At 54.8% G+C, this 56,537-nt stretch carries 58 protein-coding genes (1 of these 58 running past the window's edge); 16 read left to right on the top strand and 42 right to left on the bottom strand.

The annotated features are described in order from the left end of the window. A protein-coding gene (gene pta, locus HMPREF3178_RS19930; RefSeq protein WP_004114247.1) for a phosphate acetyltransferase crosses the window boundary here: on the top strand, positions 1–1,251 show its 3' portion. The gene continues 894 nt to the left of window position 1, outside the view; only the last 1,251 of its 2,145 coding nucleotides appear in the window; the start codon falls outside the window, past its left edge; it ends in the stop codon at positions 1,249–1,251. 47 nt (positions 1,252–1,298) lie between these two features. Here pta and HMPREF3178_RS19925 read toward each other — a convergent pair whose 3' ends face one another. The 5 genes from HMPREF3178_RS19925 to HMPREF3178_RS19905 form a co-directional block, all read right to left on the bottom strand. Next, the gene (locus HMPREF3178_RS19925) at positions 1,299–2,252 is read right to left on the bottom strand and encodes a transketolase family protein (RefSeq protein ID WP_004104093.1); all 954 of its coding nucleotides are present in this window, start codon (positions 2,250–2,252) and stop codon (positions 1,299–1,301) included. Further along, entirely contained in the window at positions 2,245–3,075 is an 831-nt protein-coding gene (locus HMPREF3178_RS19920) for a transketolase (protein WP_004114251.1), read from the bottom strand. Before HMPREF3178_RS19920 ends, HMPREF3178_RS19925 begins: the two co-directional genes overlap by 8 nt. Beyond that, positions 3,072–4,463: a PTS ascorbate transporter subunit IIC gene (locus HMPREF3178_RS19915; protein WP_004104096.1), complete on the bottom strand. Its 1,392-nt coding sequence runs from the start codon at positions 4,461–4,463 to the stop codon at positions 3,072–3,074. Before HMPREF3178_RS19915 ends, HMPREF3178_RS19920 begins: the two co-directional genes overlap by 4 nt. A gap of 20 nt (positions 4,464–4,483) precedes the next feature. Then, positions 4,484–4,756, bottom strand: coding sequence for a PTS sugar transporter subunit IIB (locus HMPREF3178_RS19910; RefSeq protein WP_004104098.1), 273 nt, complete (start codon positions 4,754–4,756; stop codon positions 4,484–4,486). Positions 4,757–4,835: 79 nt separating this feature from the next. After that, positions 4,836–5,279, bottom strand: coding sequence for a PTS sugar transporter subunit IIA (locus HMPREF3178_RS19905; protein WP_064373216.1), 444 nt, complete (start codon positions 5,277–5,279; stop codon positions 4,836–4,838). 236 nt (positions 5,280–5,515) lie between these two features. Here HMPREF3178_RS19905 and HMPREF3178_RS19900 point away from each other — a divergent pair, with 236 nt between their 5' ends. After that, entirely contained in the window at positions 5,516–6,535 is a 1,020-nt protein-coding gene (locus tag HMPREF3178_RS19900) for a LacI family DNA-binding transcriptional regulator (protein ID WP_004104102.1), read from the top strand. Positions 6,536–6,538: 3 nt separating this feature from the next. On the opposite strand, the gene yfcD is transcribed toward HMPREF3178_RS19900, so the two are convergent. From yfcD to yfcF, 3 genes are read right to left on the bottom strand one after another with little or no spacing between them, the layout of a single operon-like run. Next, positions 6,539–7,093, bottom strand: a complete 555-nt coding sequence (gene yfcD / locus HMPREF3178_RS19895) for an NUDIX hydrolase YfcD (RefSeq protein ID WP_004104103.1) — start codon at positions 7,091–7,093, stop codon at positions 6,539–6,541. 58 nt (positions 7,094–7,151) lie between these two features. Further along, positions 7,152–7,703, bottom strand: a complete 552-nt coding sequence (gene yfcE, locus HMPREF3178_RS19890; protein WP_004104104.1) for a phosphodiesterase — start codon at positions 7,701–7,703, stop codon at positions 7,152–7,154. Between the two features lie 56 nt (positions 7,704–7,759). After that, entirely contained in the window at positions 7,760–8,404 is a 645-nt protein-coding gene (gene yfcF / locus HMPREF3178_RS19885; protein ID WP_004104105.1) for a glutathione transferase, read from the bottom strand. A 208-nt stretch (positions 8,405–8,612) separates the two neighbouring features. On the opposite strand from yfcF, the gene yfcG reads away from it, so the two are divergent. From yfcG to HMPREF3178_RS19855, 6 genes are all read left to right on the top strand, one after another. Beyond that, positions 8,613–9,242: a GSH-dependent disulfide bond oxidoreductase gene (gene yfcG / locus HMPREF3178_RS19880; RefSeq protein ID WP_004104106.1), complete on the top strand. Its 630-nt coding sequence runs from the start codon at positions 8,613–8,615 to the stop codon at positions 9,240–9,242. Between the two features lie 65 nt (positions 9,243–9,307). Then, positions 9,308–9,670: a dihydroneopterin triphosphate 2'-epimerase gene (folX, locus tag HMPREF3178_RS19875; RefSeq protein ID WP_004104107.1), complete on the top strand. Its 363-nt coding sequence runs from the start codon at positions 9,308–9,310 to the stop codon at positions 9,668–9,670. 20 nt (positions 9,671–9,690) lie between these two features. Further along, entirely contained in the window at positions 9,691–10,584 is an 894-nt protein-coding gene (locus HMPREF3178_RS19870) for a TIGR01777 family oxidoreductase (protein ID WP_004104109.1), read from the top strand. 215 nt (positions 10,585–10,799) lie between these two features. After that, the gene (locus tag HMPREF3178_RS19865; protein ID WP_004104111.1) at positions 10,800–11,054 is read left to right on the top strand and encodes a hypothetical protein; all 255 of its coding nucleotides are present in this window, start codon (positions 10,800–10,802) and stop codon (positions 11,052–11,054) included. Between the two features lie 3 nt (positions 11,055–11,057). Continuing rightward, a complete protein-coding gene (locus HMPREF3178_RS19860; protein WP_004104113.1) occupies positions 11,058–11,624 on the top strand; it encodes a hypothetical protein in 567 nt (188 codons plus the stop codon). A 67-nt stretch (positions 11,625–11,691) separates the two neighbouring features. After that, a complete protein-coding gene (locus HMPREF3178_RS19855; RefSeq protein WP_004104114.1) occupies positions 11,692–12,189 on the top strand; it encodes a GNAT family N-acetyltransferase in 498 nt (165 codons plus the stop codon). 41 nt (positions 12,190–12,230) lie between these two features. On the opposite strand, the gene hisP is transcribed toward HMPREF3178_RS19855, so the two are convergent. From hisP to HMPREF3178_RS19815, 8 genes are all read right to left on the bottom strand, one after another. Further along, positions 12,231–13,004 carry a histidine ABC transporter ATP-binding protein HisP gene (hisP, locus tag HMPREF3178_RS19850; protein WP_004104116.1) on the bottom strand — a complete coding sequence of 258 codons (774 nt, stop codon included), beginning with the start codon at positions 13,002–13,004 and terminating at the stop codon, positions 12,231–12,233. A 7-nt stretch (positions 13,005–13,011) separates the two neighbouring features. Continuing rightward, positions 13,012–13,728 (bottom strand): histidine ABC transporter permease HisM, encoded by a 717-nt coding sequence (gene hisM / locus HMPREF3178_RS19845; RefSeq protein ID WP_004104118.1) that lies wholly within the window; start codon positions 13,726–13,728, stop codon positions 13,012–13,014. Continuing rightward, positions 13,725–14,411: a histidine ABC transporter permease HisQ gene (locus tag HMPREF3178_RS19840; RefSeq protein ID WP_004104120.1), complete on the bottom strand. Its 687-nt coding sequence runs from the start codon at positions 14,409–14,411 to the stop codon at positions 13,725–13,727. Before HMPREF3178_RS19840 ends, hisM begins: the two co-directional genes overlap by 4 nt. Positions 14,412–14,477: 66 nt before the next feature. Beyond that, entirely contained in the window at positions 14,478–15,260 is a 783-nt protein-coding gene (gene hisJ, locus HMPREF3178_RS19835) for a histidine ABC transporter substrate-binding protein HisJ (protein WP_016808381.1), read from the bottom strand. A gap of 257 nt (positions 15,261–15,517) precedes the next feature. Continuing rightward, entirely contained in the window at positions 15,518–16,300 is a 783-nt protein-coding gene (gene argT / locus HMPREF3178_RS19830) for a lysine/arginine/ornithine ABC transporter substrate-binding protein ArgT (protein WP_004104124.1), read from the bottom strand. Between the two features lie 290 nt (positions 16,301–16,590). After that, entirely contained in the window at positions 16,591–17,160 is a 570-nt protein-coding gene (locus HMPREF3178_RS19825; RefSeq protein WP_064373222.1) for a UbiX family flavin prenyltransferase, read from the bottom strand. 41 nt (positions 17,161–17,201) lie between these two features. Further along, a complete protein-coding gene (locus HMPREF3178_RS19820; RefSeq protein ID WP_070585436.1) occupies positions 17,202–18,197 on the bottom strand; it encodes a LacI family DNA-binding transcriptional regulator in 996 nt (331 codons plus the stop codon). 38 nt (positions 18,198–18,235) lie between these two features. Continuing rightward, positions 18,236–19,147, bottom strand: coding sequence for an ROK family protein (locus HMPREF3178_RS19815; protein WP_016808383.1), 912 nt, complete (start codon positions 19,145–19,147; stop codon positions 18,236–18,238). A 272-nt stretch (positions 19,148–19,419) separates the two neighbouring features. On the opposite strand from HMPREF3178_RS19815, the gene HMPREF3178_RS19810 reads away from it, so the two are divergent. Beyond that, positions 19,420–20,823, top strand: a complete 1,404-nt coding sequence (locus tag HMPREF3178_RS19810) for an MFS transporter (protein WP_070585434.1) — start codon at positions 19,420–19,422, stop codon at positions 20,821–20,823. Between the two features lie 7 nt (positions 20,824–20,830). After that, positions 20,831–22,798 (top strand): glycoside hydrolase family 127 protein, encoded by a 1,968-nt coding sequence (locus HMPREF3178_RS19805; RefSeq protein WP_070585432.1) that lies wholly within the window; start codon positions 20,831–20,833, stop codon positions 22,796–22,798. Between the two features lie 58 nt (positions 22,799–22,856). On the opposite strand, the gene purF is transcribed toward HMPREF3178_RS19805, so the two are convergent. From purF to pdxB, 9 genes are all read right to left on the bottom strand, one after another. After that, positions 22,857–24,374: an amidophosphoribosyltransferase gene (purF, locus tag HMPREF3178_RS19800; protein WP_070585430.1), complete on the bottom strand. Its 1,518-nt coding sequence runs from the start codon at positions 24,372–24,374 to the stop codon at positions 22,857–22,859. A gap of 33 nt (positions 24,375–24,407) precedes the next feature. Further along, entirely contained in the window at positions 24,408–24,896 is a 489-nt protein-coding gene (cvpA, locus tag HMPREF3178_RS19795) for a colicin V production protein (RefSeq protein WP_004104143.1), read from the bottom strand. A 199-nt stretch (positions 24,897–25,095) separates the two neighbouring features. Next, on the bottom strand, positions 25,096–25,779 hold the full coding sequence (gene dedD / locus HMPREF3178_RS19790; RefSeq protein WP_004114272.1) for a cell division protein DedD: 684 nt from the start codon (positions 25,777–25,779) through the stop codon (positions 25,096–25,098). After that, positions 25,769–27,037: a bifunctional tetrahydrofolate synthase/dihydrofolate synthase gene (gene folC / locus HMPREF3178_RS19785; RefSeq protein ID WP_070585428.1), complete on the bottom strand. Its 1,269-nt coding sequence runs from the start codon at positions 27,035–27,037 to the stop codon at positions 25,769–25,771. Before folC ends, dedD begins: the two co-directional genes overlap by 11 nt. A gap of 72 nt (positions 27,038–27,109) precedes the next feature. After that, the gene (gene accD, locus HMPREF3178_RS19780; RefSeq protein ID WP_016808402.1) at positions 27,110–28,024 is read right to left on the bottom strand and encodes an acetyl-CoA carboxylase, carboxyltransferase subunit beta; all 915 of its coding nucleotides are present in this window, start codon (positions 28,022–28,024) and stop codon (positions 27,110–27,112) included. 194 nt (positions 28,025–28,218) lie between these two features. Beyond that, the gene (locus tag HMPREF3178_RS19775) at positions 28,219–28,878 is read right to left on the bottom strand and encodes a DedA family protein (RefSeq protein WP_070585427.1); all 660 of its coding nucleotides are present in this window, start codon (positions 28,876–28,878) and stop codon (positions 28,219–28,221) included. Between the two features lie 27 nt (positions 28,879–28,905). Next, a complete protein-coding gene (gene truA / locus HMPREF3178_RS19770; protein ID WP_004104154.1) occupies positions 28,906–29,718 on the bottom strand; it encodes a tRNA pseudouridine(38-40) synthase TruA in 813 nt (270 codons plus the stop codon). After that, positions 29,718–30,731: an aspartate-semialdehyde dehydrogenase gene (locus HMPREF3178_RS19765; RefSeq protein WP_004104155.1), complete on the bottom strand. Its 1,014-nt coding sequence runs from the start codon at positions 30,729–30,731 to the stop codon at positions 29,718–29,720. The genes truA and HMPREF3178_RS19765 overlap by 1 nt, the downstream gene beginning before the upstream one ends. Before the next feature lie 63 nt (positions 30,732–30,794). Next, entirely contained in the window at positions 30,795–31,931 is a 1,137-nt protein-coding gene (gene pdxB, locus HMPREF3178_RS19760) for a 4-phosphoerythronate dehydrogenase PdxB (RefSeq protein ID WP_004104156.1), read from the bottom strand. A gap of 123 nt (positions 31,932–32,054) precedes the next feature. On the opposite strand from pdxB, the gene flk reads away from it, so the two are divergent. After that, positions 32,055–33,014: a flagella biosynthesis regulator Flk gene (gene flk, locus HMPREF3178_RS19755; protein WP_004104157.1), complete on the top strand. Its 960-nt coding sequence runs from the start codon at positions 32,055–32,057 to the stop codon at positions 33,012–33,014. Between the two features lie 38 nt (positions 33,015–33,052). On the opposite strand, the gene HMPREF3178_RS19750 is transcribed toward flk, so the two are convergent. Together HMPREF3178_RS19750 and fabB are read right to left on the bottom strand one after the other, a co-directional pair. After that, the gene (locus HMPREF3178_RS19750; RefSeq protein ID WP_070585425.1) at positions 33,053–34,228 is read right to left on the bottom strand and encodes an MFS transporter; all 1,176 of its coding nucleotides are present in this window, start codon (positions 34,226–34,228) and stop codon (positions 33,053–33,055) included. A 206-nt stretch (positions 34,229–34,434) separates the two neighbouring features. Continuing rightward, entirely contained in the window at positions 34,435–35,652 is a 1,218-nt protein-coding gene (gene fabB / locus HMPREF3178_RS19745) for a beta-ketoacyl-ACP synthase I (RefSeq protein WP_004104161.1), read from the bottom strand. Between the two features lie 158 nt (positions 35,653–35,810). On the opposite strand from fabB, the gene mnmC reads away from it, so the two are divergent. After that, positions 35,811–37,799, top strand: coding sequence for a bifunctional tRNA (5-methylaminomethyl-2-thiouridine)(34)-methyltransferase MnmC2/FAD-dependent 5-carboxymethylaminomethyl-2-thiouridine(34) oxidoreductase MnmC1 (gene mnmC, locus HMPREF3178_RS19740; protein ID WP_070585473.1), 1,989 nt, complete (start codon positions 35,811–35,813; stop codon positions 37,797–37,799). Between the two features lie 63 nt (positions 37,800–37,862). Here mnmC and HMPREF3178_RS19735 read toward each other — a convergent pair whose 3' ends face one another. Genes HMPREF3178_RS19735 through prmB form a run of 6 tightly spaced genes read right to left on the bottom strand, consistent with a single transcriptional unit; the run spans position 37,863 to position 42,413 of the window. Continuing rightward, a complete protein-coding gene (locus tag HMPREF3178_RS19735) occupies positions 37,863–38,141 on the bottom strand; it encodes a YfcL family protein (protein ID WP_004104165.1) in 279 nt (92 codons plus the stop codon). Positions 38,142–38,172: 31 nt separating this feature from the next. Then, a complete protein-coding gene (locus HMPREF3178_RS19730; protein ID WP_004104167.1) occupies positions 38,173–38,721 on the bottom strand; it encodes an elongation factor P hydroxylase in 549 nt (182 codons plus the stop codon). Further along, entirely contained in the window at positions 38,721–39,530 is an 810-nt protein-coding gene (locus HMPREF3178_RS19725; RefSeq protein WP_064355762.1) for a sulfite exporter TauE/SafE family protein, read from the bottom strand. The genes HMPREF3178_RS19730 and HMPREF3178_RS19725 overlap by 1 nt, the downstream gene beginning before the upstream one ends. After that, positions 39,530–40,354: a penicillin-insensitive murein endopeptidase gene (gene mepA / locus HMPREF3178_RS19720; RefSeq protein ID WP_049127943.1), complete on the bottom strand. Its 825-nt coding sequence runs from the start codon at positions 40,352–40,354 to the stop codon at positions 39,530–39,532. The genes HMPREF3178_RS19725 and mepA overlap by 1 nt, the downstream gene beginning before the upstream one ends. A gap of 3 nt (positions 40,355–40,357) precedes the next feature. Beyond that, on the bottom strand, positions 40,358–41,443 hold the full coding sequence (gene aroC, locus HMPREF3178_RS19715) for a chorismate synthase (RefSeq protein WP_004104176.1): 1,086 nt from the start codon (positions 41,441–41,443) through the stop codon (positions 40,358–40,360). 37 nt (positions 41,444–41,480) lie between these two features. Continuing rightward, complete coding sequence (prmB, locus tag HMPREF3178_RS19710) at positions 41,481–42,413, bottom strand: 50S ribosomal protein L3 N(5)-glutamine methyltransferase (protein ID WP_024274529.1); 933 nt, start codon at positions 42,411–42,413, stop codon at positions 41,481–41,483. Between the two features lie 167 nt (positions 42,414–42,580). On the opposite strand from prmB, the gene smrB reads away from it, so the two are divergent. Continuing rightward, entirely contained in the window at positions 42,581–43,132 is a 552-nt protein-coding gene (gene smrB / locus HMPREF3178_RS19705) for an endonuclease SmrB (protein WP_004104178.1), read from the top strand. Between the two features lie 20 nt (positions 43,133–43,152). Here the strand turns inward: smrB and sixA are convergent, their stop codons facing one another. The 4 genes from sixA to HMPREF3178_RS19685 all read right to left on the bottom strand — a co-directional run bounded on the left by sixA (position 43,153) and on the right by HMPREF3178_RS19685 (position 47,746). After that, positions 43,153–43,638, bottom strand: a complete 486-nt coding sequence (gene sixA, locus HMPREF3178_RS19700) for a phosphohistidine phosphatase SixA (RefSeq protein WP_014230284.1) — start codon at positions 43,636–43,638, stop codon at positions 43,153–43,155. A 209-nt stretch (positions 43,639–43,847) separates the two neighbouring features. Continuing rightward, entirely contained in the window at positions 43,848–45,992 is a 2,145-nt protein-coding gene (fadJ, locus tag HMPREF3178_RS19695; protein ID WP_070585471.1) for a fatty acid oxidation complex subunit alpha FadJ, read from the bottom strand. Beyond that, positions 45,992–47,302 (bottom strand): acetyl-CoA C-acyltransferase FadI, encoded by a 1,311-nt coding sequence (gene fadI / locus HMPREF3178_RS19690; protein ID WP_070585423.1) that lies wholly within the window; start codon positions 47,300–47,302, stop codon positions 45,992–45,994. Before fadI ends, fadJ begins: the two co-directional genes overlap by 1 nt. Positions 47,303–47,461: 159 nt before the next feature. After that, entirely contained in the window at positions 47,462–47,746 is a 285-nt protein-coding gene (locus HMPREF3178_RS19685; protein WP_004114294.1) for a YfcZ/YiiS family protein, read from the bottom strand. A 371-nt stretch (positions 47,747–48,117) separates the two neighbouring features. On the opposite strand from HMPREF3178_RS19685, the gene fadL reads away from it, so the two are divergent. Then, entirely contained in the window at positions 48,118–49,482 is a 1,365-nt protein-coding gene (gene fadL / locus HMPREF3178_RS19680) for a long-chain fatty acid transporter FadL (RefSeq protein ID WP_004104187.1), read from the top strand. A 62-nt stretch (positions 49,483–49,544) separates the two neighbouring features. Here fadL and mlaA read toward each other — a convergent pair whose 3' ends face one another. Next, complete coding sequence (mlaA, locus tag HMPREF3178_RS19675; RefSeq protein WP_004104189.1) at positions 49,545–50,306, bottom strand: phospholipid-binding lipoprotein MlaA; 762 nt, start codon at positions 50,304–50,306, stop codon at positions 49,545–49,547. 258 nt (positions 50,307–50,564) lie between these two features. Between mlaA and HMPREF3178_RS19670 the strand changes: the two genes are divergently transcribed. Continuing rightward, complete coding sequence (locus HMPREF3178_RS19670) at positions 50,565–51,461, top strand: formate/nitrite transporter family protein (protein WP_004104191.1); 897 nt, start codon at positions 50,565–50,567, stop codon at positions 51,459–51,461. A gap of 191 nt (positions 51,462–51,652) precedes the next feature. Here the strand turns inward: HMPREF3178_RS19670 and HMPREF3178_RS19665 are convergent, their stop codons facing one another. Beyond that, positions 51,653–52,024 carry a S24/S26 family peptidase gene (locus tag HMPREF3178_RS19665; RefSeq protein WP_004104194.1) on the bottom strand — a complete coding sequence of 124 codons (372 nt, stop codon included), beginning with the start codon at positions 52,022–52,024 and terminating at the stop codon, positions 51,653–51,655. Next, positions 51,981–52,220 carry a hypothetical protein gene (locus HMPREF3178_RS31830; RefSeq protein ID WP_004104202.1) on the bottom strand — a complete coding sequence of 80 codons (240 nt, stop codon included), beginning with the start codon at positions 52,218–52,220 and terminating at the stop codon, positions 51,981–51,983. The genes HMPREF3178_RS19665 and HMPREF3178_RS31830 overlap by 44 nt, the downstream gene beginning before the upstream one ends. A 375-nt stretch (positions 52,221–52,595) precedes the next feature. Between HMPREF3178_RS31830 and HMPREF3178_RS19660 the strand changes: the two genes are divergently transcribed. Beyond that, the gene (locus HMPREF3178_RS19660) at positions 52,596–53,498 is read left to right on the top strand and encodes a DUF2971 domain-containing protein (RefSeq protein ID WP_004104203.1); all 903 of its coding nucleotides are present in this window, start codon (positions 52,596–52,598) and stop codon (positions 53,496–53,498) included. Between the two features lie 65 nt (positions 53,499–53,563). Here the strand turns inward: HMPREF3178_RS19660 and HMPREF3178_RS19655 are convergent, their stop codons facing one another. After that, the gene (locus HMPREF3178_RS19655) at positions 53,564–53,839 is read right to left on the bottom strand and encodes a hypothetical protein (protein ID WP_004104204.1); all 276 of its coding nucleotides are present in this window, start codon (positions 53,837–53,839) and stop codon (positions 53,564–53,566) included. Between the two features lie 9 nt (positions 53,840–53,848). After that, positions 53,849–56,416: a hypothetical protein gene (locus tag HMPREF3178_RS19650; protein ID WP_004104206.1), complete on the bottom strand. Its 2,568-nt coding sequence runs from the start codon at positions 56,414–56,416 to the stop codon at positions 53,849–53,851. Positions 56,417–56,537: the final 121 nt, after the last annotated feature.

Raw genomic sequence — 56,537 nt, 5'->3', positions numbered from 1 at the left:
ATCGGCGCCATCCTGCTGACCGGCGGCTACGAAATGGACGAGCGCATCAGCAAGCTGTGCGAACGCGCATTCGCGACCGGCCTGCCGGTATTTATGGTCAACACCAATACCTGGCAGACCTCCCTGAGCCTGCAGAGCTTCAACCTGGAAGTTCCGGTTGACGATCACGAGCGCATCGAGAAAGTTCAGGAATACGTGGCTAACTACATTAACGCTGACTGGATCGAGTCGCTCACCGCGACTTCCGAGCGTAGCCGTCGCCTCTCTCCGCCAGCCTTCCGCTATCAGCTCACCGAGCTGGCGCGTAAAGCAGGCAAGCGCGTTGTTCTGCCGGAAGGTAACGAACCGCGTACCGTTAAAGCCGCCGCTATCTGCGCCGAGCGCGGTATCGCCACCTGCGTCCTGCTGGGCAACCCGGAAGAAATCACCCGCGTTGCCGCGTCTCAGGGCGTAGAGCTGGGCGCCGGGATTGAAATCGTCGATCCGGAAGTGGTTCGCGAAAGCTACGTAGCTCGCCTGGTCGAGCTGCGTAAGAGCAAGGGTATGACCGAAGCGGTTGCTCGCGAGCAGCTGGAAGACAACGTGGTTCTTGGCACCCTGATGCTGGAGCAAGACGAAGTTGACGGTCTGGTCTCCGGCGCGGTTCACACCACCGCCAACACCATCCGTCCGCCACTGCAGCTGATCAAAACGGCCCCTGGTAGCTCTCTGGTCTCCTCCGTATTCTTCATGCTGCTGCCGGAACAGGTTTACGTTTACGGCGACTGCGCGATCAACCCGGATCCGACCGCTGAGCAGCTGGCTGAAATCGCCATTCAGTCTGCTGAATCCGCAATTGCCTTTGGCATCGAGCCGCGCGTGGCCATGCTCTCCTACTCCACCGGCACTTCAGGCGCAGGCAGCGATGTAGAGAAAGTTCGCGAAGCGACTCGTCTGGCGCAGGAAAAACGTCCTGACCTGATGATCGACGGCCCGCTGCAGTATGATGCTGCGGTAATGGCTGACGTTGCGAAATCCAAAGCGCCGAACTCCCCGGTTGCCGGACGCGCTACCGTGTTCATCTTCCCGGATCTGAACACCGGTAACACCACTTACAAAGCCGTACAGCGTTCCGCCGACCTGATCTCCATCGGGCCGATGCTGCAAGGCATGCGTAAGCCGGTGAACGACCTGTCCCGCGGCGCGCTGGTTGACGATATCGTCTATACCATCGCCCTGACCGCTATTCAGTCGTCCCAGCAGCAAGCATAATCTGCCCGCTGCATGAAAAAAGGCGACCGGATGGTCGCCTTTTTTATTTACAGCAGCTCGCGCGCCGCTGAGACAATATCATGCGCCGTCAGGCCATACTCCTTCTGCAAGAACTCCTGCGTTCCCACCTGACCGTAGCGCTCTTTCACTCCTACGCGCCGCATCGGTACCGGACAGGTTTCCACCAGCACCTCCGCCACCGCCGAACCCAGTCCATTGTGAATACTGTGGTTTTCGCAGGTCACGATGCGCCCGGTTTTTTCGGCGTAATTTTTCACCAGCATGCGGTCAATGGGCTTCAGGGTAAACATATCAATCACCGCCGCGCTAACGCCTTCCTGCTCAAGCTGGCGCGCCGCCTCCAGCGCTTCCGCTACCATAATCCCATTGGCAATCAGCGTGATATCTTCACCTTCGCGCAGCACATTCCCTTTGCCAATGGTGAACGTTGAACCCGGCGCGTACACGCTCGGCGCCTGTTTGCGAATGGTGCGAACCCAGTAGAAGCCGTCGAGATCGATAAGCTGACGCAGAATCTCATCGAACATCACCGCATCGGTCACTTCCAGCACGACCGAATGCGCCAGGCCGCGCACAATCCCCATATCTTCAAACGACATATGGGTTCCGCCGTTATGGCAGGCGGTCACCCCCGCATCGGAAGCAATTACTTTGACGTTATTCCGCTGATAATCGAGCGACATAAACAGCTGGTCGAAACAGCGGCGGCTGGCAAAAGCGGTAAAGGTGTGCACAAACGGCTTGCGTCCGGTCAATGATAGCCCGGCGGCAGTGCCTATCACGTTGGCTTCCATGATGCCGCAGTTGATGACGTGCTGCGGATGTTCCCGCGCGACGCCGTCCATCGCCATGGAACTCATCAAATCCGCTTCCAGCGCGATAATTGGGCTCTTGTCTGCAATCTGCTCTGCGACGAACCCGGCATAAACCTTACGCATCTCTACGGCATCTTTTTGCCCTGCTGGTGCAAGCTTAATCATGTTCGGCCTCCAGTTGGCGAATTGCCTCGTTTAGCGTCTCTTTCATTTCGCCCGTCAGGCGCAAATGGTGGTTGTTGCTGAGATTTTCGAGATACGGCACGCCCTGGCCTTTCACGCTATCGAGAATGACTACCCGCGGTCGCGCATCGACAGGCGGAACGGGCTGTACCGCAGCCAGCAGTCCGGGAACGTCATCGCCTTTAACGGTCACGACATCAAAACCAAAGGCGCGGAATTTATCTTCCAGATTAAAAGCGCGAATGATCTCATCCAGCCTGCCGTCAAGCTGTAGCTTGTTCCAGTCAACAAATACGGTCAGGTTATTCAGGCGATGATGGGCGATAAACTGGAATGCTTCCCAGCACTGGCCTTCATTCAGTTCCCCGTCGCCAACGATACAGAACACACGATTCGTCCGTCCCGCCAGCTTATGCGACAGCGCCATCCCGCCAGCGATGGAAATCCCCTGCCCCAGCGACCCCGTTGTGGCGTCTACGCCGCGCGTTTTTAGCCGATCCGGATGGCTTGGCAGCCGCGTACCGTTCTGGTTCAGCGTGCTTAGTTCCTCCATCGGGAAATATCCCTTTATCGCCAGCGTACTGTACAGCGCCGGGCCGGCATGGCCTTTCGATAACACAAAGTAGTCGCGCTCGGGCCAGTCCGGATCGGCGGGATCAATTTTCATCACCGCGCCGTACAGTACCGCCAGCGTTTCCACGACCGACATACTGCCGCCGTAGTGGCCAAAACCGAGATCCGTCAGCGATTTAAGGGTTGCGACGCGAATGTCTCGCGCCAGTTTAGTCACTTCTTGCACATTCATGATTTCGCTCCGCTGTTCTCCTGCGCGCCGCGGCCCACAGATTTCTTTTTCGCAAAAACGTTGTACGCCACCAGCAGTACGAACAACGCCACAACCAGGCCAGTTATCGCAAACGGCGACAGATAGCGGGCCAGATTACCCAGCACGATGCCGACGACGCCGAAATCAGCATCCGAGAAAGTGGTGTTGGCAAAACCAATCGCCCCCAGTACAGGCAGGAGCAGCACCGGCAGGAAGGTGATCAGCAGACCATTGGCAAACGCGCCGATCATTGCCCCGCGCCGCCCGCCGGTCGCGTTGCCAAACACGCCAGCGGTCGCGCCGGTAAAGAAATGCGGCACCACGCCGGGCAGAATCAACACCCACTTAAATTGCCCGCAGAGGAACAACCCGACCAGCCCGCCGAGGAAGCTAAACAGGAAGCCAATCAGTACCGCATTGGGCGCATAGGGATAAACAACCGGACAGTCCAGCGCCGGACGGGCATTGGGCACCAGCTTTTCCGAAAACCCGGTAAAGGCCGGTACGATTTCCGCCAGAATCAGGCGTACCCCTTGCAGGATGATGAACACCCCGGCAGCGAAGGTGATCGCCATAATGATGGCGTAGACCAGGTAGTTCTGGCCGCCGCTGAAGGTGCTTTCAACGTATTCACGCCCTGCGCTCACCGCCATAATCAGATAGATGATCATCATGGTCAGCGAAATAGAGATGGAGCTGTCGCGCAGGAAGCTCAGGTTTTTCGGCAGGTTCATCTCTTCTGTTGAACGCGAGCCTTTACCGCAAACGCTACCGATCCACCCCGACAGTACGTAGCCCAGAGTGCCGAAGTGGCCGAAAGCAATGTCATCGGTTCCGGTAATACGCTTCATATAGCGCTGGGCCAACGCCGGGAAGAATGCCATGACCAGACCAAGGATCAGCGAACCGGTAAATACCAGCCCGACCCCCTCAAAACCCGCCACGGTGAGAATCACGCCAATCATGCAGGCCATATAGAAGGTGTGGTGCCCGGTGAGAAAAATGTACTTCAGGCGCGTAAACCGGGCGACCACAATATTTGCCACCATCCCAAACGCCATAATCAGCGCGGTTGAAGCACCATATTTTTCCAGTGCAATAGAAACTATCGCCTCATTATTAGGGATAATTCCCTGAATATTAAATGCGTGTTCAAACATCCCCCCCAATGGATTCAGCGAGCCGACTAATACCGTCGCGCCACCGCCGAGAACGATAAAGCCCAGAATAGTTTTAATTGTTCCCTTCACGACGTCGGAGAAAGATTTTTTTTGCGCCACCAGACCAATTAACGCAATTAAACCGACCAGTACTGAAGGGACTTTAAGAATATCAACAACAAAATTCAGCGTTTCAAGGATAAACATATCCACCTCGCTATAAATAGTTATTGTCTGGCGAACCACGCGCGCAGCTGCGCTTCGAGTTCATTAATATCGATGATGTTAGTAATCACCACCAGCTGGCTTTCCGGTACGCTGGCGCTGGCAGCAATATCTTTAGCCATCACAAACAGATCCGCCGCGCCAGGAGTTGCCGACGACAGATCGGAGTGCTCTACCTCGGCCTCGATTTCGAGCTTTTTAAGCACTTTTTTAATATTCATTTCAACCATAAAACTGCTGCCCAGGCCAGAACCGCAAATTGCCATAATTTTCATTGTTATCACCTTTTTTGGGTAGAGTAGGTCCGCATCACGCAGGCGCGTAATGTCCGATAAGTCGGATGTTTAAATTAACTCAGAAGCGTGCGATGATTTTTTTAATCTCCTCAAGGCCGGTTGCCTGATGTAATTGATGCATATCTTCATCGCTGGAAAATAATTCCGCCAGAGCCGCGATCATTTCGAGATGGCTATGTTTATCCGGTGCCGCAAGCATAATGATAATATCAACCGGGTCGAACTCCTCTGAGCCAAACGATACGCCCTGTTCCAGTTTCAACAGCGATAGTCCTAAGCCCTTTGCCCCCTCCTCTGGCCGCGCATGCGGCATCGCCAGTCCCGGCGCCAGCACGTAATACGGCCCCAGCCTGCGATGCTGCTCCACGATCGCCTTCACGTAAGCAGGTTCGATAACGCCGGCCTCGAGCAGCGGCCGGGCGCAGATATCCAGCGCCTCGGGCCAGCTGTCTACGTTCTGCCGCAGCGCAATGGTGGCATCAGAGAGCCATGTGTTGAGCATTTTATCCCCCGTCTTTTAGCAAAAGATGGGCAAACTTTATGCAAGCAGGGAAGAGTTATCTGCGAGAACGATCACAAAGATAGCGCTACCAAAAAGGAACATTCAGATTTGTGATAGCGCTATCAATTCACAATCATCCTGTGAAAACGCAGCAAAAAGCCCCGGTTAAGGCGTATACTCCCTGACACGTGAAGTAATGGATGAAAATAAAAAACGTCTGTTTAGCAGGAATATGTATGTCTCTAACCCGAAAACGGCGTAGTACCGGTAAAGTGACGATCGCCGATGTTGCTCAGCTGGCAGGTGTGGGAACCATGACCGTATCCCGCGCGCTTCGCACGCCGGAACAAGTTTCCGATAAACTCCGTGAAAAAATCGAAGCGGCGGTGCAAGAACTCGGGTATATGCCTAACCTCGCCGCCAGCGCCCTGGCATCAGCCTCTTCAAGAACTATCGCGATGGTGGTCCCCAATCTGGCGGAGGCGGGCTGCTCAGCGATGTTTGCCGGGCTTCAGCAGGTACTACAGCCGGCGGGTTATCAAATCATGCTCGCGGAATCGCAGCACCGTCTTGAGCAGGAAGAAAAGTTGCTGGAAACGCTGCTGGCTTCGAATATCGCCGCCGCCATTCTGCTTAGCGTTGAACATAGCGATACCGTACGCCACTGGCTGCAAAACGCCTCGATTCCGGTGGTGGAAATGGGAGCGATGCGCGCCGATCCTATCGACATGAATATCGGCATTGATAACGTAGCGGCGATGTTCGAGCTGACGGAGATGCTCATTCACCGCGGCTATCAGAATATCGGTCTGCTGTGCGCCAATCAGGAACAGTGGATTTTTCAGCAGCATTTGCAGGGGTGGTACAAGGCCATGCTGCGCCATCATATGTCGCCTAACCGGGTGATTAACGCTGCGCTACCGGCCAACTTTTCCACCGGCGCTTCGCAGCTGCCGGAGTTTTTGCTGGCATGGCCAGAACTCGATGCGCTGGTCTGCGTTTCCGATGAGCTGGCATGCGGGGCGCTGTATGAGTGCCAGCGTCGGCGTATCAAGGTGCCTGATGATTTAGCCGTCGTCGGCTTTGGCGACAGTGACGTGAGTCGGGTGTGCCAGCCGCCGTTAACGACCATGGCTGTGCCGCACCACAAGATTGGTATAGAAGCCGGGCGAGCCCTTCTGGAGCGTTTTAATGAGGGAAACTGGAGCGACAGGAAACCCATCGCGTCCAGTTTATGCATGCGGGATAGCTGCTAAAGGCTATTCCGCCTCTTCCTGTTTTTCGGCTTTTGTTGGCTCATTGTTGGCATTGCGGGTCATCCACAGCGCCAGCGCTTTTAATGAATCCGGAGTGAATTCATCGCAGCGGGCGGTGATCTCTTCCGGCGTCAGCCAGCACACTTCGCTCACTTCTTCTTCTTGCAGCGCGAACGGTCCGTGCGATACGCAGCTAAACAGACCGCCCCAGACGCGGCAGTGCTTATCTTCGTAGTAGAACTGCCCGTGGTCAGCGAAGGGCACGCCGGCAATGCCGAGCTCTTCTTCCGCCTCGCGGCGCGCGGACTCCAGCATTTGCTCATCAGCCTGCACCACGCCACCGGCGGTGGCGTCCAGCATGCCCGGCTGGAAATCTTTCGTTTCGGTACGACGCTGCACCAGGATTTTGCCCATCCCATCATGAACAACAATGTAGGTCGCGCGATGACGCAGACACTCCGCGCGCATTTGTTCGCGGCTGGATTGTGCTATCACCTCGTTGTTTTCATTAACAATATCGACCCATTCTGTGCTTGCCAAATGATTCTGTTCCGCCATCAGGAAACCTTACTTTTTAAAGCGCTCTCGCGGCGCGTCTATACGATTGAGGGGTAAATTACGGGTAAATTGCGACCTCTGCAATAACCTGATGATCATCGAGTGCTAAAACCTGCAATCGCCCCTCGTTCAGAAGACCGTAGCTGGCGGTAAATCCCCCTTTAGGGATGCTGACCGAGCCGGGATTGAAGAGAAAAATCTCGCCGCGTTTCTCGGCTACCGGAATATGAGTATGGCCGTAAGCCAGCACATCGCCAGCGGCGAGTGGAGGCAAATTATCGGGGCTGTACAGATGTCCGTGAGTGAGAAACAGGCGGGTTCGCTCGCTCAAAACCTGCTGCCAGGGGGCGGTTATGGGGAAATGGAGCAGCATCTGATCGACTTCGCTGTCGCAGTTGCCGCGAACGGCAATCACCCGCTCCGCTACGCGGTTTAACGCCTCTGCGACCTGGGCCGGGGCATAACCTTCAGGAAGCGCGTTACGCGGTCCGTGATTCAGCACATCACCGAGAATAACCAGCCACTGCGCCCCGCTTCGCGCGAACAGCTCAAGCACGCGTTCGGCTGCAGGTAGAGAGCCATGGATATCCGAGGCAAACATCAGCTTCATACAATTCATCTCCACGCATTACGATGCCGCTATGATAACGGAACCGCTGACGCTTATCAGCCCGCTCGTTTGGCTGAGAGTGCGACGTAGCGCTGGACTGACGCTCGCTGCCACTGGAAGGTGGCATAATCAGCCAGCGCGGTCGGAACCTCATCGCCGTTCAGAACCAGACGATTGAGCATCAGCGCAAGATCGGTATCGGCTATAGACCATTCGCCAAATAAATTCTGCCCGCCATGGGATAGCAGAACGCCAGCCGTTTCAAACAGCTTGCCGGCGCTTTTTTTCCCGGCTTCGCTGAGCGGCGGTTTCTTTTCTCCGGCAAAAACCACGGCCGTCGAGCGTTCTTCACGAATCGGCATTAAATCGCTACGCAGCCAGGCCTGCACTTGACGCGCCCGCGCGCGCTTTTGCAGGTCATGCGGATACAGCCTCTCCCACTCCGGAGGCGCGAAGCGTTCATCGAGATATTCGGTAATCGCGGAGGATTCGCTCAGGAAGAACTCACCGACCTCCAGCAGCGGTACGCGCCGCGTCACGCTGTAGCCTTTCCAGCCGCTTTGCAGATGCTCGCCGCTGTCGAGATCGACGGTTTTTAGAGTAAAAGGCAGGCTCTTTTCCTGCAGGGCAACGTACACGGACATCACATAGGGCGAGAAAAAATCGGCGTCGGACCACAGGGTAATCGCGGACTGGCTCATAGCATCCTCAATGGCTAATGTAATGGGGCGATAAGCCAACATAGCCTGTCTTTCAGAAGATGTCACTGACCGTCGCCTTGAGGATCTTACATACTTAATTGCGGTGAACTTGCCTGGCAAAAATCATCCCGGATTCGGTTAGCCTGCCGAATAACGTCAGTTCACCTATACTCGAAAAGTTTGCGACCCGTAACGGCGAGGGATTTTCATGATCGATCTTTACTACGCACCCACTCCCAATGGCCACAAAATCACGCTCTTCCTCGAAGAAGCTCAGTTGGCCTATCGTCTCATCCGGGTGGATATCGGCAAAGGGGAGCAGTTCCAACCCTCCTACCTTGCGATTTCGCCAAATAACAAGATCCCGGCGATCGTTGACCATGAACCCGCCGACGGCGGTGGCCCGTTAAACCTGTTTGAGTCCGGAGCAATCCTGCTCTACCTTGCAGAAAAAAGCGGCAAGTTACTGAGCGGTGAGCTCCGCGAGCGCCACGCTACGCTCCAGTGGTTATTCTGGCAGGTCGGCGGTTTAGGGCCGATGCTCGGGCAAAACCACCACTTTAACCACTGCGCCCCGCAGGCGGTACCCTATGCCATCGAGCGCTATCAGGTTGAAACTCAGCGGCTGTACGGCGTGCTCAACCGGCGCCTTGGCGAGAGCCCCTGGCTGGGCGGCAACCACTACAGTATCGCCGATATCGCCTGCTGGCCGTGGGTGAATGCCCATCAGCGCCAGCGCATCGACCTCGCCAGTTTTCCGGCGGTTCACAACTGGTTTGAACGCATTCGTCATCGCCCGGCGACCGTTGAGGCGCTTCTGAAAACAGAAGCCTGGTAACCCCCTGCTCGGCCGGGAAGCTTTGATGTATGATGGCGGAAATTACTACCCGGAGGAAGCCTGCAATGTCTCAACCAGACGCCATTATTCGAATTAAGAACCTGCGCCTGCGTACTTTTATCGGAATTAAAGAGGAAGAGATCGCCAACCGCCAGGATGTGGTGGTCAACGTCGCTATCCACTATCCGGCGGAGAAATCACGCAACAGCGAAGATATTAACGATGCGCTGAACTACCGCACCATTACTAAGCGCATTATTAGTCATATCGAAAATAACCGCTTTTCTCTACTGGAAAAATTAACTCAGGATGTGCTCGACATCGCACGCGAACATCACTGGGTCACATATGCTGAAGTAGAGATCGACAAACTGCATGCACTGCGCTACGCCGATTCCGTCTCCATGACGATGAGCTGGCGGCGCTAGATGCATCTTCGGGAGGCGCTATGAACGTTCTGCTTACTGGCGGTACCGGCCTGATTGGCCGGCATCTGATACCCCGGCTGCTGGAGCTGGGGCATCGCGTAACGGTTTCAACCCGCAGCCCTGAAAAGGCGAAAAACCGCCTCGATTCTCGCGTCACTCTGTGGCGCGATTTTGAGCATCAGGTGAATCTTAACGGTTTTGATGCCGTCATCAATCTGGCAGGCGAACCTATCGCCGATAAACGCTGGACGGCGGAGCAGAAGCAGCGCCTCTGCCACAGCCGTTGGGATATCACCCAAAAGCTGGTCACCCTAATCAACGCCAGCGACGCGCCGCCCGCGGTGCTGATTAGCGGTTCAGCCGCCGGCTATTATGGCGATCTCGGCGAAGTTGTCGTCACCGAAGAAGAGCCGCCGCATAATGAGTTTACCCACAAGCTTTGCGCCCGCTGGGAGCAGATTGCCTGCGAAGCGCAGAGCGATCGCACCCGCGTATGCCTGCTGCGTACCGGGGTGGTGCTGGCGCCGCGAGGCGGCATTCTGGCCAAAATGGCGCCCGCCTTTAAGCTTGGCCTCGGCGGCCCTATCGGCAGCGGCAGACAGTATCTGGCCTGGATCCACATCGACGATATGGTCAACGGTATACTGTGGCTGCTTGATAACGACCTGCGCGGGCCGTTTAATATGGTTTCCCCTTACCCGGTTCGTAACGAGCAGTTCGCTCATGCGCTGGGCCATGCGCTAAACCGTCCGGCGATTTTCCGCGTCCCGGCGGCGGCTATTCGTCTGCTGATGGGAGAATCTTCCGTTCTGGTACTCGGCGGCCAGCGCGCGCTGCCTAAACGCCTGGAAGCGGCCGGATTTGGCTTTCGTTGGTACGATCTGGAAGAGGCGCTGGCCGACGTGCTGCGGTAGTCCAGGTCTCTCAGGGAGAGTATCGCTCTCCCTGATTAATTAATTTGTTGAACCCGCCTCGCAGCGCGCAAAAATCACCATTCCTCTGTCGCCTTAACTGTGAATCTTATTCCAGTGATATGTCTTTCACTCTGCCATAACCCCTGTGTGTAATTTAACACCACCACACCGTTGACATTCGTCAACAACTTATTCAACATTACCAGGATGAATTGATGAAGGAACATCCGGATAAACATATCAGAGCAGCTATTGACTACTCGCTGGCACGGGGCTGGATTTTTATCACTGGCGGCAAAAGCGTTCACTGTTTTGGCAGGTTGATGTGTGGGACGGCCCGGCACCGGGAACATATGATGAGCATCTGGTCAACGCCTGCGGTACCCATTAACCACGCCAGGCAAATTATCAGAATGGTCGACCGCTGCCAGCCGCCTGCCTCGGGTCAGCTTAACCACAAGAAGGATTAAACAATGGCGCTGTATAATTTTACGCTCACCCTCTCCGGCGTAACTTCTCGTACCGTGGGTCTGGAAGATGCACTGCATGCCGCAGGCTGCGCTGACGCCCTGGTCTGTTTTTACGGAACGGCGGTCTATCTGGAGTTCGATCGCGAAAGAGACTCTCTTGAGCAGGCTATTCTGTCAGCCATTGCTGATATCGAATCCGCTCCGGCTCTGAATGCGCGAGTCGAATCCGTCGATTCCGCGCTGGTAGGATTAAGCGATATTGCCGAACTCACCGGCCTGACGCGACAGGCCGTCGCCTTATTGAAAGATGGCGCGCGAGGCTCGGGCCAGTTTCCGGGACCGGTGCAGCGCGTTAAAGGCAATTCGCCGCTATGGCGCTGGAAAACCATCGTTGGCTGGCTGGTAACGGAGGGACGACTTGCTGAAGACTCAGCGCTGGTCGCCCACGCCGAGGTGCTGGACGATCTCAATCTGGCGCTGCAGCTGAGGGCTACGCGGGAGAGCAAAACCGTGTTGCACTATCTTAGCGGGCTGGAAAGTCAGCGCCAGGCTTCACCGACGGTTGCTTAAAGGCATAAACATTCCGCGGCTTTATGGTGTTAAGGTGGCGGAAGAATCCACTTGTATGGACTGCTTTATGATAACACTCACCACTCCGCGCCTGCGTCTCTCTGGGTTTAACGCATCCGACTGGCCTTTTTTTCTGCGCTTACGGCGAGATCCAGAAGTGATGCGCTATATGGGAGAGCTTCTTGAGGAGCCGGCGCTGCGGACGCTGTTTGAGTCCCGCTGCGCAGACCCTGGCGTATTCGTTTTACGTGATGCCAGCGGCGCGGCAATTGGCGATATCGGGCTGCGCATCAGCAGTAAAAACCCGCACGAAGCGGATGTCGGATACGCACTCCTGCCCGAAGCTCAGGGGAAAGGGTACGCCAGCGAAGCGCTAAAAGCGATTTGCGACTACGGTTTTCAGCAGCTCGGCGTTCACGCCATCAATGCCTGGGTGCTGGGCAGTAACGCTGGTTCCTCTCGTCTGCTGGAAAAACACGGTTTTATCCGCATTCAGGTGCTCGAAAAAGCCTATCGCCTGAACGGAATTGATTACGACGACTGGGTATATCGGCTGGAGCGTTAGCCGCCCCGACGGAGAGTATTCCGCCGGGGGCAGGACAGGGATTACTTTAAAGAGCCTTTCAGGAACTGCTGCAAGCGCTGGCTTTTCGGATTACCGAAGACTTCGTCAGGGTGCCCCTCTTCTTCTATCTTGCCCTGATGCAGGAAGATTACGTGAGAGGAGACGTGGCGCGCAAAGCCCATCTCATGGGTGACCACGACCATGGTTTTCCCCTCTTCAGCCAGCTGCTGCATAATGCGCAACACTTCACCCACCAGTTCAGGATCAAGCGCCGACGTCGGTTCATCAAACAGCAGCACATCGGGTTCCATCGCCAGCGCGCGGGCGATGGACACGCGCTGCTGCTGGCCGCCGGAGAGATGCACCGGATATTTAATCTGCTGGCGTTCGTCAATCCCCACCTTCGCCAGATATTTCACCGCCCGCTCGCGCGCTTCCTGTTTGCTCAGGCCCAGAACCTGAATCGGCGCTTCCATCACGTTTTCCAGCACCGTCATATGGCTCCAGAGATTGAAATGCTGGAACACCATCGTCAGGCGAGTCCGCAGCAGACGCAGTTGGTTCTTATCCGACACCTTGAGCTGACCGTCTTTATCACGAACCAGACCAATGTTCTGCCCGTTAACCACAATCGTCCCTTCGCTGGGCTTTTCAAGAAAGTTAATGCAGCGCAGAAAGGTGCTTTTACCGGAACCGGATGAGCCAATAATACTGATCACGTCCCCGGCTTTCGCCCGCAGCGAAACGCCTTTCAGCACCTCGTGTTCGCCGTAACGTTTATGCAGATCGATTACATTTAATTTATTGTCGGACATGGCGTTCTCAATGCGTCGAAGAAGGTTTGATATGCTGCAGCCAGCGCTTTTCCGCCCTGCGGAATAAGCTAATCAGCACATAGGAGATAATTAAATACAGAACTGCGGCAATGCCAAAAGCGGTAAACGGCTGGTAGGTTGCCGAGTTGATATCACGGGCAATTTTCAGCAGATCCGGCACCGTGGCGGTAAAGGCCAGCGCGGTGGAATGCAGCATCAGGATCACTTCGTTGCTGTAGGCAGGCAGAGCAATACGCAGCGCGGAAGGCAAAATAATGCAGCGATACATTTTGACCGCAGAAAAACCGTACGCGCGGGCGGCTTCGATCTCTCCCGCCGGCACTGAACGAATCGCTCCGGCAAAAATCTCCGTGGTATAAGCGCAGGTATTCAGCGTCAACGCCAGTACCGTACAGTTCAGACCGCTACGAAAGAAGGCGTTCAGCAGTTCTGTACCTTTGACGATCTCCAGCGTGTACATACCGGAATAGAACACCAGCAGCTGCACATACAGCGGGGTACCGCGAAAGATATAGGTGAAAAGCCAGATTGGGAACTGGATAAATTTGTTGCTCGATACCCGGCCTATGGCAAGAAAAACCGCGAGTATGCCGCCCATCACGACTGAAGAGATCAGCAGCCAGAGCGTAATCGCTACGCCGGTGAAGCGATAGCCGTCGGTCCACAGCAGAGATTTCCAGTACTCCTGAATAATATCAATCACAGGTCAGCCCTCTTCACGCCAACAGAATAACGGCGTTCGAGCATCAGCAGCACACCATTGGAAACCGTGGTAAACACCAGATAAATCAGGCCGCAGACGATAGCGAAGTAGAAAGGCTCCCAGGTGCTTTTACCCGCCAGCTGAGTTGCCTTAACCACATCTTCCAGCCCCAGCAATGAGACCAGTGCAGTCGCTTTGAGGATCACCTGCCAGTTATTGCCAATTCCGGGCAGCGCATAGCGCATCATTGCCGGAAACAGAATGCGGCGAAAGGTCTGCCCGCCGCTGAAGCCGAAGGCCGTTGCCGCTTCAATATGTCCCTTCGGTACCGCCAGGAAGGCGCCGCGAAAGGTTTCGGTGAAGTAAGCGCCGTAAATAAAGCCCAGAGTGATAATCCCCGCGACCATGGGGTCGATATCAAACTGCGCGAGGCCAAGCGCATCGGTCAGCGCGTTGAGCGCGATCTGCAACCCGTAGAAAATCAGCAGCATCAGCACCAGATCGGGTACGCCGCGAATTAAGGTGGTATAGCCTTCAAAAATCAGCGCCAGCGGACGATTACTGGAAAGCTTCGCCCCCGCGCCTGCCAGGCCGATAAGCACTGCCAGAACGACCGAGCTTAACGCCAGCTCAAGGGTGACCAGCGCGCCCTGAAAAATAACCTGAGAAAAACCGTACAGCATGCTGTCTGCCCTGTCTGTCATCAACCATCGCGCGCTAAGTCACGCGCGATGGGGTACGCGGGATGGTTAGTCGCCGTACACGTTAAAATCGAAATATTTCTTCGCCAGCTTGTCGTAGGTGCCGTCCTGGCGCATCTCGGCAAAGGCTTTATTTAATGCTTCACGCAGCTCATTATCCTCTTTGCGCAGCCCCATTCCGGTGCCGACGCCAAACAGCTTCTCGTCTTTAATCGACGGGCCGCCGAACTGATAATCTTTGCCAACAGGCTGTTTGAGGAAGCCTTCGCTGGCGGCAACTTCATCCTGGAACGCCGCGTCAATACGTCCGGCGGTCAAATCGGAATAGATATTGTCCTGACCCTGATAGGAAACGATTTCAATACCTTTCGGCGCCCAGTGTTCATTGCCATAGGTTTCTTGTGTGGTGCCCTGGAGAACGCCAATGCGCTTACCTTTCAGCTTCGCAAGGTCTGGCGTGATATCGCTGCCTTTTTTGACGACCAGGCGAGAATCAGCCGCGTAAAGTTTGTCGGTGAAAGCAATTTCCTGCTGGCGTTTTTCGGTGATCGAAAGCGAAGACATAATGGCGTCGATCTTCTTCGCTTTTAAAGAAGGGATCAGCGCGTCCAGCGGGTTCTCAATGAAGGTACATTGCGTATTGATGCGCTTACACAGCTCTTTTGCCAGATCGATGTCAAAACCAACCAATTCACCCTGTGCATTCTTTGATTCGAACGGGGCATAAGTAGGATCGGTGCCAATGCGGACTTTTTGCGGAATTGCTGCGAATACGGTGGAAACGCTGGAAAGGGCCAGCGCTAAGGAGAGAGACAACGCCAGTTTTTTCATAACTATCCTCAACAGACTGTCATTCTAATGGATTTATTAGAAGTACTTACGGCAGTTATCGTGCCATTATTCGCCCCGGTAAGGCAAAGCATTCTGCGCCGGAAAGCAAATTTTTTCGCATCGGAAACGCTTAACTATGCACTTTTTAACATAGAGTGCGCAATTTCCTGCACCAAATTGATCGGCTTAAAGCACCGTTGTACCAATATCAGACAGAAATAGATACTCGTGGCCCGGAATCCGGGCCAGCGGGCGACTTAATCACCGTAAACGTTGAAGTCGAAGTATTTCTTCGCCATTTTGTCGTAGGTGCCGTCTTTGCGAAGCTCAGCCAGGGCTTTATCAAAAGCGGCCTTCAGTTCGCTATCGTCCTTACGCAGGCCAATACCGGTGCCATCTCCGAAGAATTTTTTGTCTTTAACAGAAGGTCCGGCAAAGGCAAAATCTTTACCGGCTGGTTGCTTGAGGAAGCCTTCGCTGGCGGCGACCTCATCCTGCAAGGCGGCATCCAGGCGGCCCGCAGCGAGGTCTGAGTAGATTAAGTCCTGATTCTGATAAGCCACGACGTCTACCCCGTGGCTGCGCCAGCGTTCATTGCCGTAGGCCTCCTGGGTGGAGCCCTGCAGAACGCCGACGTGCTTGCCTTTCAGAGATTCCAGCGTCGGTTGAATCGGTGAGCCTTTGGCGGCAATCAGGCGAGAGTCCGCCGCATAGAGCTTGTCAGAGAACGCGATTTCCTGCTGGCGTTTTTCGGTGATCGATAACGAAGAGATGATGGCGTCGATTTTCTTCGCCTTCAGCGATGGGATCAGGGAGTCGAAATCGCTGCCAACCCAGGTACATTTTACTTTGATGCGCGAACAGAGCTCATTACCCAAATCAATGTCAAAACCCACGAAATCCCCTTTCGCATCCTTAGAAGAAAAAGGCGCGTAGGTGGCATCGGTGCCAATGCGAATACTCTGCGGCAGCGCGGCGAAGGCGCTGGAAGCGCTGCAAATGCCCATCATTAAAGAGAAAGCCAGGACCGTCTTCTTCATAGGTTACCCTTAAGTGTCGTGATGTTGTTATGTCATGCGTTGTCTTGTTATTGGTGCTGCCGACAAATCTTGCACGTTTTATGCCATTCTCTCAGTGCGTGCTGGAAACGGCGTTAAATTTGTTAAATAAAGGTTGCAAGTTTGTCTTGAAAGGGAAGATACCAGCAATAATGGATAAACCGCAGCGCCGTAGCGCAAAAAAACAAATTAAATGTTGAGGATTTGATCGAGGCGACAAAATTGCACTGCAGGAGCGCAGAGGTGAAGAAAGCGCACTATGTTAGTGCGCCCTACGCGCCCTGCCAGCGGGTAAAGAGGTCTGCAGGAAGAGAGATATCAAACTGATCGATAACGCGATTGACCGTTTGATTGATCACATCGTCAAGGCTTTCAGGACGATGATAGAACGCCGGAACCGGCGGCATAATCACTGCGCCCATTTCCGCCGCCTGGACCAGCAGACGCAGATGACCGAGGTGGAACGGCGTTTCCCGAACGCACAGCACCAGCGGGCGACGCTCTTTAAGCACCACGTCCGCCGCTCTGGTCAGCAGCCCATCGGTATAGCTATGAACAATGCCGGAAAGCGTTTTCATTGAACATGGCAAAATCACCATCCCGGCGGTTTTAAAAGAGCCGGAAGAGATACTGGCGGCGATATCACGGGCATCGTGCACTACGTCGGCCAACGCCTGCACCTCGCGCAGGGAGAAGTCCGTCTCCAGCGCCAGCGTCTGACGGGCGGCCTGGCTTAAAATAAGATGGGTTTCGACATCAGACACCTCGCGCAAAACCTGGAGCAGGCGTACGCCGTAAATTGCGCCGCTGGCGCCAGAGATACCGATAATGAGTCGCTTCACGATGATTGCCCCTTTCACACGATGGCGCAGACTTTGCCGGATTATGCCTGCGGACGCAACCGCAATGAACTCTCACGAACCACTAACCGCACCGGCAACAACAGGTTTCTGTCACCCTCGTCGCTGAGTAAAAGACGGAACGCATCGCGGCCAAGCTCACGCTTATCAATGGCCACCGTGGTTAACGGCGGCCAGGCCCATGCAGCAGCTTCAATATCATCGAAACCGACGATCGCAATCTCATCCGGCACCTTGATGCCCTTCCGCGCGCAAACTCTCATCGCCACCAGCGCCGCCATATCGTTATAAGCAAAGATAGCATCCGGCGGCTGCGGTAGCGCCAGCAGTTTCTCCATGCCTTTTACCAGCGGTTTTTCTATCTCCTTGACCGGGGGGACTTCGACTCGATACTCCTCGGCCAGAGAAATTCCGGCATCAAACAGCGCCTGCAGATAGCCTTCAGTACGCTGACGGATGCTGTAATGGTGCTGCGAATGGCCGAGTAAGGCAATACGCTTTCTTCCCTGTTCAAGCAGGTGGCGGGTGGCGATAAATCCGCCGTGATAGTTGTCAGGATTGGCACAGGGAAAATCCGCCGCCCACAAATCAACCAGGGCAACGGGGAGCGCCGTTTTTTTCAATTCCGCCAGTATCTCTGCTTCAAGATAACCCGCGCAGATCAACGCGTCAGGCTGATGGAGATTAATCAACTCGCCAACTGAATCTCCCGGACCAATGGGCTGGAAGCTCATGGCAATTTCATTTTCTCTACAAGCGTCAGCAACGCCAAGCATGACGGTCGAATAGAACGGCAGAGCGCTGGCAATATTGTGTTCCCTGTGCATTAAAAACAGCAGCCGCTTGATGCGACCGTTGCGCAAGCGGCTAAAATCATAGCCTTCGGCTTCCGCTATCGACAGGATCCGCTGACGAGTCTCCTCGCTAAGCCCCGGCTGCCCTTTTAGCGCTCTTGATACTGCGGCAATCGACACGCCGCAGGCCGCCGCAATATCTTTAATTCTGGTCTTTTTTACCATTCCGTTCGTTTTCACCTGTTTTACGGGGTTTACGCTGATTATCCCTGCAGCGCCTGCTCTCCAGCCCAAGCTGCGCCGCGTACGCCGCTGCTGTCGCCATGCTTTGCCGGCAGAACCGGCGTCACGCAGCGTCCACCGAATATGTACTTTGCCATTTCAGCCGATAAATCGCTATACAGCTCATCGACGCCCGACAGCCCCCCACCTATCACTATCACATCCGGATCGAGCGTATTCACGACGTTTGCGAAGGCGCGCGCCAGCTGATTACGGAATTGCCGCCACAGCGCCAGCGCTTGAGGGTGTCCTTCACGCATCTTCAACACCAGTTCTTCAGCGGTTCCGCGTCCTTCATTATGTAAGCGAAACTGTCGGGCCAGCCCGCTGCCAGAGATAAACGATTCTACGCAGTTATGCTGACCGCAATAGCACAAGTGCGAAGGCCCATCGTGTTCCGGGGAATAGTGCGGCAAAGGATTATGCCCCCATTCACCGCTGCAGGCATTCGGCCCGGTCAGCAAACGCTGATGCACCACCACACCGCCGCCGCATCCGGTACCAAGGATCGCCCCAAACACCACTTCATGACCGGCGCCGCAGCCATCTATCGCTTCCGACAGCGCGAAACAGTTAGCATCGTTTGCGACAGCCACCGGCTGGGAAAAATAGTCGCTAAGGATATCATGCAGCGGATGCCCATTGACCACCTGAATATTTGAATTTTTTACTAAACAAGTAGCGGTGTCAATCGCGCCGGGCAAACCGAATCCCAGGCTTAGCTTTTCGCCTGCCCAATCCTGCGCGGCATGGACTTCTCCAATGATACCCTGTAAGAACTGCTCAATACTGGCTTTCGGTGTCGCAATGCGCTGCTGCCAGACCAGTTTTCCCTTGTCATCCAGCACGACAGTCTCAACTTTGGTCCCACCGATATCCATTCCTAAATGCATTTAATTCGACCTTTTCTCGTAAAAATGATGCTCAGCTTAGCGAATAACGCAAAAAATCCCGGCATCCTTCACGGATAAATGTGATCAAGATCGGCATTAAAAATAATTTATAGTAAAAATCAAGATCAATATCACAAGCACAAAAGTCAAAAATGTACGAAAAGAGAAGATTAGATCTATGCTCGGCAGCGTATGAAGTTTACTAAAAATATAAAAACAGATCGTAATGACCTGTGTACCCTCACACTCTGCTTAGCAAATAAGGATTGGTTATGGCTACAGTCGATAATCTGGACACGAATGTGCAGATGGTTGATGCGGGCGAAACGCTCTCCACCCGCGAAAAAATAGGCTATGGGCTGGGAGATGCCGGTGGACACTGCATCTCTGACTTAATCAGCGGCTTCCTGCTTTTTTTCTACACCGATGTGTTCGGCCTCAGCCCGGCCATCGTCGGGGCAATGTTCTTTACCCTGAGAATTTTTGATGCGGTATCAGACCCGGTTATGGGCGTTATTGCTGACAGAACCCGCAGCCGCTGGGGCCGCTTTCGCCCGTGGCAGCTCTGGACTGCCGTGCCGCTTGCGGTTATCGGCATCCTGACGTTTACCGTGCCAGACATGAGCCCAAACATGAAAATTGCCTGGGCGTTCGGGACCTATTTTTTGCTCTCTATTGGCTATACCGCCAATAACGTCCCCTACTGCGCCCTGATAAACGCCATGACCAACCGTCACGATCAGGTAATGTCCTGCCAGTCCTGGCGCTTTGTCTTAAGCGGTATCGCCGGCTTCCTGGTCTCCGTCGGGCTGCCATGGATGGTCGAGCTTTTTGGCCAGGGCAATCTGGCTAAAGGCTACCAGTACGGCGTGGCCGTGCTGTGCGCCGTTGGTATGATCATGTTTTTACTTTGCTTTTTCTGGGTCAAAGAGCGGGTTCCGCTGTCGCTGGCCGGAAAATTCACGCTGCGCCAGCATCTGCAAGGGCTGCGTAAGAACGACCAATTACTGCTGATGCTGGTGATGTCCTTCCTGCTGGTGAATATTCTGTGCATTCGCGGCGGCGGCTACATGTACTTTATCTCCTACGCGCTGCAGGGCAGCGCCGGCTTTATGTCGCTGTTTTTTGCCATCGTCACCGTGGCTGCGATTATTGGCGCGGTGATCGTCAACCCGCTTTCACGCCGCGTCGACATGGTTACGCTGTACTTCCGCACTAACCTGGTGCTGGTTATTTTCGGCGTGGCGATGTGGTTCCTGCCCACCGGCCCGCAGCATCAGACACTATGGCTGGTCTGTATCCTGATCAACAACGTTGTGCTTGGTTTCACCCTGCCGCTGCACTTCTCGATTATGGCCTTCGCCGATGATTACGGTGAATGGAAGAATGGCGTGCGTTCCTCCGGTATGAACTTCGCCTTTAACCTCTTTTTTATCAAGCTCTCCTGGGCCTCATCCGGCGGCATTATCAGCCTGTTGCTGATTCTGGTCGCGTACCGTCCAGGCCTGGAAAATCAAACTGCCGCGTCTATTCAGGGCATCACCCTGCTGCAAACCGTAATACCGGCAATTTTCCATCTGGTGCTGGCCCTGTGTCTGCTGAAGTGCCGGCTGGACGGCCCAATGATGAAACGTATCTCCACCGATCTTAACCAAATACATAGCCAAATTTCCTGAGGTAAACATGATGCAGTCCGATGTAATTGAAGCCGACCTGAACAGAATTACCGTTACCGATCCTTTCCTGGGAGAGTATCAGCGTTTGATTCGTGATGTCGTCATTCCTTATCAGTGGCAAGCGCTGAACGACAATATTCCCGATGCGGAGCCCAGCCACGCGCTGGCCAACTATCGCATTGCCGCGGGACAAGAGGATGGCCAATTTTACGGAATGGTTTTTCAGGATAGCGACGTCACCAAATGGCTTGAGGCGGTCGCCTGGTCGTTAAGCCAAAAACCTGACGCGACGCTCGAACAAACCGCTGACGAAGTGATCGAACTGCTGGCGCAAGCGCAGTGTGAAGACGGCTATCTCAATACCTGGTATACCGTAAAAGAACCGGGTCAGCGCTGGACTAACCTGGCAGAGTGTCATGAACTGTACTGTGCCGGGCATCTTTTTGAAGCGGCTGTCGCTTTTTATCGCGCCACCGGTAAACGTCGTCTGTTGGAAATCTCCTGCCGCTTTGCCGACCACATTGATACCGTCTTCGGGCCTAACCCCGGACAGCTTCGCGGCTATCCGGGACATCCGGAAATCGAACTGGCGCTGATGCGCCTGTATGAAGTCACCCGGGAACCTCGCTATCAGGCGTTGGCCTGCTTCTTCGTCGAAGAACGTGGGAAGCAGCCCTACTATTACGATATCGAGTTCGAAAAACGCGGCGGTACCCGGCACTGGATCGGTTGGGGCGACGCCTGGCCAGGAATGATCAAAGACAAAACTTACACCCATGCGCACAAACCGCTCGCTGAACAGAACGAAGCGGTCGGCCACGCCGTACGTTCGGTCTATCTGATGACCGGCCTGGCGCATATCGCCCGTATGACAAATGACGAAGAGAAACGTCAGACCTGCCTGCGGATCTGGAACAACATGGTGCAGCGTCGGATGTATATCACCGGTGGAATCGGCTCTCAGGGGATCGGCGAAGCTTTTACCAGCGACTACGATCTGCCCAACGATACCGCCTACGGCGAAAGCTGCGCTTCAATTGGCCTGATGATGTTCGCCCGTCGGATGCTGGAAATGGAAGGCGATGCGCACTATGCCGACGTGATGGAACGCGCTTTTTACAATACGGTACTCGGCGGGATGGCGCTGGACGGTAAACACTTCTTTTATGTTAACCCGCTGGAAACCTATCCGAAAAGCATTCCGCATAACCATATTTACGACCATATCAAACCGGTTCGCCAGCGCTGGTTTGGCTGCGCCTGCTGCCCGCCAAATATCGCCCGCACGTTGGTGGCTATCGGGCACTACCTGTTCACGCCGCGCCGGGATGCGCTGTTTATCAATTTCTACGCCGGAAGCGAAGCGCAGTTCACCATTAATGACCAGCCGCTGGCGCTAAAAATCAGCGGTAACTATCCATGGGATGAGGAGGTCAACATCACTTTCAGCCACCCGCAGGCCGTTCAGCATACGCTGGCGCTGCGCCTGCCGGAATGGTGTGAAGCGCCGCAGGTGCTCATCAACGGCGAAGCCGCGCAGGGCGAACAACTGAAAGGCTATCTGCATATTACGCGCCAATGGCAGCAGGGGGATATCATTACGCTGCGCCTGCCGATGACCCTCCGCCGGGTCTACGCCAACCCACTGGTTCGCCATAACGCCGGTAAAGTCGCCATTCAGCGCGGACCGCTGGTTTACTGCCTGGAAGAGGTTGATAACAGCGCCGAACTGCACAACCTGTCGCTGCCCAAAGCGAGTCAGATACGCGAGATTCCAGGGACCGGGGTGCTAAAAGGAAAAATCGTGCTGCAGGCGGAGGGGCTTCGGGTACTGACCGCCCAGGAGGATAAACCGCTCTACAGCTTCGACCATCGCCAGACGGCGGTAGAGAAACAGACCTTAACCTTTATTCCATGGTTTAGCTGGGCCAATCGTGGCGAAGGCGAGATGCGAATTTGGATCAACGAGGCCTGACCTCTAAAAACAAAAAGCCCGCAGTCTTCGGACCGCGGGCTTCCAGCGAATCAAGGCATTACCCTTCGTTGTGCATCTCCAGGTTTTCCACTTCGTTCTGCAGCTGAACCGCTTTTGCGTCGTCGTTGCGCAGAGAGTCAAGGAAATCCAGATAGGTCTGATCAACATCTTTAGTGACGTAGATACCGTTGAAGACCGAACATTCAAACTGCTGGATATCCGGATTCTCAGCGCGCACCGCGTCAATCAGATCGTCCAGATCCTGGAAAATCAGGCCATCCGCACCGATGATCTGGCGAATCTCATCCACTTCACGCCCGTGAGCAATCAGCTCATTGGCGGTCGGCATATCGATGCCATACACGTTCGGGAAACGAATTTCCGGCGCAGCGGAAGCCAGGTAGACTTTCTTCGCCCCGGCTTCGCGCGCCATCTCAATAATCTGCTCAGAGGTGGTGCCGCGCACGATGGAATCATCCACCAACAGCACGTTCTTATCGCGGAACTCGGCGCGGTTGGCGTTAAGCTTACGCCGCACCGATTTCCGGCGCAGCTGCTGGCCCGGCATGATGAAGGTTCGGCCTACGTAGCGGTTTTTAACAAACCCCTGGCGGTACGGCTTGTCGAGGATGCGGGCGATTTCCAGTGCGATATCGCAGGAGGTTTCCGGAATGGGAATGACCACATCGATATCCAGATCTTCCCACTCGCGGGCAATTTTCTCGCCCAGCTTCGTGCCCATATTGACGCGGGCGCTGTAAACGGAAATTTTGTCGATGAAGGAGTCCGGACGCGCAAAGTACACGTACTCGAACAGGCACGGGTTGCTGACCGGGTTTTCCGCGCACTGGCGAGTAAACAGCTGGCCTTTTTCGGTGATATACACCGCTTCGCCAGGCGCCACGTCGCGCAGGAACTCAAAGCCCAGCGTATCGAGCGCCACGCTTTCCGAAGCGACCATATACTCGGTACGGCTATCGCCAATATCGCGCTTGCCCAGCACCAGCGGACGGATGCCGTTCGGGTCGCGGAAGGCCACCATGCCGTGACCGATAATCATCGCCACGCAGGCGTAAGCGCCGCGAATCTGGCGGTTGGTGGCGGCAATCGCCGCAAAAATATTGTCGGCTTCCAGCGGGTAGTGGCGGAAGTTGTCCAGCTCGCTGGCAAAGATATTGAGCAGGATTTCGGAATCGGAGGTGGTGTTGATGTGGCGGCGTTTTTCTTCAAACAGCTTTTTACGCAGCTCGTGAGCGTTGGTCAGGTTACCGTTGTGCGCCAACGTAATACCATACGGTGAGTTGACGTAGAAAGGCTGAGCCTCAGAGGCGCTGGAGCTGCCAGCCGTCGGGTAACGAACGTGACCAATCCCCATATTGCCCTGCATACGCTGCATATGGCGAGCTTCAAAAACATCGCTCACCAGTCCGTTCGCCTTACGCAAACGGAAACAGTTGTTCGCATCAATGGTGATGATGCCTGCGGCATCCTGGCCACGATGCTGAAGCACCGTTAACGCGTCATAAATCGACTGGTTTACCGGCATGACACCGGCGATACCGACAATACCGCACATACGTCTTTTCCTCGTTAAGCTACATCCCAACGCTTATGCTTTGGGCAAGAAACTTGACGAGCTCTGCAGATAGTCAAAAAACCATCTGATAACGAAACTGAACTGCGGGATAAGCTCAGACTTTTGCCAGTCTTCGCTTTTCGCCATACCGGTAAAGCTATCGAGAAAGAACAGAATCGCTGAGACGATTAGCACACCGCGCAGGGCGCCAAAGCAGATCCCTAAGACCCTGTCGGTGCCCGACAGGCCGGTTTTCTCCACCAGCTGACCTATCACAAAGTTTACGATAGCGCCGACGATAAGCGTTGCGATAAACAGTATCGCGATAGCAATCCCATTTCGGACCAGTTCGTCTTCAAAGCCCGTGAACCAGACAGCCAGGTAAGTGTAGTAATGACTGGCAACAAAGAAAGCACATCCCCAGGTTACCAGCGATAAAGCTTCACGAACAAAGCCGCGGATCAGGCTAACCAGTGAGGAAAAACCAATCACCGCAATTATGGCGTAATCAATCCAGACCATATACGTCCCACGATTTTACGCCCTGTCGTCCGGTTCGGGGCGCATTCTAACAGAAAAAGAAAACGTTTGCGTAGGGATTTCCGTGCCCTACATAAATAAAAATGGCGCTGAAAAAACATTCAACGCCATACTGCCTTTCGCCTCTTCAGGGCACGTCAGACAGGGGTTTCAGCTCGCTACTCTTTTAAAAAAGAGAGAGTTAGTTCGGGCTGTAGCCCATGACCACGCCGCTGAGTCCTGAAAGCTGCTTCAGTTCTCCAAGCTGGCCTTTAAGCTTATCCTTTGAGGTGTCCGGCCCCACAAGAATACGGGTAATTTTACCCTGCACCGGTGTCGAAGGCGATGTGTAAACCTTAAAACCGGAAGCGCGCAGCTTGCCCACAATTTCGTTGACCTTATCGGCGTTCTTCAGCGCGCCCAGCTGCACTACGTATGCTTTACCGGTCGGCGCCGGGATTTCAGCCTGCTGCTGTGGCTTAGGCGGCGGCGTCTGCGCCGCAACCTGCTGCTGCTGTGGTTTCTCTACCGGCTTCGGCTGAGGTTTCGGCTGCGCCTGCGGTTTTGGCGCGACAACCGGCTCCTGAACCACATCAAAACTGTTGTTGTTCACCGGTATGCGCGACGGATCCAACGATGGCGCCGCGGCGTCACCGGCTCTCACCTCTTCCGCCGCCCCTTCCGGAGGCTGCGAAGGCAGCGCCTGAGTCGCCGCTGGCAACATATCCGGCTCATCGCGGTCCCCTGGTTTGGGCACCAGAGGAATGGCGGCAAACTCATCCTGATAATGTTTTTTCTGACCATCCAGTAGCCCTGGCAGGATAATCACCCCCAGCGCTACCAGCACAATCGTCCCGACTAAACGGTTCTGAAACTTACTTGCCACCGGTTCTCCCCGCGTCTATTTCTTCCATTACATGCGCCACCGTGTGGAATGAACCACAGACCAGCACCGTATCTTCAGGTCTGGCATCCGCCATCGCCGCATGCCACGCTTGCGCAACGCTGGTATAGACTTTACCTGCGCGTAAATGTTCCAGCAGCTGCTCCGCCGTGGCTCCGCGCGGTCCTTCCAGCGGCGCGCAGTACCAGTCGTCAACTTCCGCCTGCAAATTCGCCAGCGTACCTGCGATATCCTTATCATGCAGCATACCAACAACCGCCAGTACGCGCCCCGTTTTCGATAAGGTTTTGAGACGCCCGGCGAGATAGGCCGCCGCGTGCGGGTTATGAGCAACGTCAAGGATCGTCCGCGGCGCTTCGCTGATTATCTGGAAACGCCCAGGCAGCATCGCGTTTTGAATGCCGTCGCGCATCGCCTGCTCCTTCACCTTAAGCCCGCTGGCGCGCAGGGCCGCGAGCGCGGTTGCCGCATTCGGCAGCGGTACCTGCGGCAGCGGCAGATCGTTTAACGCCCCCTGCCGATCGCGGAAGGACCAGCCTTGTTCACTGGCGTCGTACTGCCAGTCAACGCCACGGCGCAGGAGCAGCGCCCCTTTTTCGCTCGCCACCTCTGCGATGGTCAACGGCATATCGGGTTCGCCGACGATGGCCGGTTTGCCTGAGCGGAAAATCCCCGCCTTTTCACGACCGATACTTTCGCGATCGGGCCCCAGCCAGTCAGTATGATCGAGGGCAATACTGGTGACCACCGCCACGTCAGCATCGACGATATTGGTAGCATCAAGGCGGCCGCCCAGGCCCACCTCAAGAATCACCACATCCAGTCGCGCCTGCTGAAACAACCACAGCGCAGAGAGAGTACCGAACTCGAAATAGCTCAGGGAAATATCGCCGCGCGCGGCTTCAATTTCGGCAAAAGAGGTCGTATGCGCGAGTTCCGGCAGCTCTTCGCCCTGCACGCGCACCCGCTCGGTGTAGCGCACCAGATGCGGCGAACTGTATACGCCAACCTTGTAGCCCGCCGCCATCAGCACCGATTCCAGGGTACGGCAGGTGGTGCCTTTGCCGTTGGTCCCCGCGACCGTAAAGACAAACGGCACAGGTTTTATTACCGCCATCCGCTGCGCGACCTCGCTGACGCGCGCCAGCCCAAGATCGATAGTTTTGCTGTGCAGATGTTCCAGATAAGAAAGCCACGTAGCCAGGGGCGACGTGGCCTGAGGAATAGGTTGTTTTTCCATGATGTCCGGCAAGAGTTAGGATAACTACGCGTATAAAAAAGGGCAGCGCCGTCAGGCCTGCCCTCTGCATTATCAGGCCTCTGGTTCCTGATCCGGCACCGGTGGCACCACCTCACCTTCGTGAGCGGGTTCCGGATTTGGCGCCGGAAGATTCATTAGCTTCGCCAGAATGCTGGCCAGCTTCAGACGCATTTCCGGGCGGCGAACGATCATGTCGATCGCCCCTTTCTCAATCAGGAACTCACTGCGCTGGAATCCTGCCGGCAGCTTCTCGCGAACGGTCTGCTCGATAACGCGGGGACCGGCAAAGCCGATCAGCGCTTTCGGCTCGGCGATATTCAGATCGCCCAGCATCGCAAAGCTCGCCGAGACACCGCCCATGGTGGGGTCAGTCAGCACGGAGATATACGGCAATCCGCGCTCCTGCATTTTCGCCAGCGCAGCGGAGGTTTTCGCCATCTGCATCAGCGACATCAGCGCTTCCTGCATACGCGCGCCGCCGGATGCGGAGAAGCAAATCAGCGGGCAGTTGTCTTCCAGAGCCTGCTCAACCGCGCGGACAAAGCGCGCGCCGACCACAGAGCCCATTGACCCGCCCATAAAGGAGAATTCGAAAGCTGCGGCAACAACCGGCATAGCATGCAGAGTGCCTTTCATGACCACCAGCGCGTCTTTTTCGCCAGTCTCTTTCTGGGCTGAGGCCAGACGGTCTTTATACTTTTTCGAATCGCGGAACTTCAGCACATCTTTCGGCTCGAGCTCGCTTCCCAGCTCCACGAGGGAACCTTCGTCCAGCAAGCTATGCAGGCGGTTGCGCGCCGACATACGCATGTGGTGATCGCACTTAGGGCAAACCTCCAGGTTGCGCTCCAGCTCTGCGCGGTACAATACCTGACCGCAGCTGTCGCACTTGGTCCATACACCTTCAGGGATACTTGCCTTACGGGTGGGGGTTATATTGCTTTTAATTCGTTCAATCCAGCTCATTGATAACCTTTCTACCTGAACCTGGTCGATGCCAGTTTTGTCGCAAGGGGCGCATAATGCCATTTTTGCCCCTCACAGACCATGAATGTTGCACATTAAATCATAACATCCCGTAACATGGGATAAAAAAGTGGTCGAACCGCTCACACTTCACTCTTCGGACGGCGGCATACCGTCCGAAGATCGTCGCCGCGTTATTTCGTCTGTTTCGCCGCCGCCCGCTTGTGGCGGATGACTTCAATGACGCCAGGCAGTACGGACAGAACAATAATCGCGACGATCAGCAGCTTAAGGTTTTCCTGTACGATCGGCAAATCGCCAAACAGATAACCCGCATAGGTAAATAACAGTACCCAAAGCAGCGCGCCAACGACGTTATACATCGCAAAATGACGATAGGACATATGCCCCATTCCCGCAACAAACGGCGCAAACGTTCTGACAATCGGCACGAAACGGGCCAGGATGATGGTTTTGCCGCCGTGGCGTTCGTAGAAGCTATGGGTCTTATCCAGATAGCTGCGGCGGAAAATTTTCGAATCGGGGTTGCTGAAAAGCTTTTCACCGAACAGCCGGCCAATCGTGTAGTTCAGCGCATCGCCAACAATCGCCGCAATCACCATCAGCAGCACCATTAAATGCACGTTGAGATCGTTAGTCGGCAGCGCGGAGAGCGCTCCTGCCACAAACAGCAGAGAATCCCCCGGCAGAAACGGCGTGACCACCAGGCCGGTTTCGCAGAACAGAATCAAAAACAAAATCGCGTATACCCAAATACCGTACTCCGCGACCAGCTCAGCCAGATGCACATCAATGTGCAGGATAAAATCGATTAAAAAGTGAATCAGATCCATAATTTGCGTTAGCCCTTAATGACCAGGTTAGTCCGCCAAAAACAGCGGGCCCATCGGCATGACAGGGAGGTCGTAGCGCGCCGGGTAATCCACCGCCACCAGATACAATCCTTCCGCCTTTGCCGTTGCGGCGGCAAGCGTCCTGTCTTTTGCCGCCAGAAGTTCTGCAATCCAGCTCTCTGGCTGGTTACCGGCACCTACTTCCATCAGACTGCCGACAATATTCCTTACCATATGATGTACAAAGGCATTCGCTTTGATGTCCACCACCACATATGCACCATAACGAGTGACGTTAATGTGCATCACGTTCCGCCACGGCGTGCGCGACTGGCACTGCACCGCACGAAACGAGGTGAAATCATTCTCTCCCAGCAGGCACTGAGCGGCGCGCTGCATCCGTTCTGCATCCAGCGGGTGATAATAATGGGTTACGCCGCGGCTCAATACCGCCGGCCGCAGACGATGATTATAGATAACATAACGATAGCGGCGCGCGGTGGCGCTGAAGCGGGCGTGAAAATCCTCAGGAACCCGCTTCACCCAGCGAACCGCGATATCGCCGGGTAAATTGGCATTGACGCCCAGGGTCCATGCGGCATCCTGACGCTGCGAGCGCGTTTCAAAATGCACGACCTGGCCGGTTCCGTGAACGCCGGCATCCGTACGGCCCGCGCAAAAAACGTTAACAGGCTCGTTCGCTACCTGCGAGAGCGCCTTTTCCAGCTTCTCCTGTACGCTGCGGACTTCGTTCTGCCGCTGCCAGCCGTAGTACTTGCTGCCATCGTATTCGATGCCCAGCGCGATTTTGTAGACCGGCGGCTGCTCCATCTCAGACATCAGTACAAATACTCCTGAACCAGCTTCTCAGCGATTTTCACCGCCATCAGCGCGCCGCCAAAACGAACGTTATCGGCGACTGACCAGAACTGCACCTGTTCAGGCATACCATAGTCGTTATGCACGCAGCCGACGGAAAGGCGGGCGTTGCCGGAAGCATCCCCGACCTGCGTCGGGAATTCGCCCTCTTCGGACAGCTCGATATCTTCCCCGCGGCTAAAGGCATCGCGCGCCTCTTCGGCCGCCAGCGGACGCTGCGCTTCAAAGCTCACCATCTGCGCGTGGCCATAGAACACCGGCGACTGCACGACGTTAGCGGAGATCATCAGACCGTCATCCTGCAGTATCTTGCGGGCTTCATCGACGATACGTCGCTCTTCGCGCACGCTTCCTTCACGATCGGGCAGCAGCGGCAGCATATTGAACGCCAGCTGGCGGCCGAAGAAATCATCGTCATCGATTGGCATACCATTGAGTAATTTAGCGCTCTGGCCCGCCAGCGCATCAACCGCTTTTTTACCGTGAGCGGAAGCAGAAAGCAGGCTGGTTACGCTTATACGCGACAGACCGCCCTGATCGATCAACGGTTTTAACGCCGACAGCAGCTGGCTTGTCAGGCTATTCGCTACCGCGATAACGTTACGGTTGCGGTAATCCGCCAGTACGAACGGGTTAACATCCGGCACCACCAGCGGCACATCCGGCTCCAGAGCAAACAGACCGCTTAAGTCAATCACCAGGCAGCCCGCGTTCGTGGCCTCTTCGACATACGCTGCGGTCGCTTCTACACCCGCGGCAAAAAATGCCAGCTGGGCCTGGGTCCAGTCGAACTCCGCCGCATCCTGTACGAGAACCGACTTGCCCGCAAAACGCAGATGTTCACCGGCGCTGTCGCTACGCGCAAGGGCATAAATATCCCCCACCGGGAACTGACGATCGGCAAGAGTTTCGAGCAGGGCTTCGCCTACGGCGCCCGTTGCGCCCAGTATGGCAATATTCCAGCCTTCAGACATGGTGGTGTACTCCAGAAAAAAAGCGGCCCTGCCGGATTATCCAGCAGGAGCATTAAGATGATATTAACGAACAGGATGATGTACGGCGTTAAAGCCAAGCTGGCGCAGCAGCGTCGCCGCCTGGGCATCACTACACTGCACGTACAGCGAAGACCATTCGCGACGTTCCTGGTAATTCTTGCGCAGCTTATCGAACTCGCCCGCAACGCCCGCGACTTTTCGCAGCGGCGCATCATCGCGGCGCACATCATACACCAAATGCGCCAGCCGTTTTAGCGTTGCCTGATCGAGCGGCCCGTGCAGCGTAATGCGGCCAAACTCCGGCGCCGGTAGCAGCGTGTCCAGCGCCACCTGCTGCGGGTGGCCAATAAACGCGCTGTAGGCCTCAAAAACCTGGGTCGTACCGCGCGCTTTTCCTTCAAGGGTGTAGCCGGCAATATGCGGCGTACCAATATCCACCCGCTTGAGCAGCTCGATATTGAGGTCCGGCTCCGGCTCCCAGACATCCAGCACCACGCTTAACGGCTGATTTTCCTGTAGTCGTTTAAGCAGCGCAGCGTTATCCACCACTGCCCCACGGCAGGCGTTGATTAATATCGTCCCCGGCTTCAGGCGGCGAATCAGCGCCTCATCCGCCAGATGCAGCGTTTTATACTGCCCTTCCTTATAGAGCGGCGTATGGAAAGTCAGAATATCGGCTTCCTGCACCAGCTCGTCAAGAGGACGGAAGTCGCCCTCATCGCCGCGATCGGCGCGCGGGGGATCGCAAAGCAGCGTTTTAATTCCCAGCGCCTCGAGACGTTTGTGCAGGCGCCCGCCCACGTTGCCGACGCCTACGATCCCGACGGTACGGTCGCGCAGCGCAAAGCCATCGCGTTCAGCCAGCATGAGCAGCGCTGAAAAGACATATTCCACCACCGCGATAGCGTTACAGCCCGGCGCCGCGGAAAAACCGATTCCCGCCCGCTGCAGCCACGCCTGATCGACATGGTCGGTGCCTGCCGTTGCGGTGCCAACAAATTTGATAGCCTTGCCGGAGAGCAGCGCTTCGTTAACTTTGGTGACGGATCGCACCATCAGCGCATCAGCGTCATTGAGCGCTTCGACCGGAACGGGACGACCCGCAACGGCCTTCACTTCCCCCAGGCGGCTAAAAAGCTCACGCGCATAGGGCATATTTTCATCAACGAGGATTTTCACGGTTCAGTACCTGTCTGAGAGCGAGAGTAAACCGGGGAAGTGTGCCATAATCTGCCCGCCAGGAACATCACCACCCGGCCCTGAGTACAGTAATTTAGTACAGCACTACGCAAAGGATTAATCATGACGCATCCCGTTTCAGGTATGTCCGATCGCCCTCCGGGGACAGGCGAACCTCCGCTCACTACCCAGCAGCGCACCGCGCTTGAGCGGCTCATTACGCGCCTGGTGGCGTTAACATCGCAGCAAAGTGCGGAAGTGTGGGCCTGCGTAAAGCACGATCTGAGCCTGAAAAACGACGCCCCGCTGTTGGCAAGCCATTTTGCGGCCGCCGAACACAGCCTGAACCAGCGCTTAATCCTTGCCCAACAGAATCACCACCGCCGGCAAATCCTGGCGCAGCTGAGCGAACTGCTGAACCAGGGTAATAATCGTCAGGCGGTCAGCGATTATATTCGTCAGCATGACGGTCAAACCGCGCTGCATGCGCTCACTCAGCCGCAGCTGGAGAATGTTTTGCAACTGCTGCAAAGCGGCCAGCTCTCGATTCCTCAGCCGCAGCAGCGCCCGCCAACTCATCGTCCACTGCTGCCAGCGGAACACAATACGCTCAATCAACAGGTGACCAAACTGGCAGCAGCTACCGGGGAGTCCAGCAAGCTCATCTGGCAGTCGATGCTGGAGCTAAGCGGCGTCAAAAGCGGGGAACTGATCCCGGCGACCCACTTCACTCCCCTCTCTTACTGGCTCCATGCGCGGCAAACGCTCAGCACGCAGGCTACGCCGACGCTGATGTCATTGCAGGCCTCCTTGAAGCAGCCGCTTGAAGCCGCGGAGTGGCAAAGAGTGATGGATTTTGCGCAAACCAGCTGGCACGCAACGGCGCAAACGCCGCTAAGCGCAGCCCAGCTGCTGACGCTGCTGAACAAAATTTTCGTGCTCAGGGTCGCCAGAGCGCAAGAGACGCTGGCGATCCCGCCGGTTCAGGCGCCGCCTTCATCGCCGTGGCTGGCGTTTAAAAAGCCCTGGGCTATCGCGTTGACGCTGCTCGCGGGGCTTATTTTGCTGTGGTTGGTGATTTAACCGCCTGTTCGGCCCGTATACCGGGCCGAACAAAAGGCCTATTTACGCAGCGATACCAGCGTAATGAGGATCCCCAGCACGGCGCATATTGCCGCCGCCAGGAAGACGGAAGAATAGCCTAAAGAAGTCGCAAGCAATCCGGTAAGCGGGCCGGTGACGCCGTAGGAGATATCCTGAAACGCGGCGTAGCCGCCAAGCGCCGTTCCTCGAACCTGCGGCGGTACCCGCTTCACAACCTCTACGCCCAGCGCCGGGAAGATAAGCGAGCAACCGCAGCCGGTTAGCGCCGCGCCCGCCAGCGCGACCCAGGCATTGGGCGCCTGCCAGAGCAGCGCCAGGCCTACCGCCTCAATCAACAGCGAAACGATGGCCACTTTCACCCCACCGAAGCGGTCCGGCATCCAACCAAACAGCACGCGCATCAGCACAAATGCTCCACCAAACGCGGTTAAGGTAAAACCGGCCATCGCCCAGCCGTTGCTGGCGAAATAGAGGGAGACGAACGTGCCTATCACCGCGAAACCGACGCCCTGCAGTCCAAGACCGATACCGGGCCGCCAGATCATTCCCACCACGCTCCACAGCGACGGACGCTCGCCGCCGTGGGCGGGAATTTTACGCACCGTGCCGTTAATTGCCCACGCCACCAGCGGCAGCACCATGGTGACGCCGGCCAGCGCTGCAACGCCGTAATGGCTGTAGATCAGCAGCCCCAGCGGAGCTCCGGCCGCCAGCGAGCCGTATATCGCCATGCCGTTCCACGACATCACTTTACCTGAGCGCATCGGGCCCACCAGCCCCATTCCCCAGCTTAAATTGCCGGTGAGCAGCTGGCTTTCACCAAACCCCAGGATCAGACGGCCCAGCACCAGCAGGCCAAACTTCGCCATTACGGGGACCGGCAGCAGCGCGGCGCATAGCCAGGCACCTCCAGCCAGCGCACAGGCCAGCATCCCCTGTAGCACAGAGCGTTTCGCGCCGTACTGGTCCGCCAGGCGACCTGCATAGCCGCGGGTTAATACGGTCGCCAGAAACTGGATACCAACGGCGATACCAACCATGGTGTTGCCGAAGCCCAGTTCCTGATGAACGAACAAGGGGATAACCGGCAGCGGCAGGCCAACGGTCATATAGGTAAGAAAAACGGCGAAAGTGATCCGAAACAGCGAACCATTCGCTGAAGGCATTTTTTTTGTTTCAGTGACTGCGGACATGCTTTACTCCAGTTCGCAGAGTAAGGCGAGGTGATGGCCACGCCCTCTCCACCTGATTATCAGGTTTAAGGCGCGTTGGATGACGTTAAACGCTTACGCATTATCTGAGAGAATAATGTTGTGGCAGGAGTTTGCCTTTACACCCAGGGGTCTGTCAAGAATACAAAAAAGGGGAGCCGGCAGGCTCCCCTTGCAAAGCGTGCTCGTTATGCGCTGTATTTACGCATCACCAGCGTGGCGTTAGTACCGCCAAAGCCGAAGCTGTTAGACATTACGGTAGTCAGCGCACGCTCGGTCGGCTCGGTCACAATGTTCAGACCAGCTGCCTGTTCGTCCATCTCTTCAATGTTGATGCTCGGGGCAATAAAGCCGTGTTCCAGCATCAGCAGAGAGTAGATAGCCTCCTGTACGCCAGCGGCGCCCAGGGAGTGACCGGTCATCGCTTTGGTCGCGGAGATAGCCGGGCTGTTATCGCCGAAGACTTCGCGAATCGCCCCCAGCTCTTTCACATCGCCTACCGGCGTAGAGGTACCGTGGGAGTTCAGATAGTCAATTGGCGTATCTACGCCTTCCATCGCCATCTTCATGCAGCGAACCGCACCTTCACCGGACGGGGCAACCATATCTGCGCCATCGGAAGTTGCGCCGTAGCCAACGATTTCAGCATAGATGTGCGCGCCGCGCGCCAGAGCATGTTCCAGCTCTTCAACCACAACCATACCGCCGCCGCCAGCAATAACGAAACCATCACGGTGGGTATCATAAGTACGGGAAGCTTTATCCGGCGTTTCGTTATATTTGGTGGACAGCGCGCCCATCGCGTCGAACTCACACGCCATCTCCCAGCACAGCTCTTCGCCGCCACCGGCAAACACGATATCCTGTTTGCCCAGCTGGATTTGTTCCACAGCATTACCGATGCAGTGCGCAGACGTTGCGCAGGCGGAGCTGATGGAGTAGTTCACACCGTAAATTTTGAAAGGTGTTGCAAGGCAAGCGGAGACCGCGGATGCCATCGCCTTGGTCACCACATAAGGACCTACAGCTTTCAGGCCGCGCGGGCTGCGCATGGCATCAGCGCCAAAAACCTGAGACTTAGAAGAACCGCCAGAACCGGCAATCAGGCCCACGCGCGGGTTTTGCTGATAGACCTCATCTTTCAGGCCTGCATCTTCAATCGCCTGCTGCATGGAGAGATAGGAATAGATAGAGGCATCGTTCATGAAACGAACCACTTTACGGTCGATCAAACCGGTTGTATCCAGTTTAACGTTGCCCCATACGTGGCTGCGCATTCCCGAATCTTTAAACTCTTCAGAGAAAGTGATCCCGGAGCGTCCTTCACGCAGAGATGCCAGGACTTCCTGCTGGTTATTACCAATACTGGAAACGATGCCCAGGCCAGTAATCACTGCACGTTTCATTCAATACCTCTGTAAGTCGCACTATATTAAGTTTCGAGTCGCACAATAGCGTACACTTGTACGCCGAACAAGTCCGATCAGCCAATTTGTGTATAAATTTGCGCCCTCAGGCACACATCGTTAAGATCGTTCTACGCCTTGTGATTCGAGTAACTTACGTGAAACAAAACGCCATACAACCTGCCAACCTGGAATTCAACGCTGAGGGTACACCTGTTTCCCGAGATTTCGACGATGTCTACTTTTCCAATGACAACGGTCTGGAAGAGACGCGCTACGTTTTCCTCGACGGCAACCGGCTCAACGAACGCTTTTCAACACATTCACGTCCGTTATTTGTGGTTGCCGAAAGCGGGTTCGGTACCGGCCTTAACTTTCTGACGCTGTGGCAGGCGTTTGACGTTTTTCGCCGCGATAACCCTCAGGCTACCCTGCAAAGATTACACTTCATCAGTTTCGAAAAATTCCCGCTGCGCGCGGACGATCTGCGCCTCGCTCACCAGCACTGGCCGGAGCTTGCGCCCTGGGCCGAGCAGCTGCAGGCCCGTTGGCCACTGCCGTTTGCCGGCTGTCATCGACTGCTGCTGGACGAGGGCCGCATCACGCTGGATTTATGGTTTGGCGATATTAACCAGCTGACCAACGAGCTGGACGACTCGCTCAATCAGCAGGTAGACGCCTGGTTTCTGGATGGCTTTGCGCCCGCCAAAAACCCGGACATGTGGACGGCGGAACTCTTTGCGGCAATGGCTCGCCTGGCGAGACCCGGCGGCACTCTGGCCACCTTTACCTCCGCAGGTTTTGTGCGCCGCGGGCTGGAGGAAGCCGGTTTCAGCATGCAGAAACGCAAGGGCTTTGGCCGCAAGCGAGAAATGCTCATCGGGGAAATGAATCAACGACTCAACTTTCCCGCGCGTGCGCCGTGGTTTGCCCGCAGCGGCACCGAACAGCGCGATGCGGCGATTGTTGGCGGAGGGATCGCCAGCGCCCTGCTCGCTCTGGCGCTGCTGCGGCGCGGGTGGCAGGTGACACTATACTGCGCCGATGACGCTCCGGCACAAGGCGCATCCGGCAATCGCCAGGGAGCGCTCTATCCGCTGCTCAGCCAGCACGACCCCGCCCTGGCCCGCTTTTTCCCCGCTGCATTTACTTTCGCTCGCCGCCTCTACGACGATCTGCCGGTCATGTTCGATCATGACTGGTGCGGGGTGACGCAGCTGGGCTGGGATGAAAAAAGCGCGCATAAAATTGCCCAGATGGTTGAGCTTAATCTGCCGCCGGAAATCGCCCTCGCCGTTAATGCGCAGAGCGCTGCGGAACAAGCAGGAGTGGAAACCGGCTGCGGAGGAATAACCTATCCCGCCGGAGGCTGGCTGTGCCCCCAGCAGTTAACCGCAGAACTGTTGGCGCTCGCCGCCACTCGCGGATTACGGGTTCACTACCGCTATCCCGTAGAGACTATCAGCGCGGACAATACCGGCTGGCAATTAAACGATCGTCAGTTTCATGAAGTCGTGGTGCTGGCCAATGGCCATCAGGTAACCCGCTTCAGCCAGACGGAGCATCTTCCGATGTATCCCGTCGCCGGCCAGGTCAGCCATATACCAACAACGCCAGGGCTATCGTCTTTACGCCAGGTGCTGTGCTACAACGGCTACCTGACGCCGCAAAACCCGCACAACCAGCAGCACTGCATCGGCGCCAGCTATCATCGTGGACAGACGGATACCGCGTTTAGCGCCGACGATCAGCAGCAGAATCGACAGCGTCTGATAGACTGTTTCCCGCAGGCGCAATGGACGCGGGAGGTTGACGTAAGCGCGAATGAGTCCCGCAGCGGCGTGCGCTGTGCGACGCGCGATCATTTGCCGATGGTCGGCAGCGTGCCTGATTATGACGCGACCTTAAGTGAATATGCCTCGCTGGCTGAACATCAGGATAAGGCCGAAGCAGCGCCGGTTTACCGCAATCTTTATATGCTGGGAGCGCTGGGTTCGCGCGGCCTCTGCTCCGCCCCGCTCGCGGCAGAGATCCTCGCGGCGCAAATGAGCAATGAGCCATTACCGATGGATCAAGAGACGCTAGCTGCGCTGAATCCGAACCGGCTATGGGTAAGAAAACTGCTGAAAGGGAGAGCGGTGAAATAATAGCGGAGGAACCGTGCCCGGCGGGATGAACGCCGGGCGTCGGCTTAAGTAAGCGCTACAGAACTACGCCTGCATCGCCTTCTGATACAAACTGTCCCACATTCCCTGCACCAGTATCTGATCCGGCGGCGACAGTTCGCCCGCGCTGATGGCTTTTTCCAGGCTTTGGGTCACTTTATCATGCACCGCCTGCGCAGTATGCTCCCCTTCTCCTTCCAGCTCGGCCACCGCCAGCGTCAGGTGGCCGCGCAGATAACCGCCGGCAAACAGTTCATCATCACTGGCGTGGTCTACCATATTGTCAATTAACGCCAGAATGCGTGATTCAAACTCCGCGATCATCTTCTTTCCTCATATTATGTAAAGCGTGGCCTTAGTGCAGGTCTTCCGGCCACGGGAACTGTTCTGCCGTCAAAGGCGGCGTTTGGTAATATTCTTGCAGCGCCTTGATAAAACGCGCGGGACGCTCAGGGATCCCTTGCTCCAGGTAGATCATGACCTGGGCATGTACCCGCCGCTGAAAAGCGATCCGATCGGGTTCAAAATCCCCTTCCAGATTGTCGCAGCTGACGTTAAACGGATATCCCGCTGCCACGCAAAACAGCCAGTCGAACGCCTGAGGTTTCACCTCGACGTCTTCAAATTTTGACTGGGTCATCGCGTCGCGCCCGTCCGGGCAGTACCAGTAACCGAAATCAACCAGCTCGCGGCGCGCCTTTCCGGCAATGCACCAGTGCGAAATCTCGTGCAGCGCGCTGGCATAAAAGCCGTGGGCAAAGACGATGCGGTTGTAGGGCACCTCTTCATCTGCTGGAAGATAGATCGGTTCGTCATCGCCTTTAATCAGACGGGTATTAAAATCAACGGCAAAACAGCCGTCGAAGATTTCGATCAGCTGTTCGTATTTATGCGTACTGTTCATTAGTTCATCCCCAACCAGCGGAGGAGCTCCTGTCCATGGCTATCATAAAGAAGTTTCGCGCTCATCACCGCCGACACCACAACGATCATTGGCCGAATCAGTGACTGTCCTTTGCTCAGCACCAGTCGCGATCCCGCGCGAGCGCCGATAAACTGCCCGGCCATCATCACAAAGCCGGTCGCCCAAATCACCTTACCGCCAATAATAAACAGCAGCAGGCCGCCAACGTTGGACGTCGCGTTAAGCAATTTTGCATGCGCGGTCGATTTCGCCAGATTGAACCCCGCCAGGGTGACGAAAGCCAGCGCGTAAAAGGATCCGGCGCCCGGGCCAAAGAAACCATCGTAAAAACCGACGCAGCCGCCAGCCACCAGGGCAAACGGCAGACCGTACAGACGTCGCTGCCGGTCCTCTTCGCCGAGTTTCGGCATCAGCAGAAAATAGAGGCCAATGCCGATAACCAGGATTGGCAGTATCTGTTTGAGAACATCAGACTGGACGTGCTGGACCAGCAGCGCGCCGCCGGTCGAGCCGAGAAAGGTCATCAGAATATTGAGCTTCTGGTCGGCCAGATTCACTACCTTGCGGCGGATGAAATAAAGCGAAGCGGACAGCGACCCGCCGCAGGCCTGCAGCTTATTCGTTGCCAGCGCCTGCGCTGGAGGAAGACCCGCCGCCATCAGGGCCGGGACGGTTAATAGCCCGCCACCGCCCGCCAGGGAGTCAATAAATCCCGCCAGAATGGCCACGAAAAACAGCACCACCATTACCGTCGGCGACACCATAAAAAGATCGATAAAACTATCCATTAAAGAACATGCTCATCCAGTAGCGCCTGGCAGGAAGGCGGCAGCGGAGGCGGCGTCTTCTTCACAGGTGGGGTTGATCCTGGTTTAGGGGGTTCAAACCAGCTTTGCAATTCCGCACCGCAGCCATCGCCGGCCGGTGGCGGAGCCTGATCTTCGCACTCAAGGCTGCCTGCCGGACAGCGCAGGCGCACGTGCATATGCGCCCGGTGCTGGAACCATGGGCGAACTTTGCGTAGCCAGTCGCGATCGTTACCGGCATCCAGGCACAACTGCTGCTTAATTGCCGGGTTGACGAAAATACGCGTGACGTCGCTATCTTCCGCCGCCATCTTAATCAACTGGCTAATTTGCGGGCTCCACAACGACGGCACGACGCGCTTACCATCGCGGGCCACCAGATCCAGCGCCTGCGGCTTCAGCAGCTGAGCTGAACTCCAGCGCGCCTGCGGAAGCTGCAGAAAAATATCGACGTCAAGCCCGGACTGATGGCTGGCATGACCGCCGTTGAAACGCCCCCCGGCTGGCATCCCCATATCGCCAATCAGTACCGTTCCCATACCTCTGTTATACGCCTGGTTGCTTAGACGCTGAATAAACTGCACGAGATCCGGATGGCCGAAGTAGCGGCGCTGATCGGTACGCATCACCTGATAGCCGGTGGCGTTTAACGGCAGCGCCTGCGCGCCAACGATGCAGCCATTGGCAAATGCACCGATCGACTGCGGGCTGCCGCTGATGGGCTGGGTGATTTTCTGCCACGGCGTTGCCGCCAGGCTGGTACCGCTGGCGAGAAGCGCCAGCAGTGCGATAACGGTTTTTTTCATCTATTACCAGCGTGGAATTGATGTCGTCACGTCGCCATTTTGCGCGCGCTGACGCATAAAGTGATCCATAAGCACGATCGCCAGCATCGCTTCGGCAATCGGTACCGCACGAATGCCAACGCAGGGATCGTGACGCCCTTTGGTGATCATCTCGACTTCTTCGCCAGAGCGATTAATCGTATGTCCCGGAACGGTAATACTGGAGGTAGGCTTCAGCGCAATGTTCGCCACGATCTGCTGACCGCTGCTGATACCACCGAGAATGCCGCCCGCGTGGTTGCTCTGGAAACCCGCTTTGGTAATTTCATCGCGGTTTTCGCTGCCGCGAAGCTTCACCACCTCAAAACCATCGCCAATTTCCACGCCCTTCACCGCATTAATGCTCATCAGCGCGTGCGCAATGTCCGCATCGAGGCGGTCAAATACCGGCTCACCGAGCCCCGGCGGAACGCCATCGGCCACCACGGTTACTTTCGCTCCGATGGAGTCGCCCTCTTTTTTCAGGCCGCGCATCAGTTCATCGAGCGCTTCAATTTTCTCTGGATCCGGACAGAAGAACGGGTTTTGTTCAACCTGTTCCCAATCTTTGATAGCCAGAGGAATATCCCCCATCTGGGTCAGGCAGCCGCGAATCACAATCCCGAATTTCGCGGCGAGGAATTTCTTGGCAATCGCTCCGGCAGCCACGCGCATAGCGGTTTCACGGGCAGAGGAACGACCGCCGCCGCGATAGTCGCGCAGGCCATATTTCTGTTCGTAGGTGTAGTCAGCGTGACCCGGGCGGAAAACGTCTTTAATCGCGCCGTAATCCTGAGAACGCTGATCGGTATTCTCAATCAGCAGACCAATGCTGGTCCCGGTAGTCACCCCCTCGAATACGCCGGAGAGGATTTTAACCTGGTCCGGTTCGCGGCGCTGGGTAGTATAGCGCGATGTTCCCGGACGTCGGCGATCGAGATCGTGCTGCAGATCGGCTTCGGTTAGCGGAATGCCGGGCGGTACGCCGTCGACGATACAGCCCAGCGCCAGGCCGTGCGATTCGCCAAACGTCGTGACGCGAAAGAGTTGTCCAATTGTGTTTCCTGCCATCACGGCTCCGTTCTTGTCGTTATGTTTGCGTGTTGTTTTAGTCTTTATAGATGCCGAAATGCGCGCGGGCGGCAATCAGCTGCGGTTTAGTCAGCATAAAGACGCCATCGCCGCCGTTTTCAAACTCCAGCCAGGTAAATGGAACGTCAGGATACTGTTCCATCAGATGTACCATGCTGTTGCCGACTTCACAAATCAGGATACCGTCATCGCTGAGATAATCCGGCGCGCAGGCCAGGATCCGCCGAGTTAGCTTCAGGCCATCGCTACCGGACGCCAGGCCGAGAACCGGTTCATGACGATATTCACCCGGCAGGTCGGACATATCTTCTTCATCGACGTACGGCGGATTAGTGACGATCAGATCGTATTGCACCTTCGGCAGGTCGCGGAACAGATCGGAGCGAATTGGCGTCACGTGGTGAATTAAGCCATGGTCTTCTACGTTCTGCTCGGTAACGGCCAGCGCATCAGGGGAAATATCGACCGCATCGACTTCCGCTTCCGGAAAAGCGTAAGCGCAGGCGATAGCGATACAGCCGCTGCCGGTGCACATATCGAGGATGTGCTGCGGATAGTGGTCAATCAGGCCGGAAAAATGGTTATTAATGAGTTCGCCAATCGGCGAGCGCGGCACCAGCACGCGCTCATCGACGTAAAACTCATGTCCGCAGAACCAGGCTTTGTTGGTCAGATAAGCGACCGGAATGCGTTCGTTAATGCGGCGAATCACGCGCTCAACGATGCGGTGTTTCTCACTGGAAGTCAGGCGCGCGGTGCGCATATCTTCCGGAATATCGAGCGGCAGATACAGCGACGGCATCACCAGCTGCACCGCTTCGTCCCACGGGTTGTCGGTACCGTGTCCGTACCAGATATTTGCAGCGCTGAAGCGACTAACCGCCCAACGCAGCATGTCCTGAATGGTATGAAGCTCATTAACGGCTTCATCAACAAAAATTTTATCCACGCTATCCCCCAGGGCACGCTCTGCTATAAATTCGGCGGCTAGTTTGCCACGAAGACGGGGATAAATCAGCATTCTTACATCACGCTGAGGGGGAAAAAGAGGTTTTCCTTGCCTGGATGCGTGGCGAGTCGGGTAAACTACCGGCAAAGAAAAAATGAGACCAGGTAATGAAAAAGAAAACAACGCTAAGCGAGGAGGATCAGGCATTGTTCCGGCAGCTAATGACCGGCACTCGTCAGATTAAGCAGGACACCATTGTTCACCGTCCGCAGCGCAAAAAAATCGCTGAAGTACCGCCCAAGCGGCTGCTCCAGGAGCAGGCCGATAACAGCCACTACTTTTCCGATGAGTTTCAGCCGTTGCTGAATACCGAAGGATCGGTGAAGTATGTGCGTGCGGACGTCAGCCACTTTGAGCTGAAAAAACTGCGTCGGGGTGATTATTCGCCGGAGCTGTTTCTCGATCTGCACGGTTTGACCCAGCAGCAGGCCAAGCAGGAGCTGGGGGCGTTGATTGCCGCCTGCCGTCGCGAGCACGTATTTTGCGCCTGCGTAATGCACGGGCATGGGAAGCATATTCTCAAACAGCAAACGCCGCTATGGCTGGCTCAGCACCCGCATATCATGGCGTTTCATCAGGCACCAAAAGAGTACGGCGGTGACGCCGCACTGCTGGTACTGATTGAAGTTGAAGAGTGGCAACCGCCGGAGCTTCCGTAAAACGTCGGCTCCGGAGGAAATCAGATAGCTTTCGCCATCTTCAAATTGCAGGGGCTCATTTGCCAGTTGAACTCGCCTTTGCCGCTGGCATCAAGCGTAACGCAGGCAATCGCCGAAGTGGTGAACATCGGGGGAGTTTCCCCCGGGCACAGCTCTGAGACGAGGTACCCCACCAGAGGGAGGTGGGACACGACCAGCGCCGTCGCCACACCTTCATTCGCCAACGCCTGGAGATAAGCGCTGACCATGCCAACATCGCCGCACGGCGTGAGTTCCGGCATCACGTCGACATCTTTTGGCAGATTCATGCACTCCCCAACGATTTCCAGCGTCTGTTCTGCACGCAGGTAGGGACTGACAAGAACTCGCTCAATATCCACTTTTTGACCTTTCAGCCAGGTTGCCATCTGACGAGACTCATCGCAACCGCAGACGGTTAATGGACGAACCGAGTCACTGGCTGCATCGAGGGCAGCGTCGCCGTGACGCATGATAAAAACTTGCATATTGCACCGCTTTTGTTAACCAGAAGCACCGCGGTCTTACCCACGTAGACGATACGCAGGTGACCCGGTGGCCGGGCATTGTGCCTGATCCATTCAACGAATGAAACGCTGTTTTTTACCTCAATGGCGTAAGTATAGTCAACTATCGCTTACAAAATCGCCAAAGCACTGCGCCATTCACAAACGGATTTACCTTCTTTGACCACAACTTAGGTCGTACGTTCATCAGCGGGCCAAAAGGCCGCCCCCTGCTCGGCCATGTGTAACAAAGTGTCACATGGTGTAAAACGCGGGCCGTATTGTGCGGCCAGACGCTGCAAAATCGCTGCGACTTCCCCCGCACCCAATCTATCCATATAGCGGAACGGGCCGCCAAGGAACGGCGGAAAGCCAATGCCAAACACGGCGCCGATATCGCCATCGCGAGCGTTGCGAATAACCTGCTCATCGAAGCAGCGCGCCGCTTCATTGAGCATCATCATGACGCAGCGTTCCGCCACCTGCTGCGCGGACAAGCGCGCCTGTGGAGAAGCGATACCCAGCAGGTTGTAAATCGCCGGGTCGGGCCGTTTTTTGCTTTTACGCCCTTTTACCGCATAAAGATAGAAACCCCGGTTATTTTTTCTCCCTTTGCGATCGTCATTCAGAATTGCGCTAATGATGTTTGCAGGCGGGCTAAAACGCTCTCCCCATGCCGCCTCCAGAACGGGAATAATTTTAGTGCCGGTATCGATCCCCACTTCATCAAGAAGCTGAATTGGCCCTACCGGAAAGCCAAATTGAATCAACGACTTATCAATGTGATCGATCGGCTCCCCTTCTATTAACAGGCGCATGGCTTCATTAATATAGGGCGCGAGAATTCGGTTAACATAAAATCCGGCTTTATCCGCGACGACAATCGGCGTTTTCCCCTGCAGCTTCGCCAGCTTTACCACCGTGGCAATAGTCTGCCGATCGGTACCACGATGTGGAATCACTTCGACCAGCGGCATTTTTTCTACCGGGCTGAAAAAGTGCAGGCCGATAACCCGCTGCGGTCTGCTCGCTTGCGCCGCGATCTCTGCGATCGGTAAAGACGACGTATTAGAGGCAAAGATCGTCTCCGGGTGGCAGTGTTGTTCCACTTCGCTGACCATTTTCTGCTTGAGTGCCAGATCTTCAAATACCGCTTCGATCACCACATCGCGATGGGCAAAGCCCTGGTAATCCAGCGAACCGGTAATCAACCCCATCTGGCGATCGCGCTCGCTGGCGCGCAGATAGCGGCGGCGCACCTGTTTATCGAGCAGATCCCAACTGTATTTCAATGCATGATTTATCCCGCGCGGCTGAATGTCCTTAATGCGGACCGGCAATTCTCCTTTGCATGCGGTGACGTAGGCGATGCCGCCCCCCATCAGTCCTCCGCCAAGAATGCCCACGCTACGCAGCGCGACGGGCTGCGCATCCGCACCGCGATCTTTTTTAAGATCGGTGCTGGCGAAAAAAATCGATCGTAGCGCCTGCGATTGCGGCGTCATCGCCAGCTCGCCAAAAGCGCGGGCTTCTTCTGCGTATCCGCTGCTGCAGCCCTGCGCCAGTCCGGTTTCAATCACCTGCAGAATGCGCTCAGTTGCCGGGTAGTTGCCCTGGGTTTTGTGATGCGTCTTTTTCGCTACCAGACGAAACAGCAGGCTGCGGGCGAGAGGTCCTGCGAGAATACGTTCGCGCGCCGGGACGGTACGGCTTGCCGGACGACCTTTAAGAGCCCGTTCAACTGCGGTTTGTAGCAGGATGGTCTGTGGCACCACTTCATCGACCAGTCCCGCCTTCAGAGCCTGGCGCGGGCGAAGCTGTTTGCCGGTCAGGATCATCTCCAGCGCGCTGCTGACGCCAATTAATCGCGGTAAACGCTGGGTGCCGCCAGAACCTGGCAGCAGGCCCAACTGAACTTCCGGCAGGCCAAGCCGGGTTTTATTATCATCGCTGCATACCCGCCCGTGGCAGGCCAGCGCCAGTTCCAGGCCTCCGCCCAGGCATGCGCCGTGAATTGCGGCGATCACTGGAATGGGGAGCCCGTGGATCTCGGCCATGATTTGCTGCCCCTGACGGGCCAGCGCCTCCGCTTCCTGAGCGGAATGACAGCGGGCAATCATGTTGATATCGGCCCCGGCGATAAAGTTATCCGCTTTTGCGGAAATAAATACCGCGCCGCGCAGTTCTTTATTGTCGCGGAGCTGACGGATAATTCCCCGCACCTCGCTGGCGAACTCAGCTTTCAGGGTGTTCATTTTTTCACCTGGCGCGTCAATGGTGATGACAGCGATATTGTCCGGGCGAACCTCAAGCGTAAATGCCGACACGGTTTCCATCATTCGGCCTCCAGAACCATAGCTGAACCCAACCCACCCGCCGCGCAGGCGGTAACCAGCCCAAACCCTCCGCCGCGACGCTGCAGTTCATGCAGCGTTTGGGTAATCATTCGCGCGCCGGTGGCGGCAAAGGGATGGCCGTAGGCAATCGAACCGCCAAGCACGTTGAATTTGCTCTCATCGACTTCGCCGATAGCCTGCGAGCGGCCAAGCACCTCACGGGCAAATCGATCGCTGGCCATGCATTGCAAATTCGCCAGCGTTTGCGCAGCAAAGGCTTCATGCATATCAATCAGGGTTAAATCGGCCAGCGTCAGCCCGGCTCTTTCCAGCGCCAGCGGCGTCGACCACGCCGGACCCAGCAGCATATCCTGACGAACATCAATCGCGGTAAAAGCGTAGCTGCGCAGGTAGCCCAGCGGTATTAACCTAAGCGCTTTAGCCCGGGATTCGGTCATCAGGATCACCGCCGCCGCCCCATCGGTTAACGGCGTACTGTTAGCGGCGGTCACGCTACCGTGTTTGCGATCGAAGGCCGGACGTAACTTTTGGTAATCTGCCAGCGTTGAATTCTTACGGATGTTGTTATCCTGTTCCAGAGGTTCACGGAACGGCGGCGAGTAGGCAGTCATGACTTCTGCCGTTAATTTCCCTTCCTCCCAGGCCCTCGCCGCAAGCTGGTGCGAACGAAGCGCCAGCGCATCCTGCCGCTCACGCGTGATACCCCACGTTTTCGCCATCTGCTCAGCGGTATCGCCCATCCGCAGACCGGTGGAATATTCGGCAACAGCTGGTGGCACAGGGAGAAGATCGCGGAAACGCAGCCGGGAAAAGAGCTTCAGGCGCTGTCCCAAAGTGCGGGCTTTGTTGGCATCAACAAGCGTTCTGGCAAGTTTTTTGCTCACGCCAATGGGCAATACGGAAGAGGAGTCGGCCCCGCCGGCGATGCCTGCATGAATGGTTCCCGCCATCAGGCTCTCCGCGACGTTGGCCACCGCCTGAAAGCTGGTCGCACAGGCGCGACTGACGCTATAGGCATCAGTATGTACGCTCATACCGGTACCCAGCACAATTTCCCGCGCGATGTTCGGTGCTTCCGGCATCTGTACCACCTGACCAAATACCAGCAGGTCTATTATATCCGCGGGGATATTGCTGCGAGCCAGCATTTCGCCGACCACCAGCTTACCTAAATCAACGGCTGGAACGCCGTGGAAAGCCGTCGCCTGCCGGGCAAACGGCGTACGTAAACCGCTGACGATGGCGATACGATCGCCCTGACGGGTGACTAGCGGTAATGCCTGACTCATAACGCTCCCCTGTTAACCGATAAAACAAAGTGGTCTGACCTGATAACAGTTTTAACTAATATTTTACATTAAGCCAATCGGGGAACAGAAAAAGTGCGAACCAAAACACATTGATTAGAAAAGATAACGCCCCTGCGAGGAGGAGCGTTTGGGAAGGGATTAACGCAGGCCGAGCTGGAAAATCAGGGTTTCAGCTTCGCAGCTGAACACGAAATCGATATCCAGCTTCACGCCGCCATCAACTTCAGTAAAGGTCGGGGTGATTTTGCACGGCTCCGATTCAACGTTACGCGCTCTTTCACTCAATGCGGCAAGCATTTCTTCCGCTTCGGCGCGGTTCGCAAACACGCGGCTATAAGATGCGGTGCAATCGGTGTTGTCCATGATGGTACCAACATCCATACAGCAGCAAACCGGGGTTTCATCAGCACTGCATTTACTCATCGTAGATTTCCTCTGTATATGCACTCAGGGTGCCAGACAAATAATGTGCTTATTTTACGCCCGGGGCATGCCTGCCTCCAGTCGTTAATGGCGACAAAGGAGATAAGTGACCGAAATCACACTTAAAAATGATCCAAAACAAAAAGTGCCTACTTTGGATTGCGGGTACCCCGGCAAATTTGCCAACTGGATCGCGTTTCTTAGATCACAATTGAAAAAACTTATAAACAAACTTGCAACATATCATCTGGTCAGACCTATACTCAGCGCACTGGTCTGATTTCTCTGTCGTAAAGCAGACCCTACACTTCGCGCTCCTGTTACAGCATGTAACATTGTTTAAATAAAAATAACTCTATGAGGTTATGGGCATGAGCCAGAAAACCCGCCTTACCCAATCTGCCCTTGCAGTGGCTGTAGCACTTGTTTCAAGCCAGGCCTGGTCGGCAGGCTTTCAGTTAAACGAATTCTCTTCATCGGGCCTTGGTCGCGCCTATTCAGGTGAAGGAGCTATTGCTGACGATGCTGGAAACGTCAGCCGTAACCCGGCATTGATTATGATGTTCGACCGTCCGACTTTCTCGGGCGGCGCTATTTTTGTCGATCCTGATGTCAACGTCACCGGCAGTTCAGTTATCGGTAATGACGCCAGCCAGGACAATATCGCACCAACCGCATGGGTACCCAATCTGCACTTTGTGGCGCCGATTAACGACCAGTTTGGCTGGGGGGCTTCTCTGACGTCTAACTATGGTTTAGCCACCGAGTTCAACAATGATTTTGCCGCGGGCTCAATGGGCGGTACAACCGACCTCGAAACCCTCAACCTCAATCTGAGCGGCGCCTATCGTCTCAACGATCACTGGAGCTTTGGTTTAGGCTTTGACGCCGTCTATGCCAGAGCTAAACTAGAGCGCTACGCGGGCGATTTACCGGATATTATCGGCGCACAGCTACCGGGAATGGTGAAAGCAGGCAAACTCTCTCCGGCCCAGGCCGCGGCAATTGGTCAACAGGCTGGCGGTATCAGCCGCGATACGCAAATCGCTCGTCTGAAGGGTGATGAGTGGGGCTTCGGCTGGAATGCAGGCATTTTATATGAAGTCGATAAAAACAACCGCTACGGCTTAACCTACCGCTCTGAAGTCAAAGTTGATTTTGACGGAGATTATAAGAGCAGTCTGCCGTCATCCCTCAACCCTATTAACTCTGCCCTCGGTCTGGGACTGCCTTACGGCACTGGTGGTTCGACAATCGGCGGTTCTCTGACGTTGAATCTGCCCGAAATGTGGGAAATCTCAGGTTATAACCGCGTAGCGCCAAAATGGGCCGTTCACTACAGCCTGGCTTATACCAGCTGGAGCCAGTTCCAGGAGCTGAAAGCCACCAAAACCAGCGGCGGCGAAACGCTGTTCTATAAAGACGAAGGTTTTAAAGATTCCTATCGTATCGCTCTGGGTACCACCTATTACCATGACGATAACTGGACCTTCCGTACCGGTATCGCCTTTGATGATAGCCCGGTTCCGGCTTCCAATCGTTCCATCTCTATCCCGGATCAGGATCGCCTGTGGCTCAGCGCCGGTACGACTTACGCCTTTAATAAAGACGCTTCCGTCGACGTCGGTGTGTCCTATATGCACGGTCAGCACGTCGAGTTTACAGAAGGGCCGTATACCTTTAAATCAGAAGGTAAAGCCTGGCTGTACGGCGCGAACTTTAACTACCGTTTCTAATCAACAGCAGCAACAAAAAAGGGTGAACATCATGTTCACCCTTTTTACTTTCAACCCGACGGTTACTGTGAATCGATATCTTTGAGATCGCCTTCAATCGCCTGAGCGTTGGGGTTCTCATTCGGAGAAAGTTTACCGCCGTTGGCGATAAAATCATGACGCTGGAAGTAAGCTTCACGCATCAGGATATACGGATCGGAGGACTGACGGAGCAAGCCATCGGAATCCAGCAGCTGCGCGCGGGTTTCGACTCCCTCTACCATCCATTTACCAATAGACATCGGCCATGTCAGCCAGGAAAGAACCGGATACAAGTCATCAGCCATATCACCGCCCTCATCACGCAGCGTAAAGCTGCCGTAGAAAGGCAACTGCACATAGGGGCCGTATCCCACGCCATAGTGACCCAGGGTGCTACCGAAGCGAGCAGGCTCAACGCGCTGCAGTTTTGGATTCGCCATTCCCGCTACATCAACCAGCCCACCCATCCCGAGGAGAGTGTTCAGGAAGAAACGCGTAAAGTGCACCATACCTTTATAGGGATCGCCCTTCAGGAAGGAGTTCACCATTACCGCAGGTTCTTCAAGGTTGCTGGTAAAATTGCTCAGACCATTACGCGCCGGCTGCGGTACATAATCTCGCCACGCCACGGCAACAGGCCGAAGAACATAAGGATCGACAACATTGTAGTTGAAGTTGAACATGGTTCGGTTAAAACCTTCAAGCGGATCTGAACGCCCCTGCGGTAGATCGCCAGAACCAGAACTGGCGCACCCCACCAGCAATGTGGCGCCAAGCGCAAGCGCCGACAGGCGAAAATTCATAGGTATCTCCCTGTTAATTTTAGCTATCGCTGGGGGTTATCCGAGGACAGCCGCCTCCATTAAGATATCGCCCGTAAGCATGTGCCTGCTTTCAGCATAGCCTTTTTTGGCATCGTTGTTGATGCCCCCGATTCTATACACATTTTGCAATTTCCGTATTGCTAATCTTGTCATTACAAAGAATTTAGGAGCTTATCCACTCCAAATAACCGAAACCGCTCTACGATTATAATAAAGACCAGCCGTTGAGGAAAAGTTATGAAGCCGCAAACTCACCATGATAGTGAAGATGTTGAGGTTGAAAGTGAAGAAAAACAGAATGGTGAAGAAATTGAGGTGGATGAAGAACGCCTGCCTTCACAGGCGATGGCTACGCATGAAGTGATTCGCCAGGAAGGAGAGAAAGAGCTTGAGCGCGATGCCATGGCGCTCCTCTGGTCAGCGATTGCAGCAGGACTCTCAATGGGGGCTTCGCTGGTTGCCAAAGGCATATTCCATGTCCATCTCAGCGAGCTGCCCGGCGGTTTTTTGCTGGAAAATCTCGGCTACACCTTTGGCTTTGTTATCGTCATTCTCGCTCGGCAACAGCTGTTCACCGAGAATACCGTCACCGCCGTCCTGCCGATTATGCATAAACCCACGCTCAGCAATATCGGCCTGCTGTTACGTTTATGGGGTGTTGTACTGGCGGGTAACTTAATTGGAACCGCTATCGCAGCATGGGCGTTCGATGTCATGCCCGTGTTCGATGAACCGACTCGCGAAGCCTTTCTTAAAATCAGCCTGAAGGTGATGCAAAACCCTCCGCTGGAGATGTTTGCCAATGCGATTATCTCCGGTTGGCTGGTCGCAACCATGGTGTGGATGTTTCCCGCCGCAGGCTCCGCGAAAATTATCGTCATCATCCTGATGACCTGGCTTATCGCCCTGGCGGACACTACGCATATTGTGGTGGGCAGCGTCGAGATTTTCTACCTGGTGTTCAACGGCACGCTGCCGTGGCAGGAATTCATCTGGCCGTTCGCGCTCCCGACCCTTGCCGGAAACATCTGCGGTGGGACCTTTATTTTCGCGTTATTAAGCCATGCTCAGATCCGTAATGATATGAGCCACGAGAAGAAAGCCCGTGCGGCTGAAGAGAGAAAAAAGCGCTAAATGGCTATAGATTAAGCAGTTGGGCCGCGCAAGCTTAACGTGCGCCGAAAATAACGCTATAATCCCGGCGCCATGTCCCCTTAGTTAAATGGATATAATTATAAAACAATTTAATAGATTGTTTTATAAAGATAAATATCAAAATAAGTCACTTTCATTGTACTCGTTTATGTACACACAATCCGTTGACTTTATATGACAGGACATTCGTCATCATTAGGCCAAGCTCGATTGATGACGAATGTCACCACCCCGACAACTGTAACATCATCCAAAGCCTCGCCTTCCAGAGCCTCCCCGTCTCTTGTAATAAATGCCCGGCCCATAATTTTTGCAAAATCAGTGCCGCCGCCGTATTGAATTAAAACGGTATCTCCTTGCTTTGGTTTACCGGAGACATCGATTACGGTGTAACCAGTTTCTGTCTGAACGAGCCTAGTATTTGGGCCGGTACCGCAGAGTTTATCGACGGTCAGTCGTACTTCTACATAGTCTGCAGCTGGCGACGGAAATCCCACGTTATAGCCCTCCGTTCGGGTTGTATAACTGGAACGTGCGCTCATCGCCTTCCTGCGTTGAGACATCCCGGAATGTCGTCACATAGTGCTCTATCCACTGGTTAGCCTGGCGTGGCGACCAGTGCCAGTTATATCTCTCCAGTTCCTGCAGAAATCGCCTGGTGGTGAGGATGCGCTTTCCGTTAGGCAGGATATCTATTGCGTTCCGGCAAGCTGTCTCGATTTCGTATAAACGCGGCATACTTCCCCCTATCAAATGTACTGTATACAAATACAGTAAATGCATGTATGCAGCAGATCAATATTGGCAGTGGCTATCAATTATCTGCACAGACGTAACGTATTGATGCCTCAACCGATGACATCTGCTATCTGCTGGCGGGTTGCTCCAGCAATTAACATTCCTTCCGCCCTGTTGATGATTGTGCGGGTCATGATTTTACGACGACCGCCTATCCTGCCGCGTTCTCGTGCTGCAGCCAGTCAGGCTAAGGGCCCATCCGTAATCAGTTCTCGCTCTATCTCCGTAAGAGTACTCATGGAAATAAGATTGCAGTTAACACACACAGCAACTAACATCATAAAAGTATCGGCATTTAATTTAAAAGGTTAACTTATGGAATTATGTCATTACACTACTTTAGATAGCCTTCTTGGTATAATTGAAGGAAATGCTATTTGGGCTTCTCACCTTAGATATTTAAACGATAGCACCGAACTACTGCATGGTATTAATTGCGTTAAACAGTCGCTCGATAAATTGAGAGAAGAATCCAATTTAGATTCAAGATGGATAGATGAAATTGAGAAGCAAGTCAACTTGCAAATAACCCCAGGAATGGAAGATATATACGTAACGTGCTTTTATGCAGGCATATACGCAGATGGAAAATACAGGGATGCATCTGATTTATTAAGCCAGTGGAGAGGTTACAGCAAACCGAAACAAGGTATTTGTATCGTTTTTGATAGTGAAAAACTGATTGACTTTATCTATTCAGCCCAACAATATAAACATGAATACAAAGGTGAATCCTGTCACTCAACTTCATTTGATGTAGTACATGGTCTTGTTAACTACGTATCACCAAAGAATCACAAAGGTGCGAAAAAAATTTACGACATTATAACCAGTGAACTTGAGATGTTCGGTTCACTTTCTGAAATTTTTCTCTCTTCGGAATTAGGGAAATCAGGAGTAATAGGTTCACTTCTAATTAGAACGCTGCCATTTTTTAAAGATAGTGGTTTTTCTGAGGAGAATGAATTTAGAATAGCAATTAACACTGTAACTAACAGGTCATTAGTGAATTTTAGAAACAATCAAGAGCTTCTAACGCCATATATATCAATCGGGACAAATGAAAGAACCAACACCTATAAGTTCATACCAATCAAGAAGATTGTTGTTGGTCCTGGACCCAATTCACAAATCAATGCCATTAGTATTTCTAACATAATTAGTGAGCGCAATCTTAACATTAAAGTCGACGTATCTAAAATACCCTATAAGGGTTAGGTAATAGCAATATTTACGGCAGCTAATTTCCTGATTAGCTGCCGCCCAATTTTAAAATTGTAGATTTATTGTGAAAATTCTGCCATGTCCATAATCTGTATTTCAGCCTGCTCTGCCCAGGATTTTGATGATGAGGTATCCAGCGAAATAGGGTAATCACCTACGATGACCTTTGCATTGTCATCATAACGCACTGACAATGTTGCTTTTACCTGACCAGTGTCATCCTGACGGACGCTTTCAACTGCATAAATTAAATCTATTTCAACATCCTTGTCGCAGAGATATCCACCGAGATAATGAATCTGGACTGTTTTTAATACTGACAATTTAAATGACATAATGATTCCTTACGCAGGTAAGTAGTATTTTTCGCCGTAAATCAGTTTGCACAGACTAAATGCCGCTGCATCTGCGCCAGCCTTGTAACTGACGGTATAGCCGAGGTCATTCGGGTGGTTGTAGTTCGTACCGTCGAACAGCGCCGCCCAACCATGCGCTTCAACGCCATCCCGGAACCACGGTATTTCACATTCCATCAGGAATACCGCTTTGTCCCTCGCCACAGACCGGAACATGCTGTTGACCATGCCGAACCGCGCTGCGCCGACTGTTTTGATGCCGCTTCCAGACCAGTCCCGCTCGACAAATGACCGTGATGGTGGTGGGTCGAGCACCTCCTCTTTCATGCTGTTAAGCCCGATATGGCGGATGGTCGTTTTCATAAGACCCGAAGCGGGGAAAGATTCGGCCACAGTGATGGTATTCCTGTCCTCAGAGATGGCTGCGATGGTGTAATCACCAGCGTTGTCGCCACTCAATATACGGAGCGTATGCCCTACCCGCAGAATCTGGCCGCCCCAGCTGGTAGCGGCGTTGCCTGTCCCGTAGGAGAATGCCCCACCATTGATGGTTCGCGCTGCCGCATCAAAGGTATAGTTTGTGTCAACGTTGAACGTCCTGACAGGCCACGAAACGTTCAGGCTGCCTAAGTCCATAGCCGTAACAGACGTGCTTAATGGGTTGTGGTGCGGGCTGGTAGCAACAATCACTACCGCGCCTTTGGCTTTACACTCATCTATCAGAGCTTCAAGTTTTCCTTGTTGCTCAGGGAACGTTAGTCCGTTGTTAAAGTTCCCGACGGGTGCGTCATTCATGCCGCCAACAATGAGTATAAAATCAGGCCAGTCTTCTTCGTTTGTGCTGGTGAAGTATGGCGAGTTCTGAAGTTGCGCGGAAAACTGCTGGAGCGCCTGAGTGGGAATGCACTGGTTATCATCGATAAACTCAAAATTCCCGTACCCAGCTAATTGCGCTTTCATGGCCTCGACGAACAGCGTGTTCGGCGCGAATGGCGCACCTGCAACACCGCCACCGGTGGAACCCGCCCCAACACCGACTGACGAGCCGACTGAGGTGAATATCAACCGTTTTTTAACGGTGGTTCTTACCCCGGCTGTGAACGATATCGAACCAAACGGCCCGGTATTTGCAGTCGTACCATCGCCGATAAGTTTTTTCGCCAGCTTCACATACGGGTCGGTGAAGGAGGTTTTGAGAGCCTCCACATCCGACTGGAGTTTTGCCACGGGAGTGGACAAATCGCCGGACGAAATGATTTTGAAGTTGTTTTGCGGTGCTCCGCGATACATCAGCAAAACTGGCTCTGCGTACTTTATCTCCCCACCTGTCAGCGGCGCGTTTGCGCCCTTAAACACACTGCGCACAATCTGATTGCCGTACCTGTCAACAACAGTAACAGCCACCGCGCCAGTGTTCGTTGCTGGTGGTTCCAATACTACCAACGTGCCATTGTCGATATAACCATCGACCGTGACAGACAAATCATTCGGCGTACTGGCATCGCTGGTCATGGTTGCGCGAAGAACCGTCCCGTAAATTTTTGTTCGCTCATCGGCATACGTCATTACCCGAAACTGATTAGCCCCTGCATGCCAGTGCAGCAGATGCGCCCGGCCTGATGCCAGGTCTCCGGCAGCAACCTGCCCGCCGTCAATTCGGGTAATGTTATAGGCACCCCACGCATTGAGTTTCAGCTTGGGGGTGCGTGTTGTATTTGCGGATGGTGGCGTAAACAGGAACAGTCGCCCATTCTGTAGCTCGCCATTGGTGATAGAAGATGTTGCCGTGTAAATGTCATCGGCAACGCTGCTAACTGTCACCGGGAAAGGCACCTGATTTTTCAGGGTGGCGGTCAGGGCATCATTAGTGGTCTTGTATGCGGTAAGGCTGGCTGCTACCTCCGACGCCGTAGCCCCGGACGCTATCAACATGAAATTATCAGTTGGTGCGCCACGGTAAACCATTAGCACTGGGTTATATTGAATCAGCTCACCACCAACCAGGACGGCGTTAGCCCTTCTTAGCACAGAGCGAGTCACGCTATTGCCTTTCGAGTCCGTCACGGTAACGCTAACAGCCGCCGTATTCAAAATAGGAGACAGGAAATAAATCAAACTGCCATCCACTAATAATCCGGGGATAGTGATAGCAATGGTATTAGCCGCACCGCTACTCACAGCTGTAGCAGACTGGTAACCCATTGGCATTGCGGATGGCATTTTTCGCCCGGTAGGCTGCAGCGTCCCGCCAACGTTCATGACTTCGATTGCGAGCGCGCTGTCGTCCGGGCTGCGGTAATACGTCGTAGAGCCCACCGGAATATTCGCGATATCCGCCTGCGCCTCAGCTAATGTCATGTACTGTTTGCTCAGAGGGATGATGTTCTGCCTGACCTCATCGTTTTTCGCCATCATTCCGCGCCAGGAGTCCAGGTCAACACCTGCACGATCAGGCACGGTCAGTTCGTCCGAGTTCACCAGTTTATCCAGACGAGTAGCGTTATCCAGCAGCACCGCCGGTGTATTGCTTCCCAGTGCCGGGTCAAATCCAGCCATATTATTTGCTCCAAAAAAAATAGCCCTCAAGGGATTGAGGGCTTATGCGAAATAAAGTTGAAAGGGGTTTTAGTGAGTGTTACGCGGCGTCGCCGGGGTATGTGGCGTCGTCGTACTGGTA

The organism is Klebsiella sp. HMSC09D12 (assembly GCF_001808475.1).
Classification (GTDB): Bacteria; Pseudomonadota; Gammaproteobacteria; order Enterobacterales; family Enterobacteriaceae; genus Klebsiella; species Klebsiella oxytoca.
The sequence above is the reverse complement of the archived record's forward strand: the minus strand, read 5'-3'. Positions and strand labels throughout refer to the sequence as shown.

Excerpts from the sequence above, each read along its gene's own strand:
- HMPREF3178_RS19925 (WP_004104093.1), bottom strand. The coding sequence starts at position 2,252 with ATGATTAAGCTTGCACCAGCAGGGCAAAAAGATGCCGTAGAGATGCGT.
- HMPREF3178_RS19920 (WP_004114251.1), bottom strand. The coding sequence starts at position 3,075 with ATGAATGTGCAAGAAGTGACTAAACTGGCGCGAGACATTCGCGTCGCA.
- HMPREF3178_RS19915 (WP_004104096.1), bottom strand. The coding sequence starts at position 4,463 with ATGTTTATCCTTGAAACGCTGAATTTTGTTGTTGATATTCTTAAAGTC.
- HMPREF3178_RS19910 (WP_004104098.1), bottom strand. The coding sequence starts at position 4,756 with ATGAAAATTATGGCAATTTGCGGTTCTGGCCTGGGCAGCAGTTTTATG.
- HMPREF3178_RS19905 (WP_064373216.1), bottom strand. The coding sequence starts at position 5,279 with ATGCTCAACACATGGCTCTCTGATGCCACCATTGCGCTGCGGCAGAAC.
- HMPREF3178_RS19900 (WP_004104102.1), top strand. The coding sequence starts at position 5,516 with ATGTCTCTAACCCGAAAACGGCGTAGTACCGGTAAAGTGACGATCGCC.
- yfcD (WP_004104103.1), bottom strand. The coding sequence starts at position 7,093 with ATGGCGGAACAGAATCATTTGGCAAGCACAGAATGGGTCGATATTGTT.
- yfcE (WP_004104104.1), bottom strand. The coding sequence starts at position 7,703 with ATGAAGCTGATGTTTGCCTCGGATATCCATGGCTCTCTACCTGCAGCC.
- yfcF (WP_004104105.1), bottom strand. The coding sequence starts at position 8,404 with ATGAGCCAGTCCGCGATTACCCTGTGGTCCGACGCCGATTTTTTCTCG.
- yfcG (WP_004104106.1), top strand. The coding sequence starts at position 8,613 with ATGATCGATCTTTACTACGCACCCACTCCCAATGGCCACAAAATCACG.
- folX (WP_004104107.1), top strand. The coding sequence starts at position 9,308 with ATGTCTCAACCAGACGCCATTATTCGAATTAAGAACCTGCGCCTGCGT.
- HMPREF3178_RS19870 (WP_004104109.1), top strand. The coding sequence starts at position 9,691 with ATGAACGTTCTGCTTACTGGCGGTACCGGCCTGATTGGCCGGCATCTG.
- HMPREF3178_RS19865 (WP_004104111.1), top strand. The coding sequence starts at position 10,800 with ATGAAGGAACATCCGGATAAACATATCAGAGCAGCTATTGACTACTCG.
- HMPREF3178_RS19860 (WP_004104113.1), top strand. The coding sequence starts at position 11,058 with ATGGCGCTGTATAATTTTACGCTCACCCTCTCCGGCGTAACTTCTCGT.
- HMPREF3178_RS19855 (WP_004104114.1), top strand. The coding sequence starts at position 11,692 with ATGATAACACTCACCACTCCGCGCCTGCGTCTCTCTGGGTTTAACGCA.
- hisP (WP_004104116.1), bottom strand. The coding sequence starts at position 13,004 with ATGTCCGACAATAAATTAAATGTAATCGATCTGCATAAACGTTACGGC.
- HMPREF3178_RS19840 (WP_004104120.1), bottom strand. The coding sequence starts at position 14,411 with ATGCTGTACGGTTTTTCTCAGGTTATTTTTCAGGGCGCGCTGGTCACC.
- hisJ (WP_016808381.1), bottom strand. The coding sequence starts at position 15,260 with ATGAAAAAACTGGCGTTGTCTCTCTCCTTAGCGCTGGCCCTTTCCAGC.
- argT (WP_004104124.1), bottom strand. The coding sequence starts at position 16,300 with ATGAAGAAGACGGTCCTGGCTTTCTCTTTAATGATGGGCATTTGCAGC.
- HMPREF3178_RS19820 (WP_070585436.1), bottom strand. The coding sequence starts at position 18,197 with ATGGTAAAAAAGACCAGAATTAAAGATATTGCGGCGGCCTGCGGCGTG.
- HMPREF3178_RS19815 (WP_016808383.1), bottom strand. The coding sequence starts at position 19,147 with ATGCATTTAGGAATGGATATCGGTGGGACCAAAGTTGAGACTGTCGTG.
- HMPREF3178_RS19810 (WP_070585434.1), top strand. The coding sequence starts at position 19,420 with ATGGCTACAGTCGATAATCTGGACACGAATGTGCAGATGGTTGATGCG.
- HMPREF3178_RS19805 (WP_070585432.1), top strand. The coding sequence starts at position 20,831 with ATGATGCAGTCCGATGTAATTGAAGCCGACCTGAACAGAATTACCGTT.
- purF (WP_070585430.1), bottom strand. The coding sequence starts at position 24,374 with ATGTGCGGTATTGTCGGTATCGCCGGTGTCATGCCGGTAAACCAGTCG.
- cvpA (WP_004104143.1), bottom strand. The coding sequence starts at position 24,896 with ATGGTCTGGATTGATTACGCCATAATTGCGGTGATTGGTTTTTCCTCA.
- folC (WP_070585428.1), bottom strand. The coding sequence starts at position 27,037 with ATGGAAAAACAACCTATTCCTCAGGCCACGTCGCCCCTGGCTACGTGG.
- accD (WP_016808402.1), bottom strand. The coding sequence starts at position 28,024 with ATGAGCTGGATTGAACGAATTAAAAGCAATATAACCCCCACCCGTAAG.
- HMPREF3178_RS19775 (WP_070585427.1), bottom strand. The coding sequence starts at position 28,878 with ATGGATCTGATTCACTTTTTAATCGATTTTATCCTGCACATTGATGTG.
- truA (WP_004104154.1), bottom strand. The coding sequence starts at position 29,718 with ATGTCTGAGATGGAGCAGCCGCCGGTCTACAAAATCGCGCTGGGCATC.
- HMPREF3178_RS19765 (WP_004104155.1), bottom strand. The coding sequence starts at position 30,731 with ATGTCTGAAGGCTGGAATATTGCCATACTGGGCGCAACGGGCGCCGTA.
- flk (WP_004104157.1), top strand. The coding sequence starts at position 32,055 with ATGACGCATCCCGTTTCAGGTATGTCCGATCGCCCTCCGGGGACAGGC.
- HMPREF3178_RS19750 (WP_070585425.1), bottom strand. The coding sequence starts at position 34,228 with ATGTCCGCAGTCACTGAAACAAAAAAAATGCCTTCAGCGAATGGTTCG.
- fabB (WP_004104161.1), bottom strand. The coding sequence starts at position 35,652 with ATGAAACGTGCAGTGATTACTGGCCTGGGCATCGTTTCCAGTATTGGT.
- HMPREF3178_RS19735 (WP_004104165.1), bottom strand. The coding sequence starts at position 38,141 with ATGATCGCGGAGTTTGAATCACGCATTCTGGCGTTAATTGACAATATG.
- HMPREF3178_RS19730 (WP_004104167.1), bottom strand. The coding sequence starts at position 38,721 with ATGAACAGTACGCATAAATACGAACAGCTGATCGAAATCTTCGACGGC.
- HMPREF3178_RS19725 (WP_064355762.1), bottom strand. The coding sequence starts at position 39,530 with ATGGATAGTTTTATCGATCTTTTTATGGTGTCGCCGACGGTAATGGTG.
- mepA (WP_049127943.1), bottom strand. The coding sequence starts at position 40,354 with ATGAAAAAAACCGTTATCGCACTGCTGGCGCTTCTCGCCAGCGGTACC.
- aroC (WP_004104176.1), bottom strand. The coding sequence starts at position 41,443 with ATGGCAGGAAACACAATTGGACAACTCTTTCGCGTCACGACGTTTGGC.
- smrB (WP_004104178.1), top strand. The coding sequence starts at position 42,581 with ATGAAAAAGAAAACAACGCTAAGCGAGGAGGATCAGGCATTGTTCCGG.
- sixA (WP_014230284.1), bottom strand. The coding sequence starts at position 43,638 with ATGCAAGTTTTTATCATGCGTCACGGCGACGCTGCCCTCGATGCAGCC.
- fadJ (WP_070585471.1), bottom strand. The coding sequence starts at position 45,992 with ATGGAAACCGTGTCGGCATTTACGCTTGAGGTTCGCCCGGACAATATC.
- fadI (WP_070585423.1), bottom strand. The coding sequence starts at position 47,302 with ATGAGTCAGGCATTACCGCTAGTCACCCGTCAGGGCGATCGTATCGCC.
- HMPREF3178_RS19685 (WP_004114294.1), bottom strand. The coding sequence starts at position 47,746 with ATGAGTAAATGCAGTGCTGATGAAACCCCGGTTTGCTGCTGTATGGAT.
- fadL (WP_004104187.1), top strand. The coding sequence starts at position 48,118 with ATGAGCCAGAAAACCCGCCTTACCCAATCTGCCCTTGCAGTGGCTGTA.
- mlaA (WP_004104189.1), bottom strand. The coding sequence starts at position 50,306 with ATGAATTTTCGCCTGTCGGCGCTTGCGCTTGGCGCCACATTGCTGGTG.
- HMPREF3178_RS19670 (WP_004104191.1), top strand. The coding sequence starts at position 50,565 with ATGAAGCCGCAAACTCACCATGATAGTGAAGATGTTGAGGTTGAAAGT.
- HMPREF3178_RS19665 (WP_004104194.1), bottom strand. The coding sequence starts at position 52,024 with ATGAGCGCACGTTCCAGTTATACAACCCGAACGGAGGGCTATAACGTG.
- HMPREF3178_RS31830 (WP_004104202.1), bottom strand. The coding sequence starts at position 52,220 with ATGCCGCGTTTATACGAAATCGAGACAGCTTGCCGGAACGCAATAGAT.
- HMPREF3178_RS19660 (WP_004104203.1), top strand. The coding sequence starts at position 52,596 with ATGGAATTATGTCATTACACTACTTTAGATAGCCTTCTTGGTATAATT.
- HMPREF3178_RS19655 (WP_004104204.1), bottom strand. The coding sequence starts at position 53,839 with ATGTCATTTAAATTGTCAGTATTAAAAACAGTCCAGATTCATTATCTC.
- HMPREF3178_RS19650 (WP_004104206.1), bottom strand. The coding sequence starts at position 56,416 with ATGGCTGGATTTGACCCGGCACTGGGAAGCAATACACCGGCGGTGCTG.